The sequence below is a fragment of the Streptomyces xylophagus genome (assembly GCF_000716435.1).
In the GTDB taxonomy this organism is placed as follows: Bacteria; Actinomycetota; Actinomycetes; order Streptomycetales; family Streptomycetaceae; genus Streptomyces; species Streptomyces xylophagus.
Genome location: NZ_JNWO01000021.1, coordinates 113703 through 169397, shown reverse-complemented (window position 1 = coordinate 169397; position 55695 = coordinate 113703). Strand labels below are relative to the sequence as shown.

Below are 55695 nucleotides of genomic sequence, written 5' to 3'. Positions count from 1 at the left end.
GGACGTGGCCATCGAGGCGTCCGGGGTGGCCGCCGGGCTCGACACCTGTCTGCGGCTCGTGCGGCGGGGCGGGGTGGTCGTACAGCTCGGGATGCTGCCGCCGGGGCAGAGTCCCTTCGCGGGGAACCTGGTCGTCAGCCGGGAGATCGAGCTGCGGGGCGCCTTCCGTTTCGACGAGGAGTTCAACGACGCGCTCCAACTCCTCGCTGTGGAGCCCGCGTTCGACGCTCTGGTCAGTGCGGTGGTGCCGGTCCGGGAGGCGGAGTCGGCGTTCGCGCTGGCGGCCGACCGGAGCCGGTCGTGCAAGGTACTGCTGGACTTCGGTAGCTGAGCAACGCAATTACGGCTTCCACAGCGGGTGTTCCCGCTTCGCCCACTCCCTGCTCACCGACCCCGTACGCAATCCCGCCCGCGCCTCCGGATCGCCCAACGCCATGCCGATGTGGCCGCCCAGGACGATGCCGATCGTCAGGGCGAGCCAGTCGTGGACGAAGGTCGCGCTGGTGCGCCACATGATCGGGGTGAGGTGGGTGAACCACATCATCAGGCCCGTGCCGAGCATCACCAGGGTGGCGCCGGCGATCCAGTTGGCGTAGACCTTCTGGCCGGCGTTGAACTTGCCCGCTGGGCGCGCCGAGCGGCGTTTGTCGCGCATCAGGGCGCCGCGCAGCCAGACGCGGTCGTGCGGGCCGAAGCGGTTGAGGAAGCCGAGGTTGACGCGGAAGCCTCGGAAGAAGAGGCCGATCAGGACGGGGACGGGAAGCACGACTCCTGACAACTCGTGGACGCGGACGACGAGTTCACGGCGGCCGACGAGTTCGGCGAACTGCGGGATGTACAGGCAGGCCGCGGTGAAGACGCAGATGCCCATCAGCGCGGCCGTGGTCCGGTGCACCCAGCGCTCGGTGCGGCCGAAGCGGCGGACTCGGGCCGACGGCTCCGTCTGCGGGGGCTGGGCTTCAGCTCGTAGGGTCATCGTCGCGTCCGTTCGACTTGCCGACCCAGGCGTCGACGTCGTAGCCCCGGTCTTCCCAGTAGCCGGGCTTCACATGCTCGGTGACCGTGATGCCGGAGAGCCACTTCGCGGACTTGTAGAAGTACATGGGGGCCACGTACAGGCGGACCGGGCCGCCGTGGTCGTGGCCCAGGGGCTTGTCCTGCATGCGCAGCGCGACCAGGATGTCGGAGCGCCGGGCCTGGTCGAGGGTGAGGCTCTCGGTGTAGGCGCCGTCGAAGCAGGTGAAGCGGACCGCCCCGGCCTTGGCGCGCACTCCCGCGGCGTCCAGCAGCCGGGACAGTCGTACCCCCTCAAAGGGAGTCCCCGGGACCCGCCAGCCGGTGACGCACTGGACGTCCTTGACCAGCCGGGTCTGCGGCAGGGCGCGCAGGTCGGCCAGCGTGTAGGACGTCGGTTTGTCGACCAGGCCGTCGATGGTCAGCCGGTAGTTCGCGGCGTTCTTGTGCGGCACGGACGCGGTGACGGAGTAGTAGCGGAAGCCGCCGCCGTTCGGGAGCAGTCCCGTCAGCCCGGTGGGGTCCTTGCCGGACAGGGCACCGAGGACACCCTCCATGCCCTTTTGCAGAACGGGCGCGGTCACGACGCCGAGGGCGCCCAGGCCGAGGGTGCCGAGGAGGACACGGCGGCCGAGCGGCCTGCCCTCCGCCTTCTCCGCAACCTCGGGCTCGGGTTGTTCAGGGTTCACGCACTCATTCGAACACCCGCGACCCCGGCGCGGCCAGGGATCGCGGGTGCCCGTCAGACTTCCGTAACCACTTCTTACGTGCTTCTCAGAAGCGACAGCTCGACGACAGGTTCGACCTCAAGGTTCTACGGCGTCTCCGTCGCCGCCTTGTCCAGCTGGAACGCCTCGTTGCCGAGCCCGATCCGGGCATGCGCCTCGGGGTTGCGGGCGCGCAGGATCAGGCCCTGGGCCAGGCCGACGAGCAGGGCGAGGACCACGATGCCGGGCAGGATCCAGCTCAGGGACGAGCCGGGGCCCGCGCCGACCAGGACGTCGAAGTCCTTGACCGTGTAGACGGCGATGACGATGAGGGCGATGCCGGACAGCGCGGAGGTGACCAGCCGCCAGGCCTGGGCGCGGGCGGAACCGCGGCGGGCGAAGAACACGATCACCGAGAGGGAGGCCGCGGCCATCAGCAGGATCACGCCGAGGGCGCCGATGTTGCCGAACCAGGTGAAGAGGTGCAGGACGGGTTCGGTGGGGTCGCCGGTGGGCTTGTCGTCGGCGACCGCGAAGGCGATCACGATCACGGCGGACACGGCGGTCTGGAGCAGCGAGCCGGTGCCGGGGGCGCCGCTCGCGGTGGTCGTACGGCCGAAGGCGGACGGCAGCAGACCCTCGCGGCCCATGGCGAAGGCGTAGCGGGCGACGACGTTGTGGAAGCTGAGCATGGCCGCGAACATGCCGGTGACGAACAGGACGTGGAGCACGTCGGTGAAGGTGCCGCCGAGGCGGGAGTCGGTGAGGTAGAAGAGCAGGCCGGCGCTCTGCTTCTGGGAGACGCCGATGATCTGGGAGGGTCCCGTCGCGACGGTGAGCGCCCAGCAGCTGACGGCGAAGAAGACGGCGACACCGCTGACCGCGAGGAACATCACGCGCGGCACCAGGATGTGCGGGCGGCTGGTCTCCTCGGCGTAGACCGGGGCCTGTTCGAAGCCGAGGAAGGCGGCGATGCAGAAGCACAGGGCGGTGCCGACGCCGGCGCCGCTGAGGGTGTCCGGGTTGAAGGCGTGCAGGGACAGGCCCTCCTTGGCCGGGTCGGCGACGGCCGCGATGTCGAAGACGACGACGAGCGCGACCTCGACGACCAGCAGGACGCCAAGCACGCGCGCGTTGACGTCGATCTTCAGCCAGCCGAGCGCGCCGACGACGAGGATTGCCGCCAACGCCGGTATCCACCAGGCGACTTGGAGGTCGGCGTAGGTGGAGAACAGTCCGGAGACCTCGAAGCCGAAGATGCCGTAGATGCCGACCTGGAGGGCGTTGTAGGCGACGAGCGCCACCAGGGCCGCGCTCGCGCCGGCGGTGCCGCCGAGGCCGCGCGAGATGTACGCGTAGAAGGCGCCCGCGTTGTGGACGTGTCTGCTCATCTCCGCGTAGCCCACGCTGAAGAGGACCAGGACGATGCCGAGGAGGACGAAGAGAAGCGGCTGCCCTTCGATGCCCATCACCGCGAATGTGGTGGGCATGACACCTGCGACCACCATGAGGGGTGCGGTCGCCGCGAGCACGGAGAGCAGCAGGCCTCCGGTGCCGAGGCGGTCGGCGCGCAGGGCGCGCTCCTGTCCTCTGAACGTGCTGATGCCGCTGCCGCCGCCGTCCGCGGTGGCGCTGCTCGTGCTGGAACTGCCCGTCGTCATGGCGGGAACGTCCTTTCGGGGTCGCTACGGGGGCGTTGCTACGGTTGCGTTTCGTCGCTACAGGTTCGTTGCTACGACTGCGTTACATCGCGTGCGTCATATCGCTTGCGTCACATCGCTACGGGGTCGTTGGTACGGGGGCGTTACGACGTACCGAGCGCGGTGTCGCGTGCGGCTCGGAAGGCGGTGAGCGGGTCGCGGTCCGGGTAGGACCACGGGGCCGGGGTCGGGTGCTCCCCGATGCGGTGGAACAGAGCGGCCGCCTCTGCGCTCCGGCCCTCGCAACACTTCGCGTGGGCAAGGAAGTTGAGGTCGACCAGGCGGCGCGGATGACCTTCGTGCTCCCACTCAAGCCACCAGTCGAAGGCGGCCTTCATGACCTGCCGGGCCCGGCGTCCGGACCAGTGCCCGGAGGCGGCCGGGTCGGCGGGTTCCAGGCCGGCGGCGGCCAGCACGCGGTAGCGCTCGGCGTGCGCGATGACCGGCAGGATCGCGAGCGGGGAGTCGGCGGGCGCCTGTTCGGCGGCCCAGTAGGCGAAGTCGTAGACCTCGTGCAGCGGGTCGAGGCCGGCGGTGGCCCGGCGCTCGGCCAGTCGGGCCACCATCAGATGGTGGGCGTGGTGATGGTCGGCGTGCCGGTGGCGGACCTCGTCGAAGAGCTGGACCACACCCTCGTCGGTACCGAGGCTGTGCTCCAGGAGGAGCATTCCGAGCCACGGCGTCGGATCGTCGGGCAGGCGTGTCGACGCCGCACGGCAGGCCTCGCGGGCGCGGGCCGGTTTCTCCTTGCCCGCCAGCGCGCGCTGGACGAGGGCCACGGCGAGCAGCACGGAGGCGTCCCCGGACTCGGGTTCGGCGAGCAGCCAGTCGCGGGCCCAGGCGGCGGTGTAGGACTCCAGGGCGAGGACGGTGACCCGGTGGGCGCGGAGGTCCCACTCGTCGCCCGTCTGGGCGAGCAGTCCGCGCGCCGCCTGCCAGCGACCCTGGGCCAACGCGGCCCGTGCGGCGACGAGTTGGTCGTCGTCGAGCGCGGCGTCGAAGGCCTGGGACGCACGCTTGTGACGGCGTCCGAGGGGTGGCGGGGGTGGGGACACCCGGGAATTCCTCACGATCCTCACGCGACGCTGCGGGACATCGGCGCGCTATCGGCCGATCACGCACAGCAAACCCTCCACCAATACTTCACGTCAAGTGCCGCACTGGTGTTACGCGTGTCAACTTCCCTTGTGTATGCGGCACTTGTGGCTGAAGTGGCTGAATCCACTCCTCGGGACGGTAGGCTCCCCGGCGTTCGCGGGTCACCGATGTGGCGTAGGCCATGGCGCTCGGGCGCGCGGCGGCGGACCATGGGAGCACGGTCCCGCCGCAGCCTCCGATCGCCACCGGGTCGTCAGAGCATCGTGACCGAGTCGACTGCCCGGTTCCGGGTACTCCCAGGGGCACGCCGGGCCCTGGGGCGCTACAGTCGCCCAAACGCATCCCGTAACCCGGCCTGACGATCGAGGTACGCAGCGTGTCGGTTCTGGTTCTGACGCTCGCCGTGAGCGCGGCCTGTTGCCTCGGCTTCGGGTTCGTGCTCCAGCAGAACGCGGCCCAGCGGGCACCTCTGAACGACTTCCTCTCGCCGCGGCTGCTCCTCGACCTGATGAGGGTGCCGCGCTGGCTCGGCGGCATCGGCCTGATGGTCGCGGGCATGGTGCTCGGCGCGATAGCGCTCAGCCGCGGCGAGGTCTCCCTCGTGGAACCACTCCTCGCGACGAACCTGCTCTTCGCCCTCGCCCTCTCCCGCAAGCAGACCCGACAGCCCCTGGGCCGTCAGGGCTGGGCGGGCCTCGCACTCCTCGCGGGTGGCGTCACGACCTTCATCGTCGCGGGCGAGCCGCGCAGCGGTACGGCGGTCACGGACCCCTTCCGCCACTGGCTGATCATCGGCGCCATGGTGGGCCTGGCCCTCCTCCTCACGACGTACGCCAAACGCTCCCGGCTCAGCGCGGGCCCGGTCCTGCTGGCCCTGGCCGCCGGCCTTCTCTACGGCGTGCAGGACGCGCTCACCCGGGTCAGCGGCCAGCGCTTCACCGAGGGCGGCCTCACCGAACTGGTCACGGGCTGGCAGCCGTACGGCGTGCTCGCGCTCGGTGTGACCGGCCTGGTCCTCGTGCAGAGCGCGTTCGAGACCGCTCCCCTGCGCATGTCCCTGCCCGCCCTCACCGCGGCCCAGCCGCTGGCCGGGATCATCTGCGGAGTGGGCTTCCTGGGCGACCGGTTGCGCGCGGACACCGGCGCGCTGGCCTGGGAGGCGGTGGGCCTCGCCGGGATCGTCGTGGGCATCCTGCTCCTCGGCATGCACCCCGCGATGCCGCGCGGCACGACGAGGCCGAAGCCGGCACTGGACCTCCAGCCGCGCTGACCGCCGGGCCCCTGTCCGGATGGGGGCATGTTGGATGGGGTCATGAACCCAGCTGACGAAATCCTCGACATCGTCGACGAGAACGACCAAGTCATCGGCCAGTCCCCACGCGGCGAGGCCTACGCGCAGGGCCTGCGCCACCGCGCGGTCTTCGTCCGGGCCCGTGACGCGCGGGGTCGCGTCTTCGTCCACCGCCGCACCCCCACGAAGCTCGTCTTCCCCTCCCTCTACGACATGTTCGTCGGCGGGGTGGTCGGCGCGGGCGAGTCCTACGACGACGCGGCCCTGCGCGAGGCCGAGGAGGAACTGGGCGTCTCCGGTCTGCCGTGCCCCGGATTCCTCTTCAAGTTCCTGTACGACGACGGTGCCGGGCAGACCTGGTGGTCGGCGGTGTACGAGGTCCGCTGCGAGCTTCCGGTCAGCCCGCAGGTCGAGGAGGTCGCCTGGCACGACTTCCTGGACGAGGGGGAGATCGAGCGGCGGCTGGGCGAGTGGGAGTGGGTGCCGGACGGGTTGGCGGCGTACGACAGACTCAAGGCGTACTGGGAAGAAACAGCCGGATAGGGTCCTGCCCGTGATCGATTTTGTACGGAACGTCCAGCTGTGGTTCGCGCCCCAGGAGATCAGCGAGGAGGGCCGTACCCCCGACTACCGCTTCTCCCTCGCCAACGAACGCACCTTCCTGGCCTGGCTGCGCACCGCGCTCGCGCTGATCGGCGGGGGTTTCGCGGTGGACCAGTTCCTGCCACATCTGCGCTGGGCCTGGCGGGCGGGCCTGGCCCTCGCGCTGCTCGCGGCGGGCGTCCTGTGCTCCCTGCGCGCGGTCAACCACTGGGTGCGCTGCGAACGGGCGATGCGGCGGGGCGAGGACCTGCCGGTGTCGCGCTTCCCGGCGCTGCTCAGCATCGCCGTGGCGATCGTGGCCGTGGCGATGGTCGTGGTCGTGATCGCGGGATGGGCGGGGTGAGTCCGGGCGCGGATCGAGGTGCGGAGCGAGGCGCGGCCACGGACCCGGCCCAGAACCGCGACCCGGGTCTCCAACCCGAGCGGACCCGGCTGGCCTGGCGCCGTACGACCCTGTCGAGCACGGTCGCCGCCGTCCTGGCCATGAAGGCCTCCCTGCACGGCGGTGTCCATGTCCAGGGTGTCGTCGTCTGTGCCCTGTGCTGCGCGCTGTGGCTGGGTTTCCTGGCCGTCGCCCACCTCCGCATCCGCACCCTCACGGCCGAGGGGGTGCCGCCGGCTCTGGCACCGCGGCACGCCACCACGGCGGTGCTGTGCACGGTGGCCGTGGCGGTGTGTGCGGCGGTGCTCGTGTACTGAGGCACCGACCCCGGCGCCACGCAGGCGGAATGACCGGATATGGGCGGTGCTCGTGGCACCCTGTCCGACGTCAACTCCCGCACTTCCGAAGGTGAGCACGATGACCACCCTTCACCTGGAGCACTCCTCCCACGCCCACACACACGGCCCGGACTGCGGGCACGCCACCGTGCCGCACGGCGACCATGTCGACTACGCGCACGACGGGCATCTGCACCGCGAGCACGGGGGCCACTGGGACGAGTGCGAGCCGGGCGGGCATGTCGCGCATCAGGAGCACGCGCACCAGCACGGCCAGGACTGCGGGCACGCGAGCGTGCTGCACGGCGATCACGTCGACTATGTGCACGACGGCCACCGGCACGCCCTGCACGACGGTCACTGGGACGACCACTGAGCCGACCCGGCCATGGCCCGGAACCACTGACGCACAGCTCCCCGTCGCCCGGCGCGGGGAGCTGTCGGCTTATGGTGGCCCCGGTCACGTTTCGCTCCCCTACTGGACGACATACCGACCGGTCGGCATGATGGGTCGAGACGTGTTCATCCGTTCGTAGGAGTGATGTATGAGCCCCGACCACCCGCCCGGACTCGATCTCGACCGGCTGCGCGGTCTGCTCGACCGTGAGCGGCCCGGTCTGGTGAGCGGCACGCTGTCCGGCCGGCTGATCGAGGGCGGACGGTCGAACCTCACCTACGCGGTCACCGACGGCTCCGCGAAGTGGGTCGTACGGCGGCCCCCGCTCGGCCATGTGCTGGCCACCGCGCACGACATGAAGCGCGAGCACCGGGTGATCAGCGCCCTGCACCCGACGAACGTGCCGGTGCCGAGGCCCGTGTTGCTGTGCGAGGACGACGAGGTGCTCGGGGCTCCGTTCTACGTCATGGAGTTCGTGGAGGGCACGCCGTACCGCACCGCCGGCGAACTGGTCCCGCTGGGCCCGGAGCGCACCCGGGGCGCGGTGCTCGAACTGGTCGACACCCTGGTCGAGTTGCACGCGGTGGACCCCGCCGAGGTGGGCCTCGCCGACTTCGGCCGACCTGAAGGCTTCCTGGATCGCCAACTCCGGCGCTGGGGCAAGCAGTTGGACGCCTCCCGCAACCGCGAGCTGGCTGGGGTCGAGGAGTTGCACGCGGCCCTCGGCCACCGCCTCCCCGACTCCCCCGCACCGGCGGTCGTGCACGGCGACTACCGCCTCGACAACGTGCTCATCGGCGAGGACGACAAGATCAAGGCCATCCTCGACTGGGAGATGTCCACGCTCGGCGATCCGCTCACCGACCTGGGTCTGCTGGTGATGTACAGCATCCCGCTGGAGCTGCCCAACTCCCCCATTTCCACCACCGCTTCGGCCCCCGGGCACCCGGCACCGGCCGAGCTGATCGAGCGGTACGCCGCGCGCTCGGGGCGCGATGTGTCGTCGGTCGCCTGGTACACGGCGTTCGCGTGGTTCAAGCTCGCCGTGATCCTGGAGGGCATCCACTACCGCTACACCCTGGGCCAGACGGTCGGCCGCGGCTTCGACCGCATCGGCGAGCTGGTTCCCGTCTTCATCGAGCACGGCCTGACCACCCTTCAGGAAGGCTGATCCACCATGGACTTCGCGTTCGACGCACACACCGAGGAACTGCGCGCCAAGCTCCTGGCCTTCATGGACGAGTACGTCTATCCGGCCGAGACGGTCGCCGAGGAGCAGCGCGCACAGCTCGCCTCGCCCTGGGACACCCCCGCCGTCGTCGGGGAGTTGAAGGCGGAGGCCCGCAGGCAGGGCCTGTGGAACCTCTTCCTGCCGGACGCCGAGTACGGCGGCGGGCTGACCAACCTCCAGTACGCGCCCCTCGCCGAAATCACCGGCCGTTCCCCGCACTTGGCGCCCACCGCGCTGAACTGCGCGGCGCCGGACACCGGCAACATGGAGGTGTTGTACCAGTTCGGCGACGAGCAGCAGAAGAAGCAGTGGCTGGAGCCGCTGCTCGCCGGTGAGATCCGCTCGGCGTTCGCGATGACCGAGCCGGAGGTGGCTTCCTCGGACGCCACCAACATCACCACGCTCATCGAGCGGGACGGCGACGACTACGTCATCACCGGGCGCAAGTGGTACATCTCCGGGGCGATGAACCCCGATTGCAAGATCTTCATCGTGATGGGCAAGACCGACCCCGACGGCGCCGACATCCGCCGCCAACAGTCCATGATCCTTGTCCCCCGCGATACCCCCGGCGTCACGGTCAAGCGGGCGATGCAGGTCTTCGGCTACGAGGACCACTCGCACGGCGGCCACGCCGAGGTCGTCTTCGACCACGCGCGGGTGCCCGTGACGAACCTGGTCGGCGAGGAGGGCGGCGGCTTCGCCATCGCCCAGGCGCGGCTCGGTCCGGGCCGTATCCACCACTGCATGCGGCTGATCGGCATGGCCGAGCGGGCGATCGAGCTGATGTGCCAACGGGCCGTGTCCCGCGTCGCGTTCGGCAAGGCGCTGGCCCAACAGGGCGTCGTCCACAACTGGATCGCGGACGCGCGGGTCGCCGTCGAGCAACTGCGGCTGCTGGTCCTGAAGACGGCCTGGATGATGGACACCGTCGGCAACAAGGGTGCCCACGCGGAGATCCAGGCCATCAAGATCGCCACGCCTCGTACGGTCGTCGGCATCCTCGACCGGGCGATCCAGCTGCACGGCGCGGGCGGCGTGAGCCAGGACTTCCCGCTGGCCGAGCTGTACGCGAGCGCCCGCACCCTGATGCTCGCCGACGGCCCGGACGAGGTGCACCAACGGTCGCTGGCCCGCCGGGAGTTGAAGAAGTACCTGTAGCGCGGCGAAGGGGCTGGAGGGGCATGCACTCCCCTCCAGCCCCATTTCCCCCGAGGTGATGGTCAGTTGGGCGTGCTCGCCTTCAGCGTCCAGCCCTGGCGGCAGGTGTGGCCGAAGGTGCCGATGTCGCAGCCCTCGACATTGAAGACGTAGGCGCCGGTGTTCCGCACCAGCACCCGGATCCGGCCGGACGTGCCGCCGCCGAACTCCCGCTGGGTGCCCCCGGGGTCGGACGCGCTCGTCCAGCGGACCAGGAACGAGTCGTAGCTGTACGGGGCCGTGCTACCCCAGTTGAAGTAGGCGTAGCCGCGGTCCTCCCACGCGGCGACGACCATGTTCGAGCCCTGGCGCGGCGACCAGGTGGCGGTGCCGTAGGTGAAGTACTGGCGCTTCCCGGCGTAGGCGCCGTTCAGGTACACGTCCCTGGTGCCACTGGTCGGGCAGCCCAGCCAGCCGGAGGCTCCGCCGAGCGCGCTCCAACGCTGGTAGATGTGCGGCTCGTTGACCGAGATACCGCACGCGGCCCGGGCGGGTGTCTGCGCCGCGGCCGGCACGGCCGCCGTGCCGCCGAGCGCGAGCAGGGAGCCCAGGACAACGCCGGTCAGGCGTCGCTTCGTTGACAGCATGGTGTTTCCCCCGTTGGTTCCTGTCGGCCGGTCCGGCGGTGCGCCCGCCGTTCCGCTGCTACGAGCATCACGGCGACGGCGGCCGGGAGTTGAGGGGAAGCCCCCGGGCGGGGCCGGGGACCTCTCCCGGGTGGACCGGGAAGCGTTCCCAGGACACCCGGGCGCCGGGCCCCCACGATGGAGTGCATGGACGACCGCGACGGGCGCACCCGGTCACGCACGGCGGCGGTGTACATGCTGCTGGGGCTGGCGGCACTCCAAGTGGCCGTCGGGGCGGTCGCGTTGACGGTGGCCGAGGTCTCCGTCGCGGACCTGGTCCACTACGACATGGTCGTCGACCTGGCGGTCGGTCTCGCCTACCCGGTCTGCGGCACGGTGATCGCGCTGCACCGGCCGCGCAACCCCATCGGGTGGCTGCTGATCGGCTACGGTCTCGGCCACGCGTTCACGGGAATGTCGATCGGACTGGCCGTCCAGGGGCTGCGGTGGGGCTGGTCACCGGACGTCCTGCACGCACTCACCACCATCGGCCGCCACACCTGGATCGTCGGCAGCTCGACGGCGTTCGTGCTCGTGTTCTTCCTGTTCCCCGACGGCCGGCTGCCCGACCGCCGCTGGCGCTGGGCCCTGGTCGCCCAACTCCTGTCCTCCCCGCTCGACTTCGCCCTCTGGGCACGCGACGACTGGGGCCTGTTCAAAGGCACACCGGCCCAGCCGTCGTACCTCCCGGTGCCGGACGGCTGGATGCCCGCCCTGCGGCACATCGAGACCGCCAAGGCAGGCCTGGTGCTGGCCGCCGTGTTCGCGGTCATGTCCGTCCGCTACCGGCGCGGCGGCGAGCAGGACCGCCGCCGGCTGCTGTGGCTGTTCGCCGGGATACTGCCCCTGGCGTTGAGCGTGGCGCTGCAGATCGTCGGCTTCCCGGCGGTCTACACCTCGTGCTGCACCCTGTTCCTGCCGGTCGCCATCATGATCGCCGTGCTCCGCCACGAACTCCTCGACATCCGCCTGGTCGTCTCCCGCAGCCTGCTCTACGGCGCGCTCACGGTCGGCGTGATCGTCACCTACGTCGGCCTCGTCACCTCCGTCCAGGCCCTCCTCAACCCCGACCCGGCGCTGCTCGGCCCGGCCCTGATCACCGTCACCCTCGCCCTCGCCTTCGAACCCGCCCGCCGCCTCCTGCAACGCATGGTCGGCCACGCCCTGTACGGCGACCGGCACGACCCGGTGCGCGCGGTCTCCCGCATCGGCGAACGGCTGGCCGGCACCGGCGTCGACGCGGTCCCCGAGGCGGTGGGCGAGGCGCTGCGGCTGCCGTACGTGTGCGTGGAGTCGAAGTCCGGGGTGACGGACGGGAGTTGGGGCGAGCCGGGGGAACACATCCACGCCATACCGCTGGACTACGACGGCCGGACCGTCGGCGCGCTGGTGATCGGCCTGCGCCCGGGCGAACAGCAGCCCGACACCGCCGACTTGGCGGTCCTGGAACTGCTCGCCGTACCGCTGGCGGCCGCACTGCACGCGACCGACCTCACCCGGCAGTTGCAGCACTCCCGGGAGCGGATCGTGGCCGCGCGCGAGGAGGAACGGCGCCGTATCCGCCGCGATCTGCACGACGGTCTCGGCCCGACCCTCGCCGGAGCCGCCTTCCAGGCGGACGCCGTACGCAATCTGTTGACGTTCGATCCGGAGCGGGCGGCGGAGCTGCTCACCGAGTTGCGGTCCGAGGTCGGGGGCGCGGTCGCGGAGGTGCGGCGGCTGGTGGACGGGCTACGGCCGCCGGATCTGGACCAGTTGGGGCTGCTGGGCGCGCTGCGGGAACGCGCGGTGCGGCTGTCCTGGCGGGCGGACGGCACCCCGATACAGGTACGGGTCCGGGCACCGGAGCGGCTGCCCGCGCTGCCCGCCGCCGTCGAGGTGGCCGCGTACCGCATCGCGATCGAGGCGCTGACCAACGCGGCCCGGCACGCCCGCGCCTCCCGCGTGGACCTGCGCATCGAGATCGGCGACGGGCTGCGCCTGGAGGTGTGCGACGACGGTTCGCCGGTGGACGAGGAGACCGCGTGGACACCGGGCGTGGGCATCACGTCGATGCAGGAGCGCGCGGCCGAACTCGGCGGCCGGTGCGTGGCGGGACAGGGGCGGGTGGTGGCGACGCTGCCGTTGGGAGAGGCGATGTGATGGGGCTGGAACCTGGGGGTGAGGACGACGGGGACGCGCTGCGGGTCGTCCTCGCCGACGATCATCCGGTGGTCCGTACCGGGCTGGCCGCGCTCCTGGAGTCCGTGCGGGACGGCACCCCGCGCGTGCGGGTCGTCGGGGTCGCCGCGAGCGGGCGGGAGGCGGTACGGGCGGCGGTGACCCTGCGTCCGCACGTGGTGGTGATGGACATCCGCATGCCCGACCTGAACGGCATCGACGCGACCCGGGAGATCGGCCGGGTGGCGCCCCGGGTGGCCGTGCTGATGCTCACCATGGTCGAGGAGGACGACTCGGTGTTCGCGGCGATGCGGGCGGGCGCGCTGGGCTATGTCCTCAAGGGAGCCGGGCAGGACGAGATCGTCCGGGCGATCCGCGCGGTGGCCGCCGGGGAGGCCATCTTCGGTCCCGGTGTCGCCCGGCGCGTGCTGGGACAGCTGAGCAGGCCCCCCGACCGCCCCGATCCGTGCCCGACCCTCACCCCGCGCGAACGGGACGTCCTCGCCCTGATCGCCGACGGCCAGCCCAACTCGACGGTGGCCACGCGCCTGGGCCTGTCCCCGAAGACGGTCAGCAACCACATGTCGGCGGTCCTGGCCAAGCTGGGCGTCGCGGACCGAGCGGGGGCGGCGGCGTGGGCGCGGGAGGCGGGGCTGGGGCCGACTCCGGAGCCGTAGGCCAACAGGCGTGGGCCAACAGACGTAGGCCACCGGCCGTAGACCAACGACCGTAGGCAAACAGCCGTAGGCCTACGGTCGCAGGGCGCGCATCAGCAGGTCCGCAAGGTGGTCGGCGACTTCCTGGGGGGTGAGGGGGCCGCCGGGGCGGTACCAGGTCGACAGGTGGTGGACCGAGCCGAAGTGGTAGTCGACGACGAGGTCGGCCGGGGTCGCCGTGGAGAAGACGCCCTCGCGCTGGCCCTCCTCGACGAGTGCGCGGAAGCGTTCGTGGTAGCGCCGGCGCTCGGCACGCACCTGCTTGTTCTTCTCCGGGCTCAGATGGTGCATGGACCGGAAGAAGATCGACGCGTCGTCGAGGTTGTCGATCGTCGTCACCACGACATCCGCGGCGGCGTCCCGCAGCCGCTTCTCGACCGGCTCGTCGGCGCCCGCGAACACCTCCAGGCGCTCCATCTGGACGCGCAGCACGCGCGCGTACACCTCGTGCAGGAGATCGTCCTTGGAGCCGAAGTAGTGGTACAGCGCCCCCTTGGTGACGCCTGCGGCCTCGACGATCTCCTGCACCGAGGTGCGGTCGTAGCCCTGCTCGGCGAAGAGCCGGGTGGCGGCGGCGAGGAGCCGCTGCGGGACGGGAGCCCCGTCTCCGTCGGTCGTCCTGGGCACTGCCGCCACCTGCCTTTCTTAGTCGTTCACGCGCTGTCGTGCGGCCGGGAACGCAGTTCCCGTCGGAGGATCTTCCCACTTGCCGTCTTCGGCAGGTCGGGGAGGATCTCCACCTGGCGCGGGTATTTGTAGGCGGCCAGTCTCTCCTTGCAGTACGCGGCGAATTCATCGGGGTCGGTTTCGGCGCCCGGGCGGAGGCTGATGTACGCCTTCACGGTCTCGCCGCGGTACCCGTCGGGCACCCCGACAACGGCCGCCTCGCGCACCGCCGGGTGGGTGTACAGCACGTCCTCGACCTCGCGCGGCCACACCTTGAAGCCCGACGCGTTGATCATGTCCTTCTTGCGGTCGACGACGTACAGCCAACCCTGCGTGTCCATGAACCCGATGTCCCCGGTGCGCAGTTCACCGTCCGGGAAGGTCTCGGCGGTGGCCTCGGGACGCCGCCAGTACCCGGGCACGACCTGCGGCCCGCGCACGACGATCTCGCCCTGCTCGCCGAACGGCACCTCCTCGCCCTGGTCGTCGACGATTCGTACGACGGTGTCGGGCCCCGGCACCCCCACGGCCAGCGTCCCGGACGCCGGGTCGACGGGCGCCTCCAGCTGGGGCGGTACGGAGGCGCAGGGCGCGGTGCACTCGGTGAGGCCGTAGCCGTTGCGGATGTAGGGCCCGAAGCCGGCCCGGAACTTCTCCACCAGGGCGGGCGGCACCGGGGCGCCGCCGGAGGAGATGTTCCGGAAGGACGCGAAGTGGTCCGGGGTGACGCCCGGATGCGCGGCGAGCGCCATGAAGGCGGTGGACGGGCCGACCGTGTAGTGCGGCCGGTGCTCGGCGAACGCGTCGAGCACGACCCCGCCCTCGAACCGGTACACCAGCACCAGCGAGCCCCCACTGACGAGGGACGCACCCAGCTGGCACACCATCCCGGTGATGTGGAACAGCGGCGCCATCGCGAAGTAGACGGGCGCGTCCGGCAGTCCGAGCCCGGTCCGCTGCCGTTCGGCGTTGTAGAGGATGTTGCCGTGGGTGTTGGTGGCGCCCTTGGGGGCACCGCTCGTCCCCGAGGTGTAGCTGATCAGCGCGATGTCGGCGGGGGCCGGGGCGAGGACTTCGGGCGCCTTGTGCCCCGCCTTGGCGACAGCCACCAGATCCTCCGCGTCCTCCGCCTGCGGAAGCCGCTCGAAGGTGAGCACGCGCGCGTCGTTGCGAGTCTGGAAATCCAACTCGCACGCGGTCAGCACGATCCGCACGGGAGACCCGCTCTCCGCAACCGCAGCCGCCGTGTCCCGCAGATACGACTCCCAGGCCCGGTCGGAACAGATCAGCGCGGCCACTTCCCCGTCCCGCAGGACATGGGTGACCTCCCCCGACTTGTACATCGGGTTGACCGGCACGACGATCGCGCCCGCCTTCCAGGCCCCGAGGAGGGCGAGCACGAAGTGCGGCGAGTTCTGCAGCAGCACGGCGACCCGGTCACCGCGCTCAAGACCGCGCGCGGCCAGATACCCGGCGACGGAGTCGCTCAGCTCGTCGGCCTCGCGATAGCTGAGACCGCCGTCGAAGTAGGTGAGGAAGGTGCGGTCAGGAGTCTCGCCGACCACCCGGCGCAGGGCATGCACCAAGGAGTCGTCCGGACTTATGTCCCCGCGCTGGGCCTCGTTGAGCAGCGCCACCCACGGCTTGGCGGCATACAGGGAGTCGGTCACTCTCCGGCCTCCCACTTCTGCTGGATGTGGTTCATGGTGGTCAGCCAGCGATCCGGTTCGGTGGCCCGGGCCTGGTAGTACCCGGCGACCTCAGGATGCGGCAGGATCAGAAAACGATCCTCCTCGATCCCCTTCATCAGAGCATCGGCAACGACATCGGGCTCGATCGCGGTCGGCTGGAGCACCAGGTCACCCGCGCTGCCGGTGGCAGCCAGCATGTCGGTGCGAACGCCCTGCGGACAGATCGCGTGGACCTTGAGCCCCCGGTGCCGGTACGTCAGCGACAGCCACTCGGCGAAGGCGTACGCACCGTGCTTGGTGACGCTGTAGGGCGCGGCCCCGATCATGGTGAGCAGCCCGGCGGCGGACACGGTGGACACGAACCGCCCGCTGCCCCGCTCCAGCCAGGCCGGGATCAACGCCTCGGCGGCCCGCACATGAGCCATGACGTTCACGTCCCAGGCCTGCGCCCACACTTCCTCACCAGCGGCTTCGGATCCACCGGAACCGAGCCCGGCGTTGGCGCAGTAGATGTCGACGGTCCCGCCGAGAGCGTCCCGGGCATCACCGACGACGGCGGAGGCGTCCCCGGGTACGGCGATGGCCCCGATCTCATCGGCGACGGCTTTCGCACGATCACCGTCCAGGTCATTGACGACCACCCGGGCCCCTTCGGCAGCGAACCGCCGCGCAAGCGCGGCCCCGATGCCACCCCCAGCCCCCGTGACGACTACCCCGGCACCCTGAACGGCTTCCACCATCGGTCTCCTTCGACTGCGGCTCCACTGCCCAGCCAGACTAACCGGTCGGTATGTAACACCGGAAGGGTCGAGGTCTTTAGGGGCGCGGGGAACTGCGCGACCAGCCACAACGGACCCGCATCCGGCCCACAACCTGCGGCAGCCCCTACCGTGCCAACATGCCCCTCACCAGAAGAGCCCTCCTGGCAGCAACCCCGGCGGCAACCCTCACCCCCACACTCCCCAAACCCGCGAACCTACGCACCGGCTTCGAACAACTCGCCGCACACGACTACACCCAGCTGAACGGCCACCGCATCGGAATCGTCACCAACCCCACCGGCATCACAAGAGACGCCCACCACATCGTCGACGTCATGCACGCGAACCCTCACGTCAACCTCGTCGCGGTCTTCGGCCCAGAACACGGCTTCCGAGGCACCGCACAAGCAGGCGGCTCCGAGGGCCACTACACCGACCCGGCAACCAAACTCCCGGTCTACGACACGTACTTGAAGAGCGGCCAGCCCCTCGCCGACATCTTCAGAACCTCCGGCGTCGACACCATCGTCTTCGACATCCAGGACGTAGGCGCCCGTTTCTACACCTACATCTGGACCCTGTACGACTGCATGGAGGCGGCCCAGCTCGCCGGCAAACGCTTCGTCGTGCTCGACCGCCCCAACCCGGTGACCGGAAGGACAGCCCAAGGCCCGGTCCTGCACAGGGAGTTCGCGACCTTCGTCGGCAGGCAGCCGATCGCGCAAGCGCACGGGATGACGGTCGCCGAGCTGGCTCGGCTGTTCAACGGGGAGTTCCTGACGACACCCGTACCCCTGGAGACCGTACTGATGACGGGCTGGAAACGGTCGGAGTTCTACGACGCCTGGTCGCTGCCCTGGGTACCACCCAGCCCCAACATGCCGACGCCGGACACCGCGCTCGCGTATTCGGGGACGTGTCTCTTCGAGGGGACGAACCTGTCCGAGGGGCGCGGCACGACCCGGCCCTTCGAACTGCTCGGCGCGGAGGGCATCGACGGCCGCTGGGCGGCGGAGGCGAATCAACTCGCCCTGCCCGGCGTGCACTTCAGGGAGGCGTACTTCGCGCCCACGTTCTCCAAGTTCCAGGGCAAGACCGTCGGCGGTGTGCAGATCCATGTGCACGACCGGGCCGCGTACGACCCCGTGCGCACCGGCATCGCGCTGTTGGTGACCGCCAAGAAGGTCTGGAGCGGCTTCGGTTGGCGCTCGGACAACTGGATCGACAAGCTCACCGGATCCACCCGGGTGCGTACGGCGATCGACGCGGGGGCGAGCACCGACGAGGTGGTGGCGGGGTGGCAGGAGGAGTTGAGGGTGTTCCGGAGGATTCGAACTGAATACCTCCTCTACAAGTGAGTCGCGACGTATGGCCAATCTTCACCGGTAGCGGGACGATGCGCCCACATCGAGCCACTACGGGGGACGAGGAGGCCGGTCATGGCAAATCCGGCGATGAGTGTGAGCCCTTACTGGGAGTTGACCTTCGACGCCGACGGAGACGTCGACCAGGGAGAACGCGACCGGCTGCTGAGCGAGGTACGGCAGCGCGGGGTCGGTGACCTGATCGTCTTCTCCCACGGGTGGAACAACCAACGCGCCGGCGCGACCCGGCTCTACAGCAGCTTCTTCGCGCCAATTCCGAAGCTCGCGCCGAAGGCCCGGATCGGGTACGTGGGCGTGATCTGGCCATCCATGGCGTTCCCGGACCAGTCGATCCCGAACTTCCCGCGATCGGCCATGACCGCGAACGAACAGACCGCGCCTCCGGCACTCGACGACGACACCCGGCGCGCGCTCCTCGACACCTTCCCCGGCAAGGCGCCGGTGATCGACCGGATCAGCCGGATGCTGGACCAACACACGGGCACGGACGCGGAGTTGGAGGAGTTCGGGCGACTGGTGCGGACGCTCGTGGAGGTGGTGCCGTCCGGTCCGCAGGCGGCGTTCGCCGCGGACACGCTGGCGGCGGGGGTGCCGCAGTGCGAGCCGCGGATGCTCGCCGCCGGCCGCACGGCCGAGGTCTGCGGTCAGTTCGCGGAGGCGTTGGCCCAGCTCGCGGCGCCGCAACCCCTGGGCGCCGTAGCGGAGTTCTCGCTGCCCGACCCCTGGAAGGGCGCGCGTGAACTGCTGCGGCAGGCGGCCTACTTCGCGATGAAGCGGCGCGCGGGGATCGTCGGCGAGCGGGGTCTCGGTCCGGTGGTCGGGCAACTCACGGCGGTGGCGCCGGAGGTGCGGGTGCATCTGGTGGGGCACAGTTTCGGCGGGCGGCTGGTGTCGTTCGCGCTACGGGGTCTGCCCGAGGGAGTGCACTCGGTCAAGTCGGTGACGTTGCTCCAAGGAGCCTTCTCCCACTACGCGTTCGCGGCCCGGCTGCCCGACGACCCGCGTACCGAAGGTGTGCTGCAGGGACGGCAGAACCGTGTCGACGGGCCGTTGGTGTGCTGCTACTCGCACTGCGACTCGGCTCTCGGCACGATCTACCCGCTGGCCTCGCGGATGTCGGACGACGACTGCTCGTTCGCCGGGCTCGACATCGGCCGGGCGCTGGGCGACAAGTGGGGTGCGATGGGCCATGACGGCGTGCAGGCTGTGCCGGGCACCCGTTCGCTGACCCTGGCCGAGGCCCTCAACTCGCCGCTGCCGGCGTCGGGTTGTGTGAACGTCGACGCCTGCGCGGTGGTGTGCCACGGCGACCCGCCGACGGGGGCGCACAGCGACATCGTGCACCCCGAACTCGCCCGGGTGGTGCTGGCGGCGGGCCGGATCAACCGGCCCGCCACCGCTCAGGCGTCACCGGTGTGACGTGTACTCCACCACTTGCTGGAAGGTGGGCCGGTTCTGCCAACTGATGTTGTAGTGCTTGATGCCGCCCAGGGTGCGCTGGACGATCGAGTCGGCGCACCACTGGTCGCCCGCCGAGCACAGGGTGTCGCCGGGGTAGACCGTGGCCGCGGTGGCGCCGGCCGCCGTCTTCAGCGTGCTGATCAGGATGTCCCGGCAGGCGCTGAGGCTGCCGCCGCCGCAGTACTGCGCGGCGAGCGGCCCGGACACGGTCTGCCCGAGGACCGACCGGAGGTCCTTGTCGACGTAACTCCACCAGCCGTACTGGAAGGAGCTTCCGGCGTGCGACCCGGTCGGACCGTGGGCGGCCGACGGGGTCTCGTCGATGTACAGGTTGTTGGTGAGCGCGGTGTAGAGGGTGTCACCGAGGCCGGGTTGGAACTCCGCCTTCACCAGCGCCGGCCACCAGGCGTCCAGGATCCGGATGGCGTCGGCGTTGGCGTAGGTCTTGGAGCCGGCCGAGGTCTCCGTGCGTTTGCCGCCGGCGGTGAGCCAGGTCTGCAGCTTGGTGACGGCCGCGGCGGCGGTGGTGTCGGTGACCGTACTGCTGTTGATCACCTTCAGCATGTCGGGCAGGACGTCCTCGGCGCGCAGGTCGGTGAGCGAGGCGTCGGACATCGCCTTCACCAGCGAGGATCTGGTGATCCCGCCGGCCGCGACGAGTTTCTTCACCCGGTCGTCGAGGAGGTTGCCGCGATGGACCGACCCGTCACCCCAGCTCGCGGTCGTGTAGTTGAGGGCCTGTTTGTTGTTCCAGGAGATGTAGTAGTCCTGGTCGATGGAGTTGGGGTGCGCGGAGGCCGGCGTGTAGTCGGACGTGTTGGTGGTGGGGTCCCAGTTCTGCCACTCGTAGGCGGCCTGGCCCCAGACCGGGAACTCGGGGTCGACACCGCTGGCCCGCACCGGGTTGTTGCCGCTGTTGTAGTACGCGGTGTGGGAGGAGTCGGCGTAGAACCAGTTGAACGTGAAGTTGATGTGCTGCGCCGCGGTCTGGAAGGTCTGCGGACTCTTCACGTAGTCCGGGTCGTTGAGCATCTGGAAGCCGATGATCGAGTCGGCTTCATGCATGTACGAGGAGCGCAGGGTGGTGTAGGCGACCTTCTTCCCGCCGACGGTCGCCCGGTACTCGACGGGTCCGTACTCGGTCTTCCACACCCGCATGGTGTACGACCCGGCGGCGGTGGAGTCGGCCGTGGTGGGCGCCCAGGAGTTCTTCTGCTCGATCTCCTCCATGGCCGTGCAGGTGCCGTGGAAGAGGTAGTGGTAGTCGTCCTGGCAGAGTTCGACGGCGTACGTGTCGATGATGTCCTGGCCGGAGGTGGTCGCGGACCACGAGTAGTCCTGGCCGCGGCCGAGTTCGACGTACATGCTCAGGCCCGCGAAGGAGGCGCCGCGGGCGCTGATGCCCGGGCCCTGGATCTCCTGGAGCATGAGCAACTGCGGTGCGAAGTAGCCTGTTTGGGGTCCGAAGACGGCGATCGGGTGGCCGCTCGCGGTGTATTTGCCGCTCACCACAAGGGCGTTGGACATCCCGCGCTTGGCGGAGCTGAGGGCGGTCGCGGTCGCCGCGGCGGAGGCGGCGGAGGCGCTCTGGTCGGCGCCGGTGCCGGTGGCGTCGTAGACGAGTGGCTCGGTCGTCACCGAACCGGAGTCCGGCAACGCCTCGCCCTGTGCGGTCGTGGGCTTGGTGCCGTACGGGAAGCTCTCACCGTTGTGGACGGTGAGTACGGCCTCGGGGTCGTTGCGTTCGCGGAAGGACTCCCAGACCTTGGTGCCCTGTTCCACGCCGTACTTCTCCTGGGCGGCGAGCAGGGAGAGGGCGTTGTTGACCTCGCCGCCACCGCCGGAGCCGAACAGGGTGCCGATGACGGAGGCCAGCGCGACCAGGTCGGTGATCTTGAAGTGGTCGATCGTGCCGGCGTTGGTGATCGAGTCCTTGTGGCCGGTGAGGACGTACTCGCCGGGGAAGTAACGGCCGCTGTCCGAGGCGTCGATGTAGGCGTTGATGCCGGCCAGATAGGCGTTGGCGTCGTCGAGTGCCTGCTGGCCGCGGGTGCCGTTGTTGGCGACGGCGTTGTCGATCTGGGACTGCAACTCGGCCTCGGTGTACGGGGCGTTGCGATAGAACTCCTGCTCAAGACCCTGGTTGGAGGCGGCGCCGCCGGCGAAGGTGGTCAACTGGCCGCGTCCCACGTGCCGGAAGACGTCCATCAGCCACAGCCGGTCCTCGGCCGCCGCGTAACCGGCGCCGTACTCGGTGCCGTAGCGCGTGGTGCCTGTGATGTGCGGCACACCGGTCGCCTTGTCACGGACGATCGTCACGTCGGTGCGGCCGCTCGGGCTCTCGGTCGAGGCGACGTTGGCGGCGGGGACCCCGAACGAGGCGTCGTTGAAGAAGGTGTTGATCTTCGCGTCGGTCAGCGTGGAAGCGCCCGTGGCCAGGTTGGCGTAGGGGCCGAGCTGGTCCTCCGCGTGGCTGGGCTGGGTGCCGAAAACCTGGTTCAGGAGGATCTGGGCGAGGGTGGCGTTGCCGTTCTCGCCGGCCGGGAGGATGTCCGAGCACTGGCCGCCGCAGTAGTCATTGGAGGCCGTGGCCGCCGACGCGGTCCCTTGGGCAAGAGGAGACAAAAGGGCGGCAACGAGGACGCATACGGATGCGGCCTTCAGGAACCCGGGGAATCCGCCGGGAGTTCTCAGTCTGTCGAGCAAGTTACGCGGGGTGCGCCGTGGCATGGCAGCTCCTACCGACGAGGGTGTTGCCGGACGTTACCGCCGGTATCCCCGGGATTGAAGATGAACATGCGTCAAGTTTTGGATGAGCACGAGCTGCTTATGGGGGGCATCGGAAATCGGATGGAGCCAAATCGCTTGTCGATACGTCTATTCGGCGACGTCCGTACGACGACGCCGAGGTGACCGAAGTACAGGTGCAGGTGTGACGGAGGTGCAGGGCGATGGCCGGTTTCCGGAGTCTGGCGAGACAGGTGCGAGATCCCCGGTGCGATCTGGCGCTGCGGCGCTACTCGCTGCGCAAGTGCCTTGAGCGGTTCGCCCCTTATGGGCACAGGGCGACCTGGGACCACTTGAGCTCCCGGGCCGGGTTCGGACCCGAGGACCGCTCCCCCGACCCGGCGCGGCTCGTGGCCGCACTGGACGAGCTGGAGGAAGCGCGCAAGGTCTGGCTCGCCTACGAGGTCGGGTTCGCCGAACGCCGCAAGAAGGAGAAGCACGACGGGCTCCGCCGCCCGGGCAGCGTGGACGACTGGCACCGGCTGACCTGGGGCGGCTTCGGCGTCGCCTGGTGCGACGACCCACGACTCCACCCCCATGAACCACTGGCCGAGGTGCTGCGACGGCTGATCGCCGCCCTGGAGCGCGAACCGGGTTCCGTGTGCCCGGTGTGCGCCGGGGAGCGCCTCCTGTGGAAGTACGACCTGGCCCACGAACCCTCCTCGGGCCCGGTCTGCACGGACTGCGGCATCGTCGTACCGCGTCCGGTGCTCACGCCCGAGGCGCTGGCGTACGCCAGGCGCGGACGGCTGCTGATGTCTGCCTGAACCGGGGCGAATCGAAGAAGGGCGCCAGGGGTGCGCCGGGGATGCCGCACCCCTTTTTGACCCGCGTTCGACCGAGTTCGCGACCCAGCCGGTTTGCGCTTGCCGGTGCAACGGCGAAGGCTGCCGACGGCGTTCCGTCGACAGCCCCGAAGCGGTGTGCAACTGGTGCGCCGCAGGTGTCAGCTGGCCTTCCAGACATCGGAGAAGCTGCCGCCGGAGATCGAGCCCGGCTGGGCCCGTACGGCCGAGCTGCTGCTCTTCGTCATGACGATCTCGTTCGGCGAGAAGGTGTCCAGGTTGCTGCCGTCGGCCTTGGCGCCGGTGAAGGTCACGGTGCCGAAGTTCGCGAGGCTCGCGACCGAGCCGCCGACCTCGGGGGCCTCGGCGACGACCTCGGCGGAGGCGTTCTTGAAGCCGGACGAGCCGGCGTGCGTGGTGGTCTTCGTCCAGCCCTCGGTGGAGTCGGCGAGGGTCATGGTGAAGGTGGAGCCGGTGTAGGTCACGGTCGCGGTGAACTTGTCGCCGCCCTTGACCGTGACACCGGAGTACGCGCTCTCGGAGGCGGGCAGCACCTCCCACCAGGCACCGTAGGTGGCCTTGCCGCCGATGCAGTCGGCTTCCGTACCGGTCTGCTCCAGCGCGGAGTTGCTGTAGCCGTCGAGGCCGACCCAGAAGGACGAGTACGTCGTCGCCGAGGAGCAGGTGACACTCGGCTGGGTCCAGGACGAGGTCACGGACGTGTACGCGCCGGTCGAGCCCGTGGCCGCGTAGCCGGACCAGTTGGTGGACGAGACGGTGGCGTTGACCTTGCCGGGCTGCGCGAGCCCGTGCAGGGCGTGACTCTCATGGCTCGCTATGGCCTGGGTGAGCTGGGCGGGGGTGTTGGACGCGGCCAGCGCGGGGGTGGCCAGGGCGGCGGTGAGGGCCGCGGCGGTGACGAGAACGAACCCGGCGGAAGATCTCGGGGACATGACTCTCCGTCATTCGAGGGGGGTGGGGGGCTGCCGTGACGGCAGTGGACAGCAGCTTCCGCGAGGCTTCATGGGCATGGCAAGAAGGTCAAGCCCCTTCAGTCTTGAGGGAATTGACGGCGCAACAACTGGGAAATCTGACAAGTTCATTCAAATTTGATCAATCACCGGGCAAGACTGACCAAACTTCAGGGCAACGGTCTTCCGCCGCACGACGGCCCTGACCTGAGCTGGAGTACGTGACTTCCAGACCGGGGTACCTGACGTCCGGATCCGAGTCGATGCCGTTCCACGAGGCGCTGCGCGCGGCCATCGCCGCCAGCGGGCTGAGCCTGGACCGGATCCAGGACCGGCTGCTGCGGCGGGGTACGCCGGTGGCGTCGGCGACGCTCAGCTCCTGGCAGTCCGGGCGCTACCAGCCCGAACGGCAACGGTCGTTGGCGGCGCTGGCCGTACTGGAGGACGTCCTACGGCTGCCGCCCGGCGCGCTCACCGGACTGCTGGGCCCACCCCGGCCGAGGGGGCGCTGGCTGCCACCGGACGGCGACCACCCCGATCTCGCCCAGGCCTGGTCGGACCACCACGACCTCACCTCCGCCCTCGCCGCGCTCGACACCCGCTGGGACGACAGCCTGACCAGGCTCAGCTGCCACAACCGGGTCGACGTGGACGCCGACCGCAGCATCCGCTCCCTGACCAGCCGCCGCCTGCTGCGCGCCGAGGCGGACGGCGCGGACCGCTGGATCGCCCTGTACCGCCTGGACGCGCCCGGGCCGTTGCCGCACTTCCGCGTGGCGGCACCGGCGCGGCTCGGAACGGTCGTCGAACTCCCCGAAGAGGGCCTGGTCGCGGCCGAGTTGCTCTTCGACCGCCCGCTCGCGCGCGGCGAGACCGTGATCGTCGACTACACGGTGGAGCATCGGGAGCCGCGCCCGTACTCCTTGCGCGCCGAGACGACCATTCACGTGCCGATGCGCGAACACCTCCTTGAGGTCCGCTTTGCGAAGGGGTCGTTGCCGTGCGCGTGTTACTCGTTCCGCACGAACGGCCTCGACTCCCCCGCCGGTGCCAGGCGGCCCAGAGAGCAACGGCTACGGGTGGACGCGTCGGGGTCGGTGCACGCGGTGGTGTTGGGGGCGGGGCCTTGCCGGGTCGGGATTCGGTGGGTGTGGGCGTGAGAGGCCGTTGTCAGTGGTGGGTGGCACCATCGAGGCATGGTGCAGGTCTGTCTCAACGGGGTCCGTGAGGCCGTCGACGGGTGGATGGTGCCGGTCTCGCCGGGGGCGATGGCCGATGCCGTGGTCGAGGCTGTCGCGGCGGGGGCCACGGACGTTCACGTTCATCCCAAGTCCCCTTGCGGGGACGACACGTTGTCGCCTCGCGTCCTCGCGGTGACGCTCGACGCGATACGGGCGCGGGCGACCGTGCCGGTCGGCGTGACCACCGGCGCCTGGGCCGAGCCGGACCCAGCCGCGCGGCTGGAGCGGGTGCGCGGCTGGGCGGTGCTGCCCGACCACGCCTCGGTCAACTGGCACGAGCCGGGTGCCGAGGAGCTCGCGGCGGTGCTGCTGGCCCGGGGCGTCGGTGTGGAGGCGGGAATCTGGTCGGGGACGGAGGGCGCCGCCCGGTTCGCCGTCTCACCTCTCCGCTCGAAGGTGCTGCGCGTCCTCGCGGAGGTGACCGACCCGGACCCGGACACGGCCGAAGCGTCCGCGCGTGCGCTTCTCTCCGACCTCGACACCGGCCACGGTCGCCCGGTGCTGCTGCACGGCGAGGACGGCGGCGCGTGGCCGGTGCTCCGGCTCGCGGGGCGACTGGGGCTCGCGACGCGCATAGGCCTGGAGGACACGCTGTTCCTGCCGGACGGTGAACGGGCCCTGTCCAACGCTCAGTTGGTCGCCGAGGCCTTGGTCCAGTACGGGTGGGCCCAGCGCTCGTCGTAGGGCAGGGCGAGGAGCTCGGCCTGTACGGCGAGGTCGGCCTCGCCCTGGGCGCGGAGGCGGGCGGCACCGGGGCCGGCCAGCCAGGTGCGCAGGTCCGCCACGCCGGTGTCCTCGCCGTCGTCGTACCACCACGGGAACGGAGAGAAGTCGGACAGCAGGTCGTAGAGCCAGCTCTCGGTGCAGCGCGCGAGGTGCGCGTCCGCGACCGGGCCCGGTGTCCACCCGTCGAGGAACGGCAGCACGGCTCCGGCGATCGTGACGCAGGTCTCGAAGGTGTCGTCGATGTCGTAGGGCGGCTCGGGCAGGGTGAGGGTGTGCTGCCACCAGGCGTGCAGGAAGGCCTCGATCGCGGCGGCCTGCTCGGCCGGCCAGGAGCGCCAGTCCACCCGGCTGAGTCCATGGTCGCCGTAGCCGATCGAGCCCAGGGTGCCCTCGGCCATCGCCCGGGCGGCCTGCGGCAGCAGGCGTCGCATCACGGCCGGGTGGTCGTCGAAGTGGTCGGGCACCTCGAAGAGGTAGTACTGCACCACGTCCAGGGGCACGCGTGTGTTCGGCGTGCGCAGGAACGCGGTCTCCTGGGGCGCGTGGCAGTATCCGCAGCCGGTCTCGTGCGGGCTGGCGAATCCGTCGAAGATCGTGTCGATGTCCGCGAGGGCGGCGGCAAGTGCGGCTGAGGCCATGGGAGTTGGTCCCGTCGGTACTCCGTGCACGGCGTCGCCGCCGGCCGAAGAGACAGACGCTAGCAGCCACAAATCCCTTCGCTCCACCCCTTTCGGATCAGGACAGTTGAGGGCGATGAAACCCAACTGAGTAGCCCGAGGAGCCCCGATGTCGACGCTGCGCGTCACCGCCGAAGTGCTGACCGTCCATGAACACCCGAACGCCGACGCCCTCGAACTGGCCCAGGTCGGCCTGTACCGGGCCGTCGTCGCCAAGGGCGCGTACCGCACCGGTGAGACCGCCGTCTACATCCCCGAGCAGTCCGTGCTCCCGGCCGAGCTGATCGAGGAGTTGGGGCTGACCGGACGCCTCGCGGGGAGCAACTCCGACCGGGTCAGGGCGGTGCGGCTGCGCGGTGAGCTGTCGCAGGGGATCGTGTGCCGGCCGAAGGTCCTCGCGGACGTCGATCTGGCGCGGGCCGCCCTGGACGGCACCGACTTCGCGGAGCGGCTCGGTATCACCAAGTGGGTGCCGCCGATCCCGCCCACGATGGACGGTGACGTCGAGTCCGCGCCCGATCTGCTGCCCTGGGTGGACATCGAGAACATCCAGCGGTTTCCCTGGCGGGCGGTCCGCGGCCACGGGGTCCCCGAGGCCGCCGCCCGCCTCGCCGAACGGCTCGGCGCGCGCCGAGTGGGTATCTTCGGTGAGGTGTTCGGCGCGGGCGTGCAGGACCTGACCTACGGCGCCGACGGGCGACGCCAGACGCTCGGGTACGCCGTGTTCGACGTGTCCGCCGAGATCGACGGCGCGGTGCGGTGGCTGGACGCGGGCGAACTGCTCGACGGGGAGCTGCCGTTGGTGCCACGGCTGTACGAGGGGCCGTACGACGTCGAGCGGGTGCTGGAGGTCGCGAGCGGACGGGAGACCGTGTCCGGGCGGGGGCTGCATCTGAGGGAGGGTGTGGTGATCCGGCCGGCCGTGGAGCGGTACAGCCCGGTGACCGGCGGTCGGGCGATCGCCAAGGCCGTGAGCGCCGCGTATCTGACACGGAAGGGCGGCACCGAGTACGAGTGACGCCCGGTGCCGAGCGCTCAGCCGCACTTCTCGGGACCGGGACCGGGGCCGGGACCGGGATCCGAACCCCGGTCCCGAGGGGTACGGCCCTTTCGGCGTTCCCCCGGTTCCGTCATCAGCCGTGAACCCGCTCCCCGTTCGCCGATCACGTCGTCCGGGTTGGACAGGACGCAGGTCGCCAGCGACAGGCAGCCGCAGCCGATGCAGTCGGTGAGGTGGTCGCGGAGGCGGTTGAGCTGCTTGATGCGTTCGTCGAGTTCGGAGCGCCAGGCCTCGGAGAGGTGGGCCCAGTCCTCGCGGGTCGGGGTGCGTTCCTCGGGGAGTTCGGCGAGTGCCTCGCGGATGGTGGCCAGCGGGATGCCGACGCGCTGTGCGGCCCGCACGAAGGCGACCCGGCGCAGGGTGTCACGGGTGTACCGGCGCTGGTTGCCCGTGGTGCGGCGGCTGCTGATCAGGCCCTTGGCCTCGTAGAAGTGCAGGGCGGAGACGGCGGCGCCGCTGCGCGCGGCGAGTTGTCCCACCGTGAGCTCGTGGATCTTCTCGGGAATCTGGGGCACCCCTCGAACCCTACCCATCCACCGGCGCCGCTGTCCGTTGACAGGGGGCCCGCTTCCGACCATGCTAAGCAGTTGCTTAGGTATGTTGGGACATCTGATGCTGGATGACGCGAGAGGCCGGGACATGGCAGAGCCGAGGATCTTCACCTCCGTCGACGACCTGCGGGCGGCGGTCGGTGAGCAGTTGGGGTACACCGACTGGCTGGAGGTCGACCAGAAGCGGATCGATCTGTTCGCGGACGCGACGGGCGACCACCAGTGGATCCACGTGGACCCGGAGAAGGCGGCGGCAGGACCGTTCAAGACCACCATCGCGCACGGCTACCTCACCCTGTCGCTGCTCCCGCTCTTCGGGCCGCAGCTGATCAAGGTCGAGGGCGTCAAGATGGGCGTCAACTACGGGACGAACAAGGTCCGTTTCCCCGCCCCGGTGCCGGTCGACTCCCGGCTGCGCGCCACCGCGACGATCACCGGCGTCGACGACGTGCCGGGCGGCGTCCAGGTGAGCGTCGCGTTCACCGTGGAGCGCGAGGGCGGCGACAAGCCGGTGTGCGTGGCCGAGTCGGTGTCCCGCTACTACCTCTGAGGGACGACCAACGCCCGCGGTCCGGCGGCTACTTGGACCCCACCATCCGCAGTACGAGGTCGGCGTAGAGCGCGCCGACCTCGTCGGGTGTCCGGGGGCCGTCGAGGCTGAACCAGCGGGCCACGTCGATGCACAGCGACAGGATCGCGAGGGTCGTGCCCTTCACGTCCGGCACGTCGAAGGAGCCGTCCGCCACCCCGTCCTCGACGATCCCGCGCACCTCGGCGTCGACCTGCCGGCGCAGCGCGAGGATCTCGGCGCGGGCGTCCGGGCCGAGCGAGTCGAGTTCGTACTGCACGACCCGCGCGGTCGTACGGCCGCCGGCGTGCCAGCGCACGAAGGAGCTGACGGCGTCGGCGAGCCGCTCGGCGGCGCTGCCCTCGCGCCCCGCCGCCGTACGCAGGATGTCGAGGGCCTTTTCATGGCCGATCCTGCTGATGCGGTGGAGCAGCTCTTCCTTTGTCTTGTAGTGGATGTAGAGCGCGGCCGGGCTCATCCCGGCGCGGCCGGCGATGTCCCGGGTGGTCGTCGCGTGGTAGCCGCGCTCGGCGAAGGCCTCCACGGCGGCGATCAGCAGCCGCCGGGCCGCGTCGGGCGTGACCTCTGCCCAGGCCTGCGGGTCGCCCGCGGTCGTCTCCTCCGCCGTACTCATCGCTCGTGAACCCCTCTCGATACCTCTCAATGACAAGGGTTCCACCATACCGCCGAACCTGAGCGAGCGCTTAGTCTCCCCGCTCAGAGCTTTTCGAACGGGTTGTAGGGGGTACGGGCCGCATCCTGCCGGTCGCGGATCACCTTGGCGAGGGTGAAGGAGGAGGTGACCAGATACAGGACGGCGATCGCGAGGAAGGCCCGCACCCAGGCGTCGGCGTGCAGCTTGAAGATGCCGATGGCGGTCGCCGCGATGGCGACGGAGAAGGACGCGACGGCCTGGCCGTAGAAGGCGGCCGTGTTCTGCGGTTTGCCCGATGCTTCGCTCATGGGGACAAGCGTCCGCTTCCACGGCCGCCCCGGCATCCGTACGGATACTCAACTCCCGTACTCAGAAAGCCGAAACGCCCGTCAGCGCACGCCCGATGAGCAGTTTCTGGATCTGGCTGGTGCCCTCGTAGAGAGTCATCACGCGGGCGTCGCGCAGCAGCTTCCCGGCCGGGTACTCGTCGATGTAGCCGTAGCCGCCGAAGACTTGGAGGGCGTTGTTGGCGGCGCGCACGGCGGCCTCCGAGGCGAAGAGCTTGGCCTTGGAGGACTCGGTGGCGAAGGGGAGCCCGCGGTCGATGAGGTCGGCGACCCGCCAGGTCAGCAGCCTCGCCGCGTCCACGTCGACGGCGATGTCGCTGATCAGTTCCTGGACGAGCTGGTGCTGCGCGATGGGCTTGCCGAACTGCTCGCGCTCACCGGCGTAGCGGACCGCCACGTCCAGCGCGGCCTGGGCGATGCCGACGCAGCCCGCCGCGACCGACATCCGGCCCTTGGCCAGCGCCGACATGGCGACCGAGAAGCCTTTGCCCTCGGGGGCGAGCATCGCGGAGGCGGGGACGCGGACGTCCTCGAGGACGAGTTCGGCGGTGGCCTGACCGCGCAGGCCGAGCTTGCCGTGGATCGTGCGACGGGTCAGGCCGGGGGTGTCGGTCGGCACGAGGAAGGCGGAGACGCCCTTGTGGCCGGGGGCATCGGTCGAGCGCGCGAAGAGCAGCACGACATCGGCCCAAGTCCCGTTCGTGATGAACATCTTGGTGCCATTGATGACGTAGTCGTCGCCGTCACGGACCGCGCGAGTCGTGAGGTTGCCGGCGTCCGATCCCGTGCCGGGTTCGGTGAGGCCGAAGCAGCCGACGTACTCGCCGGAGGTGAGCCCCGGCAGCCAGCGCCGCTTCTGCTCCTCGCTCCCCCAGCCGGCGATCGACTTGGCGACAAGACCGAGCGACACGGAGACGATGCCGCGCACGGAGGAGTCGCCGCGTCCGAGTTCCTCGGTGACCAGGCAGTACGCGAGATGGTCGCCGCCCGAGCCGCCGTACTCCTCGTCGACGGTCAGCCCGAGGAAACCGACGCCGCCGAGCTTCTTGACGATCGAGCGGTCGACCTCCTCCGCACGGTCCCAGGCGATGACGTGCGGGGCGATCTCGCGGTCCACGAAGTCCTTGGCGAGCCGCCGTACGGCCTCCTGCTCCTCGCTGAGCTCCAGGTTCATGGAACGTCACCCCAAGTCGAAAGCCGTCGGAAGAAAAGCTGCGACTTTAAATTAGCACTGCTAGTTTCGGTCGCGCAGCCCTACTATGTGCGCCATGGCCCGACCGCGCAAGCCCCTCCTCAGCACCGACCGGATCGTCGAGACGGCCCGCGTGCTGGTGGACTCCGAGGGCCTGGCAGCCGTCTCCACCCGTCGGCTCGCCGCCGAGCTCGGGGTGAGCGGGCCCTCGCTCTACAACCACTTCCGCACGAAGGACCAGATCCTGGAGGCGGTCGCGGACTCGGTGAGCGCACAGGTCGACCTGTCGATGTTCGAGGACGGCCGCGACTGGCGCACCGCGCTGCACGACTGGGCCGTCTCCTATCGCGGCGCGCTGCGCGACCATCCGAACATCGTGCCGGTCCTCGCGACGGGACCCGGGCGGCGGCCGGCGGGGTTGCGGCTCGCGGACGCGGTCTACGGTGCGATGGTGGACGCGGGGTGGCCTCCCGCGCAGGCCACGTCGATCGGGGCGTTGATGCGGTACTTCATCATGGGGTCCGCGCTGGGGTCGTTCGCCGGGGGGTTCGTGGACGACGAGAGTGCGTACGACCCTGCGGACTATCCGCATCTCGGGCAGGCGCATCTTCTTGCGGAGCAGCAGGAGAAGGTCGACGAGCGGGCTTTTGAGGTGGGGCTTGCTGCGCTGCTGGATGGGCTGGCGGGGCAGTTCGACGCGGTGGTCGGTAGGTAGGGGCGGCCAGGGGGTGGGGACTTCTGTGGTGTGCCGGGTGCGGGTGCGTCGTGGCTGGTCGCGCCCACGCGGCGGAGCCGCATATCGATACAGCCCCGCGCCCCTGAAGGGCGCACGTGGACGCGCTCCGAAGGGGCGCGGAGAACTGCGCGACCAGCCCCCACAGACGCGCACCCGGCATACGACAGAAGCCCCCACCCCCTCCCCCGACGATGGCGTCTGATTTCCGCCAGCGGTGCAGCCCTGTTGCCGCCTAGCCTCGACCTATGACAAAACCCCTCCGCCGTGCCGAACGGACAGCGGCCGCAGCCGCTGTCGTCACCGTCGTGCTGTGGGCCTCCGCGTTCGTGTCCATCCGCAGTGCGGGGGCCGCCTACTCGCCGGGGGCGTTGGCCTTGGGGCGGCTGGCCAGCGGGGCGCTGACGCTGGGGATCATCTGTCTCGTACGGCGCGAAGGGGTGCCGCCCCGGTCGGCCTGGCGGGGGATCGCGCTGTCGGGCGTGCTGTGGTTCGGCTTCTACATGGTCGCCCTGAACTGGGCCGAGCAGCAGGTGGACGCCGGTACGGCCGCACTCGTCGTGAACATCGGGCCCATCCTCATCGCGCTGCTCGGGGCGCGGCTCCTCGGTGACGCGATGCCGCCGCGGCTGGTGGCGGGGATGGCGGTGTCGTTCGCCGGTGCGGTGACCGTGGGGCTGTCGATGTCGGGCGGGGGCGGTTCGTCCGTGCTCGGTGTGGTGCTGTGCCTGCTCGCGGCGGTCGCGTACGCCGCCGGGGTCGTCGCCCAGAAGCCGGCCCTCGGCCAGGCCAGCGCGCTCCAGGTGACGACGTTCGGGTGTCTCATCGGGGCGGTGGGATGTCTGCCGTTCGCCGGGCAGTTGGTGAGCGAGGCGGCACACGCGCCGCTCTCGGCGACCCTCAACGTGGTCTACCTGGGCGTCTTCCCGACCGCCCTCGCCTTCACCACCTGGGCGTACGCCCTCGCCCGTACGACCGCGAGCAAGATGGGCGCGACCACCTACGCGGTGCCCGCACTGGTCGTCCTGATGTCGTGGCTGGCGCTCGGCGAGGTACCGGGGCTGCTCACGCTGGCGGGCGGGGCGCTGTGCCTGGCGGGGGTGGCGGTGTCGCGGTCTCGGCCGGGAGCGGGGACTCGGGCTCGGGCCGAGCGGGCTGCGGCGGCGGAAGAGCCGCAGCCCGAACAGGTGCCGTAGGCAAGGTCGTTCAGGTCGCACCGGTGTCGCCGAGAAGGCCGCTCAGCCTGAACCGGTGCCGTGGGCAAGGCCGTTCAGCCCGAAGCGGTGTTGCACGGCAGGTCGTCCAGCCCCAACCAGTTCCGTGGGCAAGGCCGTTCAGAACACCACCAACGCCCGTCCGCCCTTCCCCGCGACCATGTTCTCGAACGCCGCCGGAATTCCGTCCAGCGCGATCCGTTCCGTCACCAGCGTGCCCAGGTCCAGGCGTCCGGCGCGGACGTGTTCGGCGAGCACCGGGAGATCCTTCGCCGGGTCCGAGTTGCCGTAGACGCAACCGCTCAACGTCCGTCCCCAGTGGAAGAGTTCGAGGGCGTTGAAGGTGACCTGCTGGTCCTTGCCGCCGATGCCGACGACCGTGGTGCGGCCGCCTCGGCGGGTGGACTCCCAGGCGGTGCGGATGGTGACCGCCCGGCCGACGCATTCGACGGCCACGTCGACCCCCTGCTTGCCGGTGAGCGCGCGGATCTCCCGGGCCGTGTTCTCGGAGGCCACGACGTAGTCCGTCGCCCCGGCCGCGCGGGCCAACTCCTCCTTCTCCAGGGAGACATCGACGGCGACGATCTTCGTGGCGCCCGCGATCCGGGCCGCCTGGAGGGTCGACAGACCTACTCCGCCGACACCGAAGACCGCGACCGTCTCGCCCTCCCGTACCTGCGCCGCGTGGTGCACGGCGCCGTAGCCGGTGAGGACCGCGCAGCCGAGGAGGGCCGCGTCGGTGAGGGGGATGCCCTCCGGGAGGGGGAGAACGCAGGCTGCCGATACGACCGTCTCCTCGGCGAACGCGGCGACGTTCAGGCCGGGGTGGAGGTCGCTGCCGTCGGAGGCGCGGTGGGCGTAGACATCGGCGGCGCCGTTGAGCGCGTTGGCGCAGAGCCAGACCTCGCCGAGCGTGCAGGCGTGGCAAGTGCCGCAGGACGGGGCCCAGTTGAGGACGACGGCGTCGCCGGGTGAGACATGGGCGACTCCCTCCCCTACGGCTACTACCGTGCCCGCGCCCTCGTGGCCGAGGACCGCGGGGACCGGCACGCGCATCGTGCCGTTGGTCAGGGACAGGTCGGAGTGGCAGACCCCGGCGGCGGCGAGACGGATGCGGACCTGGCTGGGGCCGGGGTCCGGGAGGTCGATCTCGGTGATCTCCAGCGGAGCGCCCACGGCGGGCAGTACGGCGGCGCGAACCATGCGAACACTCCTCAGAACTGGAGGGACTTGGTCTGGAGGTACTCGGACAGACCGTGCGCACCGAGTTCCCGGCCCACCCCCGACTGCTTGTAACCCCCGAACGGGGCACGGGGGTTGAACCGTCCGCCGTTGATGTCCACCTGCCCGGTCTCCAACCTCCGCGCGAACGCCACCGCTTCCGCCTCCTCCCCGGCCCACACCGCACCCGCCAGGCCGTAGACCGTGCCGTTGGCGATACGCACGGCGTCGTCCTCGTCGTCGTAGCGGAGGAGGGAGAGGACCGGGCCGAAGATCTCCTCCTGGGCGATCGTCATGTCGGGGGTCACGTCGGCGAAGACGGTCGGGCTGATGAAGTAGCCCTGCGCGGACGGGGATTCAGGGCCGCCCGCCACCAGCCTCGCGCCCTCCGCCACGCCCTTCTCGATGTAACTCCGCACCCTCGCCTGCTGCTTGGCGCTCACCACCGGGCCGATGCGGTCGCCGTACTTGGCGGCGGCTGTCGAGGCGAGTGCGACCGCCTCGTCGTACTGGTCGCGGTGGACGAGCATGCGGGTCCAAGCGCTGCAGGTCTGGCCGGAGTTGGACATCACGTTGGCCACTCCGACGTTGACGGCCTTGGCGAGGTCGGCGCTCGGCAGGATGACGTTGGCGGACTTGCCGCCGAGTTCGAGGGCGACCTTCTTGACGGCGGCGCCCGCTGTCGCGCCGATCTGGCGGCCCACCGCCGTGGAGCCGGTGAAGGAGACCAGGTCGACGCCCGGGTGCTCGGCGAGGGCCTGGCCGGCGATCGGGCCGAGGCCGGTGACGAGATTGAAGACACCGGCCGGGATGCCCGCCTCGTCGACCGCCTCGGCGAACAACTGGGCGGTGAGCGGGGTGTCTTCGGCGGGCTTCAGCACCACCGTGCAGCCCGCGGCGAGGGCCGGGGCGACCTTGGCGACGATCTGGTGGAGGGGATAGTTCCAGGGGGTGATCGCGCCGACCACTCCGATGGGCTCCTGGTAGACCGTCGAGTTGCCGACCTTCTCCTCGAAGGCGTGGGTCGCGGCGAGTTCGGCGTAGGAACCCGCGACGGCGATCGGCACGGCCGCGTGGACGGCCTGGGAGAAGGCGAGCGGGGAGCCGAGTTCGGCGGTGACCGTCTCGGCGATCTCGTCCTTGCGGGACACGAGGACGTCCCTCAACGCCCCCAGGCGGGCGGCGCGTTCGGCGGGCGGGGTCGCGGCCCAGCCCGGGAGGGCGGCACGGGCGGCCCGTACGGCGGTGTCGACGTCGGCCGCGGTACCGGCCGGGACCCGGTCGATCACCTGCTCGTCGACCGGGTTCACCACGTCGATGGTCTCCCCGCTCGCGGCGGGGCGCCAGGCGCCGTCGATGTACATGCCGTCGTGTGCCTTCATCGTGCTGCCTCCCGGGCGTGACTACGTCGTCAGCCTCACAAACTAGCGATGTTAGTTTTCCGGCGCCAGGGACTCCGGGTCACGGAGCCATGGGCACCTCGGGTCACGGAGCATGGGCACCTCGGGTCACGGACGCCCGGTCGGCTCAGAAATCGGCCCGGGTCCGGTCGTCCACCCGGCCCACCGACTCCTGCGCGAAGGCCTTCTCGTACGCCCGCCGGATCTCCTCGATCTTCCGGTCGCTCGCACCCGCCGCCGTCACCGGATACAGCAGGATCAGCTCGTACGACCGCTCCTTCTCGATCTTCCCGTTCGCGTCCCGCCACTGCCCGCGCCCGCTCTGCACGGTGAGCCCGTCCGGGAAGTCCGGGGTGACCTCCTTGTCCACGAAGGCCATGAACTGCCGGTCGGTGACGGCCGGTCCGCCGTCGGGCCGCTCGGTGCCGAAGAAGAGTTGCGTCTCGACGTACGGCGTTCCGCGCGTCGGCGCGGGAGCGGAGGCCGGGGCGGAGGCGGGGACGGGGACGGTTTCCGTGCCGAAGCCGGCGTAGGCGGTGGGGGCCGCGGCCGTCAGGAGGAGGCCGGCGATCACGAGGGCTGCCCGGTTTCGGGTGAGGTGCACGTTCATGCGCCTATCCGTACCGGTCGTCACTCGTCCAGGTCGGGCAGCCGCGCCGGGGCCGGGGAGATCCGTTCGCCGTGGTGGTCGAAGACGAACAGGTGGGCGATGTCGACGAGGAGCGGGACGTGCATGCCGTGGCGGAGTTCGATGTCCGGGGTGGTGCGGACGACGAGGTCGCCGGGGAGGCGGCCCTCGGGCGGTACGGGGTCGGGGTCCGCGCCCGCCGGGTCTTCCAGGACGACCACCGGGCCGGCGCGCAGCACACCCGCGCGTTCCCGCAGCCGACCCAGGACGCTGCCCTCGCGTCGGCGACGGCGCGCCGGGCGTGCGGGGCGCGGAGCCTCCAACTCCGGTACGACGGCGGGCCGGGAGCCGGTGTTGAAGTGGACGAGGACCTCGTGGCCCTGGAACTCCACGTGCTCCACCAGGCCGCTGATCGCCACCTCGCCGGGACGGGCGGCGGTGGGCTTGGCGATGCGGATGGCCTCGGAGCGCAGGCCGACGATGACCTCGCGGCCCTGCTGGACGCGGAGCAACTGGTGGTCCAGGCACAGGGGTTCGGGCAGTCGCAGGTACTGCTTGCCGAGGCTGATGGTCATCGCGCCGTCCAACGGGGCCCGGACCAGGCCGCGCAGGAGGTTGATGCGCGGGGTGCCGATGAAGGCGGCGACGAAGACGTTGCGGGGCAGGGCGTACACCGAGCGCGGGGTGCCGAGTTGCTGGAGGACTCCGCCGCGCAGGACGGCGACGCGATCGCCCAGCGACATGGCCTCGGCCTGGTCGTGGGTGACGTAGACCGTGGTGACGCCCAACTTGCGGGTGAGGGAGGAGATTTCGGCGCGCAGGTGGTTGCGGAGTTTGGCGTCGAGGTTGGAGAGCGGTTCGTCCATCAGGAAGGCCGAGGGGTGGCGGGCGATGGCGCGGCCCATGGCGACGCGTTGGCGTTCGCCGCCGGAGAGCTGGCTGGGGAAGCGTTCCAGGAGGTCCTCGATGCCCAGCATGCGGGCGGTGGCGTCCACCCGGGGGCGCGGGTCCTCGCCGGGGGTCTCGATGCGCAGCGGGAAGCCGATGTTGTCGCGGCTGGTCATGCTCGGGTAGAGGGCGAAGTTCTGGAACACCATCGCCATGTCCCGTTCGGAGGGGGCGAGTTCGTTGGCGTACTCGCCGTCGAGTCTTAACTCGCCCTCGGTGATCTCCTCCAGGCCGGCGATCATTCTCAGCACTGTCGACTTGCCGCACCCGGACGGCCCGAGCAGCACGAGGAACTCCCCCGGCGCGATGTCCAGCGACAGCCGGTCCACCACGCGGACGCCTCGCGTGTAGGCCTTGCTCACGTCGTGCAGGGAGATGGCGCGTGTCATGACGAGTGCCCCCGGGGGCTCACTTGGGCGACGGTGCTCCGCGGTCCGATCGCCCCGTACGGGTCGTACGAGGCTTGTGAGTCACGGAAGTTAACGGAATGTGCGCGCCCGGGGGAAGAGACCGGACGGGATCGGGCGTGTCGGTCCGGGTGGTGAGAAAACGGACGGTCATCTTCAGCCGGTTCGGGCGCGTTCCCGGATCGCGGTGAGATGGGCGAAGACGACGGTGTTGCCCGCGTAGCCGGTCCTGCGGTCGTAGCTGCCGCCACACGTGATCAGGCGCAACTCGGGGCGGCCACGGGCCCCGTACACCTCCCGGTCGGGGAAGTGCGCCTTCTCGTACGTCTTCACCGCGTCGACCATGTAGACGGCGGTCCGGCCGTCGGCGCGCCGGACCTCGATCAAGTGGTCGGGCTTCAGTTCGCCGAGGCCGGCGAAGACGGCGGGACCGGTCATGGTGTCGAGGTGGCCGACGGCGACGGCGGTGCCCTGCTCGCCCGGGGCGGGTCCGTCGGCGTACCAGCCCACCCGCTTCGGGTCGTCGTCGGGCGGCGCGGACATCCGGCGGTCGGGGCCGAGGCGGAGGGGCATGACCGGGGCGTCGACGTCGAGGTAGGGGATGGAGAGGGCGGTCGCGGGGGAACGCGGGAGGGTACGGGGCGGGGGCGGGGATGCCTGGTGGGGCGGCGGCGCCTGACGACCGGGGCGGGCCACGGGGTGTCCCGGGGACGGCCGTTGGCCGCCTCGCGCGTCCATGCGGATGTCCGGGGTCGACGAAGCCGCCCGGGCCTGGCCGGAAGTATCCGTGGCCGACGAAGCCGCCGGGGCCGAGCCGGAGGCATCCGTGGCCGACGGAACCGTCTCGGCCGGGCCGGAGGCATTCGTGACCGACGAACCCGCCCGAGCCGAACCGGAGGCATCCGCGCCTCCGGCGCACCGGGCACCGCCGACCATCAGCGCGACGGTCAGCACGAGGGTCCGCGTGAGCCGGTAGGCGCGCGTCCGGTACCAGGGCGGGCGGCGCCGCACCACGCCGGTGGTGGTGCGGCCGGGTGCCTCGCGGGAGGTGCGACCAGCGGCCTGCCAGCCGTCGGTTGTCGGGCGGGGCAAGTGGCGGGGGCGCAGGGTGTCAGCGGCCCGTCGGCCGTCCGCGCCCGGTCGCAGGCGCACGGTGTCAGCGGCCCGTCGGCCGTCCGCCGCCGGTCGCGGCCCTTGGCGCAGGCGCATGGTGTCAGCGCCCCGCGCCCCTGTGGGGCGCGGGGCGGCGCTGGAGTTCATCGCATCCGCTCAGGACGCGCCATGGGGACGGCGGCGCAGCCGGAACCAGACCACCCCGCCGACCGCGGTGAGGCCCACCGCGGCGGCGCCCGCGAGCGGGGACAGGGCCGCGTCCCGGGCCAGCCCGCCGCCACCGGCGGGGGGACCGCCGTTGGGACCGCCTGGGCCTCCGCCGGGACCGCCGGTGCCTCCGCCTGTCCCGCCGCCGGTTCCTCCGCCGGGCGGCGGCGTCGGGCAGTCGACCCGGAAGACCTTGTGCTTGCCCGCGCCGTTCTCGCCGACGAAGTTCCAGGTCAGCTTGTACATTCCGTTCGGCAGCGTCGCGACGGGCATCGTGTGGCCGGTGCCGGTCGTGAGCGTGATGGAGCCGGAACGGGTCGCGCCGCCCAGGACGGGCGGCTGGGTCTCGATGGACCAGGTGACCTGTTGGACCGTGTCGAAGTTGAACGCGTCGAGGTAGAAGTCGCAGACCTTCGGCTGATTGCGCTCGTCGGTGAAGGCCGTGCCCACCTCGTGGATCTTGACGTCTCCGTTGTCACCGGGGGCGGCGACGGCGACGGGCGCACCGAAGGCGACGGTCGCCGCGGCGGCGAGGACCGTCCAGGCGGCGGCTCGTCGGGGCAGGAATGAGGTCGGCATGAACAGCCCTCCGAATCAGGTGATTATCGTACGAATTCCTCTTCAACCTGATTCCCTTTCACATTCGCCCCGGCGAACGCGCGCGCAGCGCCGTACGCGCCGTCAGATATCGCTAGATATCGCCCTTCCGGCTCAAAGACGGCCGTCCGCGCCGCACACCGCCGGGCGCCGTCCGCTCCCGGGCGGCACCACCCGGCGACCGCAGCGCGACCCCCGCCGAGAGCACCAGCAGCGCGCCGAGCATCACGAACGGCGCGGCCACGCCCGCGACTCCGGCGACGAGGCCCGCGGCGGCGGGCGCGGCGACCTGGCCGAGGCGGTTGCCGGTGAGCCGCAGGGCGAGGGCGGTGGAGCGGGCGTCGTCGGGGGCGGCCTGCACGACCGTCGTCATGGAGAGGGGCTGGCCGACGCCCAGGCAGAAGCCGAGGACGGCGAGCATCAGGCCGATGACCCAGACCGGGAGCGGGAGGGCGATGCCCGCGCACAGTACGCCCGCCAGGAGGCAGGTCGCCGTCAACAGCGCGGCCCTGCCCAGCAGTTGGAGCAGCGGGGTGAGGACGAGGCGGCAGGCGATGGTGGCGGCCGCGCGGATGCTGAGCAGCACGCCGATCACCGAGGGCGCGATGCCCCGGTGCTCGCCGACCACCGGGAGGTACGCGGTGAGGATGTCGGTCGCGGACAGCACCGAGAGGCTGATGAAGATGCCCGCGGGTACGCCCCGGGCGCCCAGGATGCTCCGCATGGGCACGCGGTCGCCTTGTTCCGTACGGGACTTGACGGTCGTACGGTCCTCGATGCGCCACAAGGACGTGAACGAGACGGCGGCGCCCGCGCCCGCGACGAGCAGGGCGAGCGCGCTGGTGCCGGCCATGTCGGAGCCGCCGATCAGGGCGCCCGCGGCGATGGGGCCGATGAGTTGGCCAAGGGAGGCGCCGATGGTGAAGTGGCCGAAGTTGCGGTCCTGTTCGTGCGGGGCGGACTGGCGGGCGACCAGTGACTGGGCGCCGATCACGAAGCAGAGGTGGCCCAGGCCCATCACCCCGCTCCACATGGCCATCGCCCAGAGGGAGTTGGCGAGTCCGCTCAGTGCGCAGCCGCCGGAGATCAGGATCACGCCGACGGGCAGCAGGGGTGCGCAGCGGCCGTGGTCGGTGCGGCGGCCGAGCGGTACGGCGGCGAACAGCGGGAGCAGCGCGTACACGCCGGCGATGACGCCGATCGCCCGCTCGTCGGCGCCGAGGGCGAGGGCCCGGTAGGAGACGGCGGGGCGGGCCATCGACACCGCCCCCTGCGTGAAGCTGAAGGCGATGACGAGGCGGAGCAGCCAGCCGCGGTTCCTGCCGGGCGCCATGGTGAAGTCCCTTGTCCCGTCGGTCGGATGATGCCGGGTCAGGCGATGCGGATCAGATGATGCCGAAGAGGATTCCTGCCCCGAGGACGACGAGCGATGTCAGGGCCGCCCACTTGACCACGAACCTGGTGTGGTCGCCGAACTCGACCTTGGCCATGCCGACCAGGACGTACACGGCGGGCACGAGCGGGCTCGACATGTGCAGCGGCTGGCCGACGAGGGAGGCGCGGGCGATCTCCAGGGAGGAGACACCGTGGGCCTGGCCGGCCTCGGCGAGCACGGGGAGGATGCCGAAGTAGAAGCCGTCGTTCGACATGAAGTACGTGAGCGGGATGCTGAGCACGCCGGTGACGAAGGCCATGTGCGGGCCCATGCCGTCGGGGATGTTGTCGACCAGCCAGGTCGCCATGTGGTCGACCATGCCGGTGCCTTGGAGGACGCCGGTGAAGACGGCGGCGGCGAAGACCATGCCGGAGACGTTGAGGACGTTCTCCGCGTGGGCGCCGAGGCGGGCCTTCTGGTCGGGCATGTGGGGGAAGTTGACGGTCAGGGCGAGTGCGGCGCCGAGCAGGAAGAGGACCGGGATCGGCAGCCACTCCATGATCATGGCGGTGAGCAGCGTGACGGTGAGCAGCGCGTTGAACCAGTAGAGCTTGGGGCGCAGGGTGGCGCGGTTCGGGTCGAGGCCCCGGAACCCGTCGTCCTCGTCGGGCAGTTCGGCGTCGGCGTCGGCGTCCGTGCCGGAGCCCGAACCGCCGGTGGTCTTGGGGGAGTTGGCGACACCCTTTTCCGCGCCCTTGCCCGTGCCGGCGCCCACGAGAACCGTCTCCGACTCGGCGGGCTCCTCCACCAGCACCTCGTCCAGCGTCAGCACGCCGAGCCGCTTGCGCTCGCGGCGGCCGAGGACGTAGGCGAGGACGAAGACACCCAGCAGGCCCACGGCGAGCGCCGGGATCATCGGGACGAAGATGTCGCTGGCGTTGAGCTTGAGGGCGGTCGCGGCGCGGGCGGTCGGGCCGCCCCAAGGGAGCGTGTTCATCACGCCGTTGGCCATCGCGGCGACACCGGTCATCACGACCAGGCTCATCTTCAGGCGTTTGTACAGCGGGTACATCGCCGAGACCGTGATCATGAAGGTGGTCGAGCCGTCGCCGTCCAGGGAGACGATCGCGGCGAGGACCGCGGTGCCGACCACGATGCGCAGGGGGTCGGCCTTGCAGAACTTGAGGATGCCTCGGACGATCGGGTCGAAGAGACCCACGTCGATCATCACACCGAAGTAGACGATCGCGAACATGAGCATCGCCGCGGTGGGCGCGAGGCTGGTGACGCCGTCGATGACGTAGTCGCCGAGCTTGGCGCCCTTTCCGACGAAGACGCAGAACAGCGCCGGTATCAGGACGAGTGCCGCGATCGGCGACATCTTCTTCAGCATGATCAGGACCAGGAAGGTCGCGATCATGGTGAAGCCGAGGATGGTCAGCATGAGTGGAACACCTAACGTTCGCCTTTGAACTCCCACCAGGAGCGGCAGTGCGATGACGTTAGGTCGCGCAAAGCTGCGTTAACAAGATGTTGACGCGCGAGCAATAAGCGCAAAACTCCAGGTCACAGCGGTGCGCTGAGCGCGGCGACCTCCACGGGCACTCCATTGAGCACCGCGTTGCCCGACAGCGGGTCGAGGAGACTGCCGTCGAGGAGCTGGTTCACGTTGACGCCCGGGTCGGTGGCGGCGTGGCTGAGCCGGGTGCCGGGACGGTCGTGGCCCCAGCCGTGCGGGAGGCTCACCACACCCCGGCGCAGGGCGTCCGTGATCTCGGCGGGGGCGGTCACCTCTCCCCCGGCACCCTTCACCCGGACCTGCGCGCCGTCGGTCACGCCGAGACGCTCCGCGTCCTCGGGGTGGATGTGGAGCGTGCAGCGGTTGGTGCCGCCGGTGAGGGCGGGCACGTTGTGCATCCAGCTGTTGTTGGACCGCAGATGACGGCGACCGACGAGCACGAGCCCGTCGGCCCGGTCGCCCATCGCCTGCCGGAGCCGGGGCAGGTCGTCGACGATCGGCTGCGGCAGCAGCTCGACCTTGCCGCTCCGCGTCTTCAACGGCTGCGGCAGCCGGGAGGCGAGCGGGCCCAGGTCGATGCCGTGCGGGTGCGCGAGCAGTTTCTCCAACGACAGCCCGTCGGGTCGTACGCCGAAGCCGTCGCCGTAGGGACCGAGGCGCAGCATCATGTCCAGCCGTCGCTCGGGACCGGTCTCACCAGCGAGCTGTGCGGCGATCTCGCGCGGATCGCGGCCGTGGACGGGCGAGTTGGGGTCCTTGACGGCCTTGCCGAGGGTCTGGTCGACGACCATCGTGTCGACGGCGGCCGGGTCGGCGCCGTGCATGCCGGTCGCGGCGAGGATCAGCCGGGCGAAGATCTCGGTCTCGGCCATCCGGCCGGGCTCCAGCGGGATCGCGGGGCGCGTGTAGCGGACCTGGTTGCGGACGGCGAGGGTGTTGAACGCGAAGTCGTGGTGCGGGCTTTGGGAGGGCGGGGGCGGCGGCAGCACCACGTCGGCGTGGCGCGCGGTCTCGTTGAGGTACGGGTCGACGCTCACCATGAAGTCCAGTGAGTCCAGGGCCTTGTCGAGGCGGGCGCCGTCCGGTGCGGAGAGCACGGGGTTGGCGGCCACGGCGATCAGCGCGCGGATCGGTTCGCCCTCGGCGGTCGCGGTGTCGATCTCCTCGGCGAGCGCGGAGAGCGGCAACTCGCCCTTGGCCTCCGGGTATTGACTCACTCGCGAGTGCCAGCGCCCGAGCGCGAAGCCGTGCCCTGGTCCGGCGGGCCGGGGTGTCCGGTCGGTGGCGGCCTGCGGGAAGAGGGCGCCGCCGGGCCGATCGAGGTTGCCGGTGAGGATGTTGAGGACGTCGACGAGCCAGCTGGCCAGGGTGCCGTGCGGGACGGTGCAGCTGCCGATACGGCCGTACACGGCGGCAGTTGGGGCGGCGGCCAGTTCGCGGGCGAGGGTACGGATCTCGTCGGCGTCCACGTCACAGGCGCCGGCTACGGCCTCCGGGGTGAAGTCCCTTACAGCAGCCCGGAGTTCCTCGACTCCCTGCACATGCGGGGCCAACTCCCCCAGCTCCACGAGGTGTTCGTCGTAGAGGACGTAGGTCATCGCCGCGAGCAGCAGGGCGTCGGTGCCGGGGCGGACCGCGATGTGCCGGTCGGCGAGCTTGGCGGTGCGGGTGCGGCGGGGGTCGATGACGGTGAGGGTGCCGCCGCGGGCCTTGAGCGCCTTGAGCTTGCCGGGGAAGTCGGGGGCGGTGCACAGACTCCCGTTGGACTCAAGGGGGTTGGCGCCGATGAGGAGCAGGTGGTCGGTGCGGTCGAGGTCGGGTACCGGGATCGCGTTGGCGTCGCCGTAGAGCAGTCCGCAGGAGACGTGCTTGGGCATCTGGTCGACCGTGGACGCGGTGAAGACGCTGCGGGTGCCGAGGGCGCCGAGCAGGACCGTCGGGTAGAGGGCGCCGGCCATGGTGTGCACGTTGGGGTTGCCGAGGACGACGCCGACGGCGTTCGGGCCGTAGCGCTCGACGACCGGGCGCAGTCCTGCCGCGACCGCGTCGAACGCCTCCTCCCAGGTGGCCTCGCGCAGCTCGCCGTCCCGGCGCACGAGCGGGCCGCGCAGCCGGTCGGGGTCGCCGTCGACGGCCCCGAAGGAGGCGCCCTTGGGGCAGATGAACCCCCGGCTGAACACGTCGTCGCGATCGCCTCGGGCGCCGGTCACCCGGGTGCCCTCGATGGTGAGGGTCAGCCCGCAGGTGGCTTCGCACAGGGGGCAGATGCGCAGGGCGGTGCGGGACACGGGGCCTCCTGGGGGCGACATTGCCTCTTGGCGGCGAGCATACCGAGCGGTATGGACGGTGGCGAGGGGTGGCGGGGGTGAGGTCGGAAACCCGCGGATCGCGGAGGCCGGGCAGCCGGTCAGTCGAGCACCCGTGCCAGATACGCCCGCAGCAGTTCCCGCGTCTCCCCGATGACCTTCTCGTCGCCCTCCGGCGAGACCCGGAACGCCAGGTGGACGAGCGCGTCGGCGGTCTCCACGGCGATCAGGAACGTGCGGCGGAGGTCCTCGTCGGGCTCGCGGGCGAGGTAGCCGGAGAGGAGGTCGGTGAGGCGGTCGGCGACGCGGGTGTTGGGTTCCGCGTGGCCCGAGCCGATGGGGATCTGGTTGCCGAAGTCGACGAGGGAGAAGCCGGGCGCGGTGCGTTTCATGGCGAGGTACTCGTCCAGGACGGCGTCCACCGCCGCCCGCCAGCCTTCCGCACCGGTCCCCTTGAGGCGCTCGGTCACCCGCTCCGTGTAGCGCTCCAGGTTGCGCTGGGCCAGGGCGTCGGCCATCGCGCGCTTGTTGCCGAAGAAACGGTAGACCGAGCCGATGGGAACACCCGCGCGCAGGGCCACCGCCCGGGTGCTCAGCGCGTCGTAGCCGACCTCGTCGAGCAGGTCGGCGCAGGCGTCGAGAATCCTGGTCAGCCGTTCGGCACTGCGCCGCTGCACGGGCGCACGCCGGAGCGATGTCGTGTGGGGCACGGGCCTCATAATGCCTTTCCGCCGCGGTCAGGTGAAGCTCGCACCTGAGTACGGAATTGGGTGTCCGTAGCACTCATTTCGCCCCCTGCGCCGGTGCGGACCGAAGGGCCTTGTCACCGTCCGGCGTGGCCTGTGCCGCCGACGCCGTGATGTCCGCCGTACTCTCGATCGGTTTGCCGTGTACGGCCCACACGGTGCCGTCGTCGGCGTAGAGGCGGGCGGTGACGTGGTGGGTGCCGTGCGGGACGAGGTCGGACGCGAGGCGGTACTCGGGGACGCGGAGCCGCGCGACGGTGCGGCCGTCCACCAGGAGGCGGACCGTGCCACGGCCCGCGACCGCGACCGGCTTCACGCCGGCGGGCGAGAAGCGGAAGTCGTGGACGGTCAGCGTGACGTCCCAGCTGTCGTCGGCGGCGTCGGGCTCCACCTCGATGCCGACCTCCGGGGCGCCCTTCTTGCCCACTTCGCGGTAGTGCCGGCCCTGCTCGTCGGTGTCGTCGAGCACCTTGCCCACGGGCGACGGCGACACCCCGTCCCCCTTGTGCCCCTGGGCATCGCCGGAATCGCAGCCCGCCGATCCGGCCAACAGCAGGGCACAGACCGCGAGCGCGGTGAGAAGTGCGCGCGACCACGACATGCCGGGGAGACTAGAACACCGGTCTGACAGCCGGATCCCCCTTGAGGCGGGTTCTTCACCTCCGGAGGTCGGATTTTCGGCCGCCTCCCGTCGTCCCCTTGCGCCCGCGAAACCGCAATCCTACGGTGATACATAGGAATCAGCCGGCGCAGAGGGCGAGGAGCAGAGATGAGCGGGGACCTCCGCAAGACCGCCGAGGGGCTGACCCACCTCACGGGTTTCGGCAACGAACACAGCTCGGAGGCGGTGCCGGGCGCCCTGCCCGAGGGCCGCAACGCCCCGCAGCGCGCACCGCTCGGCCTCTACGCCGAGCAGCTCAGCGGTACGGCGTTCACCGAGCCGAGGGCGCACAACCGCCGCTCATGGCTGTACCGCATCCGCCCCTCGGCCGCGCACCCGGCGTTCACCCGCACGGACAACGGCGGCATCCGTACGGCACCCTTCACCGAGTCGGTGCCCGACCCGAACCGGCTGCGCTGGAACCCATTGCCCGCCCCCGCGCCCGGCACCGACTTCCTGGCCGGCCTGTGGACCCTGGGCGGCAACGGCGACGCGACCCAGCGCACCGGCATGGCCGTGCACCTGTACCACGCCGACTCCTCGATGGACCGGGTCTTCAGCGACGCGGACGGCGAGCTGCTGATCGTCCCGGAACGCGGCGGGCTGCTGCTGCGCACGGAGTTCGGGCTCCTCCATGTGGAGCCGGGACATGTGGCGTTGATCCCTCGTGGGGTGCGCTTCCGTGTGGAGCTGCTGGATGCGGCCGATGGCGGGCAGAGCCCGACAGCCCGCGGATATGTGTGCGAGAACTATGGGGCGCCCTTCCAACTCCCCGACCTCGGCCCGATCGGCGCCAACGGACTCGCCAACGCCCGGGACTTCCGGGCACCGGTCGCCGCGTACGAGGACGTGGAGGGCCCGGTCGAGGTGGTGAACAAGTTCTGCGGCAACCTCTGGACGGCGACCTACGACCACTCGCCCCTCGACGTCGTCGCCTGGCACGGCAACCATGTGCCGTACGCCTATGACCTGCGCCGGTTCAATGTGCTCGGCTCCATCTCGTACGACCATCCCGACCCGTCGATCTTCACGGTGCTGACGTCCCCCTCGGACACTCCGGGCCTGGCCGGCGTGGACTTCGTCGTGTTCGCCCCGCGCTGGCTGGTGGGCGAGGACACGTTCCGGCCGCCGTACTTCCACCGGAACGTGATGAGCGAGTACATGGGCCTGATCGAAGGCGCCTACGACGCGAAGGCCGAGGGATTCGTGCCCGGGGGCGGCTCGCTGCACAACATGATGTCGGCGCACGGGCCGGACCGTGAGACCTTCGACCGTGCCAGCGCCGCCGAGCTGCGACCGCAGAAGGTCGACGACGGGCTGGCGTTCATGTTCGAGACACGGTGGCCGGTGACGGCGACGGCCCAGGCGGCGACCGCCGAGCACCTCCAGCACGGCTACGACGACGTCTGGCGAGGCCTGCAGCGGCACTTCGACCCCTTGCACTGAAGATTCCCTACCGGTACGGATGGCCCCGTGACCTCCTTCGCCCCGGACTCGATCGTCCTGAACCGCAAGCTGCCGCTCTGGTACCAGGTGTCGCAGTCACTGCGCGCCTCGATACTCGGCCGCTCGCCCCGGGACCCGCTCCGGCTGCCCACGGAGGAGCAACTCGCGGGGCACTACGGCGTCAGCGTGCTCACCATGCGGCAGGCGCTGAAGGAGCTGGAGGACGAGGGGCTGATCACCCGGCACCGCCGACGCGGCACGTTCATCGAACCGGACGCCCACCGGGCCACGCCGGTACGGCTGTTGGGCTCGGTGGACGCGATCGTGGCCCAGCAGTCCGGCATGACGACTGAACTCCTCGACCACGGCAAGGTGCCCGTGCCCCCCGAACTCGCCGAGTACTTCCCGGACTTGACGGAGCTGGCGGCGTATCACCGCCTCCGCAGCGACGAGAAGACCGGCGAACCGACGAACCACGCCCGCAACCACATCCGCCCCGAACTGGCCGCCCGCCTCGACCCGGACGACCTGATCCGCTGGCCGATGACCAAGGTGCTGCGCGATGTCGTCGGCGCGGACATCAGCCGCATCACGGACACGGTGGAGGCCCGCCTCGCCGACCCGGAGACCGCGCGCCTCCTCCAAGTACCGCTCCTCAGCCCGATCCTCCACTACACGGGCATCACCTATGACACACAGGGCAGGGTGTTGGATGTGGCGGTCATTCACTACCGGGGGGACCGTTTCTCCTTTTCGGTGACGCTCGACGCGTGAACGCTCCGCTGGGTGGGTTGTGCTTCGTCTGCGGGTCCGGTGGGGGCTGGTCGCGCAGTTCCCCGCGCCCCTAAAGGGCGCTACACCTGACCCGGCAGTCATAGGCAGGTCGTACGATGCCGAACGTGACGCACGACGACGCTCCGCTGCTCGCGGACCTCATGCCGTGGTCCGTCGCACCGATCCGGCTCGGCCGGGGGTGGCCGACGGCACCTGACGCGGCAACCCTGAAAGCCCGCTGGGACGCCCTCGTCAAGGCCGAAGTCGCCGACCGGGAAGCCCTGTTCGAGCCGACCCGCTCACGCACCCTGCACTCGGCGGTGCCCCAGCTCCCGGGTCAGCCCAGCGGCACGGAGAAACTGATCCGCGCCACGGGCCCCTGCCCGGACCCGGTCCGCGTCCTGCATGCCCCCTTCGACGAGCAGTGGCTGATCCCCGACCACCGCCTGATCGACGTGGCCCGACCGGAGTTGTGGCGGGTGGCCGACGAGCACCAGATCTTCGTGGTGGAGACTCCGGGTGTCCCCGGCACCTCCGGCCCGCTGCTGCTCGCGTCCACGATCCTCCCCCTGCTCCGCCCCGGCCGCGTCCGCCCGCTCTACCGACGCCCCGGCGCCGAGGAACCGAACCTGGCACCGGGCCTGTTGGACCACCTCGCCGGCCACTTCGGCCACTCCCCCACCCCGGCGGACGTCCTCGCCTGGACGGTGACGACGGCCCGCCCCGGACCGGCCGTACCCCTGACCCAGGACCCCGAACTCTGGGCGCGCGGAGTCGAGTTGGGCCACCGCATCCTGTGGCTGATGCGCCGCAACGGCGACCGCCCCAAACTCCCCGGCGGCCGGCGCCCCTACGTCCGCGCCCCGTTGCCGTCCCTCCCCCTCACCCTCCACTACGACCGCGACGAGGAGACCCTCCACCTCGACGAGGGCCGCATCTCCCCCGTACCGCCCGAGTCCTGGGACTTCGCGGTGAGCGGAGTACGGGTACTGGAGCAGTGGTTCACATCCCGAACGGCGGAAGCGGAGCCGGGCACGCTGGCGGCGATCCGCCCGGGGACCTGGCAGCAGACATGGACGTCGGAGCTCTTGGAGCTGATCACCGTCCTGGCACTGCTGGCGGAACTGAGGCCACAGCAGGAGGAGTTGGAGGTGACGGACCGGATCACGGTGGCGGAGCTGCGCAAGGCGGGCGTCCTACCGGCACCGGATTCAGCACGCCGCCCCGCATCGGTTCTGGACCACCACGAGGAAGGCCCAGAAGGCCAGTTCGCGCTCATCTGAGATACCTAAGGGGCGCGGGGAACTGCGCGACCAGCCCCAACGCGCCCGCACACGCCTACAACCCTGCGCCCCGCGGCGCAAACGCATCCAACACCTTCCCCAACGCCATGTCAAACACCGCGTCCAGATCAATAGGCCCCGGATCCTCCATGAACGCCGCAGCCATCCGCGGATAAGCCCCACCCGCGATCTGACTCCCCAAGTACGCGATCCGCACCGCGTTCTCCTGCTCCTCGGACCACGGCAACGACCGAGACCGCTCAGCAGTCGCCAGCTCATTGGTCACATACATCGTCACAACCCCGTTGAGCAGCCCGACGAGCTGCATCTTCGTGCCGTAGGACGCCTCGACCCCATCGAGACAGGCGAGGCAGTGCTCCAGATACCGCAGGGCATTCGGACTGAACCCGTACACCGGTGACATCAGCCGAGGCAGCCAGGGATGCCGATGCATCAACGTCCGCGTCTGATGCGCGACCCGCACCATGTCCGCCCGCCAGTCCCCCGACGGCTCCCACTCCTCGTGCTCGCCACTGACCGCGTCAACCATCAGCTCGTACAGGTCCTCCTTGCGGGGGACGTAGTTGTACAGCGACATGGTGCCGCACCCCAGCTCGGCCGCGACATGCCGCATGGACACCGCGTCCAGCCCTCCACCGTCGGCGATCCGCACGGCCGCCGCCGCGATGTCCGCGCGACGGAACGCCGGCTTCGGCCCCCGCCCCGCACGCTCCGGGCGCGCCCAGATCACTTCGGGTACGGCCGCTCGGTCCGCCATCGATCATCACCTCGGCCACCATCCTAGTTACGTACAGCGTACGTAGTGCGCTATGGTCACCCCATGACTACTACGTACGCTGTACTTAGTGAAGGTCTGGAGAAGCGCTTCGGCGCCGTGCACGCCGTGCGCGGGCTGGACCTGGCGGTGGCCGAGGGCACGGTCTGCGGAGTCCTCGGGCCGAACGGCGCGGGCAAGACCACGGCCGTCCGGCTGCTCACCACACTGCTGCGCCCCGACGCGGGTTCCGCGCGGATCGCCGGCCACGATTTGGTCCGGGAGGCTTCGGCCGTCCGGCGCCGGATCGGCGTCACCGGGCAGTACGCGTCGGTCGACGGCGACCTCACCGGCCGGCAGAACCTGCGCCTGTTCGCGCGGCTGCACCGGGTGCGGGGTCCGGCCGAGCGGGCCGACGAACTGCTGGACCGCTTCGGCCTGACGGAGGCCGCGGACCGTCCCGCGTCGACATACTCCGGCGGGATGCGCCGCCGCCTCGACCTCGCGGCGAGTCTCATACGACGCCCCGACGTGCTGTTCCTCGACGAACCGACGACCGGCCTCGACCCGGCCAGCCGGAACCGGATCTGGGACGCCGTACGGGATCTGAAGAGGGAGGGCACGACCGTGCTGCTGACCACGCAGTACCTGGAGGAGGCCGACCAACTCGCCGACGACATCGCCCTGGTGGACCGGGGACGGGTCGCGCACAGCGGTTCACCGGCCCAACTGAAGGCACTCATCGGTACGTACGCCGAGGTCGTCGTCGCGCACGCGGACGCCCTGGCGAAGGCGGCCGCAGTCCTGGACCAACTCACCGGCGCCGAGCCGTCGTTCGAACCCGAGCGGAACGCCGTCGGCGCGGTCACCGGCGATCCGACGCTCACCCTCCCCCGGCTCGTCCGCGAACTCGACGCGGCGGGGGTGCCGTTGCTCGACGCGAGCATGCGACCGCCGACGCTCGAGGACGTGTTCCTCCGGCTGACGGACCGTAAGGAGGCTGTGGCATGAGCGCGTTGGCGTACGACGGCACCGCGATGCTCGGCCGGCAGCTGCGGCGGGTGCGGAACAACCCGGCACTGGCGATCCTCACCCAGACCATGCCGATCACGATGCTGCTGTTCTTCGGGTACGTCTTCGGGAGCGCGCTCGCGATGCCGGGGGACGTGTACCGCTCCTATCTCGTCCCCGGGTTGCTGGTCGCGACCGCCGCCAACGGGATCATGACGGGCATGTTCCAGGCCGCCCAGGACTCGCACCGGGGTGTCACGGACCGCTTCCGCACCCTGCCGATGAGCCGGGCGGCCGTACCCCTCGGACAGGCCTCCGCCGATCTGGTCGTCACGGCGGCCGGGACCGTGCCGTTCCTGCTGGTCGGCCTCGCGGTGGGCTGGCGGATCGAGGGGTCGGCGCTCCAAGCCACCGCTGCCGTGGGCCTGTTGCTGCTGTTCCGGTTCGCCTGCGCCTGGGTCGGCATCCTGCTCGGGCTCGCCTCCCGCAGCGAGGAGGCGGCCGGTCAGCTCGGCAGCGCGACCTTCATGCTGCCGCTGCTGTCCAACGCGTACATCCCGACCGACCGACTGCCGGGCTGGCTGCGCACGTTGGCCGAGTGGAACCCGATCAGCGCGGTGACCACGGCCCTGCGGTACCTGTTCGGCAACTCGCCCGTGCCCGAGGGCGCCGCCTGGCCTGTGGCCCATCCGATCGCCGGGTCGCTGGCGTGGTGCGCCACGCTGATCGCCGTGTTCGCGCCGCTCGCGGTGCGCCGGTATGCGCGCGGCGAGCGGTGAACTCCTACTCCTGAGGGGCGAGTTCGGGGCCGAGTGAGGAGAACTTCTCCTGCGACACCACCCGCTCCGGCGGCCAGGTGATGTTGTCCGGCGGCCAGCTCTGGCCGGTCCGCTCCAGGAACCACTCCGGCGGTTCGTACATGGGCGGTTCGTAGCCGTCGGGCAGGGCCGTCCGCCAGGTGACGCCCTCCGTACGCCGCTTGAACTCGTCCTTGATCGCCCTGAGTTGTTCCGGCTGGGTGAGCAGGTCGATGGCCGTCGCGGTGAGATACCGGGCGGCGGCGATGAGAGCCGCTTGACCTGGAGCCGCCGCCGCGCAGGACGTGAGGGCCCAGGTGTGCAGCTTGGTGCCGATCGGGGCGAGGGCGGCGCCCATCGAGACGGTCGGCACGTTCCAGCTGATGTCGGCGACATCGGTCGAGCCGCCGCCGAGGAACACCGGGTTGGGCGGGGTGAGTTCGGCGATCTCGGTGTGCATGCCCTGCTGCGGCAGCCCGAGCGACTCCTGCAGTTCCCGCGCCAACTGCTGCGCCTCGTCGGTGAATTCGGGCGGGCCGAGGTGCCGCATGTTGTCGTACATCAGCTCCGCGAAGGCCCTGGAGGGGAGTTGGCTCCAGCAGGCGGCGGTGATGCGGTGCCGTACCGAAGTCTGCGAGGCCTTTGCCGCCGCCTCGGAGACGGCGATCACCTTGTCGAGGAGGACCTGCACACGGGCGGGGCTGCCCTCGCGGACGTAGTAACTGATCTCCGCGATCTCGGGCGTGACGTTCGGGATGTCACCGCCGTTGTTGATCACCCAGTGGAGGCGTCCGCTCGGCGCGAGGTTCTCCTCGCGCAGGAACTCGGAGAGGGTCGCCATCATCACGGCGGCGTCCAACGCGCTCTTGTTCCCGAGGGGATGGCCGCCGTGCCCGGCCACGCCCAGGAAGGTGAAGGTCACCGCCGTCATCGCGGTGCTGGTGCGCCAGCCGGTGGCGTTGGACGTCGAGGGGTGCCAGTCGAGGAAGGCGTCGAGGCCGTCGTAGACGCCCTGGCTGACGGCGTACGTCTTGCCGATCAGGTTCTCCTCGGCGGTCGAGCCGAAGAACCGGACGGTGACGGGGAGTTGATGTCGCTCGGCGGCCCGCGCCACTGCTGCCGCGGCCGCTGCCGCCGCCGTGCCGAGGGCGCAGTGGCCGCAGCCGTGGCCGGGGCCGTAGCCCGGTGCGAAGGGGTCGTGGACGTACTCGCGCGGGTCGTGGTGGCCGACGCCGCTGTGCTGGGAGAGGCCGGGCAGCGCGTCGTACTCGCCGCTGAAGCCGAGGACGGGGCCGCCGGTGCCGTGGGAGAAGGTTGCGGTGAAAGCCGTGGGGAAGCCGGCCGTGCCGAACTCGACCTGGAATCCGGCCTGTTCGAGGAAGGTGGCCTGGGCGAGGGAGGACTTCCATTCGCGCAGGCTGAGTTCGGCGTTGTCCCAGATCTCGGAGTTGAGGCCGGTGATCCGCTCGGTGTGCTCTCTGATCCAGTCCAGCGCGGTCGTCTTGGCGGGGCTGTCCCGGGCGAGGCCCGTGGGCGGGACGTAGGTGGGCGCGGTGGTGTGGGCGGAGGCCGCCATCACCGGGTCGGTGGCGGTCGTCGTCTCGTGGTCGTGCTGATCGTGCGGGTCACACACGTGCGCCTCCGGGAGCGGCGAGGGTCGGTGCATCGGCCATCTGAATCATGCTCCCCACATGACAAGGGTGTCAGGCGCGGGACATGATCCCCGGCATGGAGCCCCTACCCCTGCCCCTGGAGGGCATCACCGTCGTCGCCGTCGAGCAGGCCGTCGCCGCGCCCTTCGCGACCCGGCAACTCGCCGATCTCGGCGCCCGGGTGATCAAGGTCGAGCGGATCGACGGCGGTGACTTCGCGCGCGGCTACGACACCGCGGCCGGCGGTCTGGCCTCGCACTTCGTGTGGTGCAACCGGGGCAAGGAGTCGATCGCCCTCGACCTGAAGGACCCGCGTGGTCTCGATGTCGTACGGCGACTGGTCGCGGACGCGGACGTGTTCGTGCAGAACCTCGCGCACGGGGCCGCGGCCCGGCTCGGGCTGGACGCCGCGACGCTGTGCGCGGCGCACCCGCGGCTGGTCGCCGTGGACATCTCCGGATACGGCCCGAGCGGCCCGTACGCCGACAAGCGGGCCTACGACATGCTCGTGCAGTGCGAGGCGGGGCTGGTGTCGGTGACCGGGACGCCGGAGCGGCCGGTGAAGGCGGGCATCCCGGCGGCCGACATCGCGGCGGCCATGTACGCCTTCTCGGGTGTGCTCGCGGCGCTCGTGCGCCGGGGTGCGACCGGGCGCGGTGGACCGGTCGAGGTGTCGATGCTGGACGCGCTCGCGGAGTGGATGGGGCATCCGCTGCACCACGCGATGCACGGCGGAACTCCCCCGGCGCGCACGGGCCTTGCGCACGCCGTCATCGCGCCGTACGACGCCTATCCCACCGCGGACGGCGGGCGGGTACTGCTGTCGGTGCAGAACGACCGGGAGTGGCGGCGGCTGGCCGAACAGGTGCTCCAGAAACCGGAGTTGGGGACCGACCCGGACTTCGCGACGAACGCGGCGCGGGTGGTGAACCGTGAACGCACGGACGCCCTCGTCGGCGAGGCGCTGGGTGGGCTGGGTGCCGACGAGGCCGTGGCGCGGCTGGAGCGCGCGGGTGTGGCCTGCGCGCGTCTCAGGGACGTACAAGAGGTGGCGGAGCACCCGCAGTTGGCGGCCCGGGAGCGGTGGCGGGAGGTGGGTTCGCCGGTCGGGCCGCTGCGGGCGCTGTTGCCGCCCATCACCTTGCCGGGCGGAGGCGAGGCACTGATGGGCGACGTGCCCGCGCTCGGGGAGCACACCGTGGCGCTGCTGCGTGCCGTGGGGATGGCGGACACAGAGATCGCAGCACTGCGCCGGGACGGTGTGGCGTCCTGAGCGCGGGCCCCCGGGAACTCCCCGGGGACGCCGAGGAGTTGCTCAGCGCCCGCCGAAGAGCGAACGGCGCAGCCTGCGCAGTGGCGCGAAGAGCTTGACCCGACTCACTCGCGTACCCGTGGCGCTGCGTTCCTGCGTGCTGTCACGCGACGTCAGCTCGCGCATCAACGAGGTCGCCTCAGCCGTCTCGCGCTGCGGGACGACAGGGCCGCCCAGCACCGAGAGATGGCGGTCGAGACGCGAACTCGTCGCGCTGCTCCCGCACGTGATCGCAGGGACCCTTGCCCTGCTGCGCACTATCTGTTCCATGTCACTCCCCACCCGTACGAGTCCACCCGGCCCGGGCAGGGTAACCCTATCGCCCCAACCGAGCACTCGTGTATCGAGGTCTCAGGATTCACCTTCCCCGTAAGGGCGTTGACGACCCCTCCGCGATTACTCTCCGAATCCAACCGATTTCAGGGCGAGTTGGACAACTGGCTGCGTTGTGGGCTGCGGTGAGCCTCCGTCGGGCTCGACGGTCACTGCGAGTGATGTTGCAGTTTTGTCGAGTCCGGTGGCGACCAAGGGCGTGTCGCCCTTGAAGAGCCCGAGGGAGCGCGGTTGCACATCGGGGCGCATC

General features: G+C 70.6%; 55 protein-coding genes (2 of these 55 running past the window's edge). 25 read left to right on the top strand and 30 right to left on the bottom strand.

Going from position 1 to position 55695, the window contains the following annotated elements:
* Positions 1-331, top strand: the final stretch of a protein-coding gene (locus OO70_RS37090) for an L-idonate 5-dehydrogenase (protein ID WP_043681530.1). The gene continues 695 nt to the left of window position 1, outside the view; the window shows 331 of its 1026 coding nt (coding positions 696-1026); its start codon lies off the left edge, out of view; its stop codon occupies positions 329-331.
* Between the two features lie 9 nt (positions 332-340).
* Here OO70_RS37090 and OO70_RS37085 read toward each other — a convergent pair whose 3' ends face one another.
* The 4 genes from OO70_RS37085 to OO70_RS37070 all read right to left on the bottom strand — a co-directional run bounded on the left by OO70_RS37085 (position 341) and on the right by OO70_RS37070 (position 4476).
* Complete coding sequence (locus OO70_RS37085) at positions 341-976, bottom strand: cytochrome b/b6 domain-containing protein (protein ID WP_043681527.1); 636 nt, start codon at positions 974-976, stop codon at positions 341-343.
* Positions 960-1703, bottom strand: coding sequence for a molybdopterin-dependent oxidoreductase (locus tag OO70_RS37080; protein WP_043681525.1), 744 nt, complete (start codon positions 1701-1703; stop codon positions 960-962). The genes OO70_RS37085 and OO70_RS37080 overlap by 17 nt, the downstream gene beginning before the upstream one ends.
* 125 nt (positions 1704-1828) lie before the next feature.
* Entirely contained in the window at positions 1829-3382 is a 1554-nt protein-coding gene (locus tag OO70_RS37075; RefSeq protein ID WP_043681522.1) for an APC family permease, read from the bottom strand.
* Between the two features lie 143 nt (positions 3383-3525).
* Entirely contained in the window at positions 3526-4476 is a 951-nt protein-coding gene (locus tag OO70_RS37070) for a hypothetical protein (protein ID WP_043681519.1), read from the bottom strand.
* A 419-nt stretch (positions 4477-4895) separates the two neighbouring features.
* Here OO70_RS37070 and OO70_RS37065 point away from each other — a divergent pair, with 419 nt between their 5' ends.
* From OO70_RS37065 to OO70_RS37035, 7 genes are all read left to right on the top strand, one after another.
* The gene (locus OO70_RS37065) at positions 4896-5789 is read left to right on the top strand and encodes a DMT family transporter (RefSeq protein ID WP_043681516.1); all 894 of its coding nucleotides are present in this window, start codon (positions 4896-4898) and stop codon (positions 5787-5789) included.
* Between the two features lie 42 nt (positions 5790-5831).
* Positions 5832-6353, top strand: a complete 522-nt coding sequence (locus OO70_RS37060; RefSeq protein ID WP_043681513.1) for an NUDIX hydrolase — start codon at positions 5832-5834, stop codon at positions 6351-6353.
* Between the two features lie 10 nt (positions 6354-6363).
* Positions 6364-6756, top strand: a complete 393-nt coding sequence (locus tag OO70_RS37055) for a YidH family protein (RefSeq protein WP_043681511.1) — start codon at positions 6364-6366, stop codon at positions 6754-6756.
* Entirely contained in the window at positions 6744-7112 is a 369-nt protein-coding gene (locus OO70_RS37050; RefSeq protein ID WP_078651706.1) for a DUF202 domain-containing protein, read from the top strand. The genes OO70_RS37055 and OO70_RS37050 overlap by 13 nt, the downstream gene beginning before the upstream one ends.
* A gap of 100 nt (positions 7113-7212) precedes the next feature.
* Complete coding sequence (locus tag OO70_RS37045) at positions 7213-7509, top strand: hypothetical protein (RefSeq protein ID WP_043681508.1); 297 nt, start codon at positions 7213-7215, stop codon at positions 7507-7509.
* Positions 7510-7678: 169 nt separating this feature from the next.
* Positions 7679-8701, top strand: coding sequence for a phosphotransferase family protein (locus OO70_RS37040; protein ID WP_043681505.1), 1023 nt, complete (start codon positions 7679-7681; stop codon positions 8699-8701).
* 6 nt (positions 8702-8707) lie between these two features.
* Positions 8708-9922, top strand: a complete 1215-nt coding sequence (locus tag OO70_RS37035; protein ID WP_043681502.1) for an acyl-CoA dehydrogenase family protein — start codon at positions 8708-8710, stop codon at positions 9920-9922.
* A 62-nt stretch (positions 9923-9984) separates the two neighbouring features.
* On the opposite strand, the gene OO70_RS37030 is transcribed toward OO70_RS37035, so the two are convergent.
* Positions 9985-10548, bottom strand: a complete 564-nt coding sequence (locus OO70_RS37030) for an LGFP repeat-containing protein (RefSeq protein ID WP_043681499.1) — start codon at positions 10546-10548, stop codon at positions 9985-9987.
* A gap of 186 nt (positions 10549-10734) precedes the next feature.
* Here OO70_RS37030 and OO70_RS37025 point away from each other — a divergent pair, with 186 nt between their 5' ends.
* Together OO70_RS37025 and OO70_RS37020 are read left to right on the top strand one after the other, a co-directional pair.
* A complete protein-coding gene (locus OO70_RS37025) occupies positions 10735-12729 on the top strand; it encodes a sensor histidine kinase (protein WP_043681496.1) in 1995 nt (664 codons plus the stop codon).
* Positions 12729-13424: a response regulator transcription factor gene (locus OO70_RS37020; protein WP_051741993.1), complete on the top strand. Its 696-nt coding sequence runs from the start codon at positions 12729-12731 to the stop codon at positions 13422-13424. Before OO70_RS37025 ends, OO70_RS37020 begins: the two co-directional genes overlap by 1 nt.
* A 72-nt stretch (positions 13425-13496) precedes the next feature.
* Here the strand turns inward: OO70_RS37020 and OO70_RS37015 are convergent, their stop codons facing one another.
* The 3 genes from OO70_RS37015 to OO70_RS37005 are packed head-to-tail and all read right to left on the bottom strand — an operon-like array spanning position 13497 to position 16560.
* Positions 13497-14090 (bottom strand): TetR/AcrR family transcriptional regulator, encoded by a 594-nt coding sequence (locus tag OO70_RS37015; protein WP_043681493.1) that lies wholly within the window; start codon positions 14088-14090, stop codon positions 13497-13499.
* 26 nt (positions 14091-14116) lie between these two features.
* Positions 14117-15799 carry a class I adenylate-forming enzyme family protein gene (locus OO70_RS37010; protein ID WP_043681490.1) on the bottom strand — a complete coding sequence of 561 codons (1683 nt, stop codon included), beginning with the start codon at positions 15797-15799 and terminating at the stop codon, positions 14117-14119.
* Positions 15796-16560 carry an SDR family oxidoreductase gene (locus OO70_RS37005; RefSeq protein ID WP_043681487.1) on the bottom strand — a complete coding sequence of 255 codons (765 nt, stop codon included), beginning with the start codon at positions 16558-16560 and terminating at the stop codon, positions 15796-15798. Before OO70_RS37005 ends, OO70_RS37010 begins: the two co-directional genes overlap by 4 nt.
* Positions 16561-16718: 158 nt before the next feature.
* Between OO70_RS37005 and OO70_RS37000 the strand changes: the two genes are divergently transcribed.
* On the top strand, positions 16719-17939 hold the full coding sequence (locus tag OO70_RS37000) for an exo-beta-N-acetylmuramidase NamZ family protein (protein ID WP_043681483.1): 1221 nt from the start codon (positions 16719-16721) through the stop codon (positions 17937-17939).
* Positions 17940-18020: 81 nt separating this feature from the next.
* On the top strand, positions 18021-19385 hold the full coding sequence (locus OO70_RS36995; protein ID WP_043681480.1) for a hypothetical protein: 1365 nt from the start codon (positions 18021-18023) through the stop codon (positions 19383-19385).
* Here the strand turns inward: OO70_RS36995 and OO70_RS36990 are convergent.
* Positions 19374-22157 (bottom strand): penicillin acylase family protein, encoded by a 2784-nt coding sequence (locus tag OO70_RS36990; protein ID WP_043681478.1) that lies wholly within the window; start codon positions 22155-22157, stop codon positions 19374-19376. The two genes, OO70_RS36995 and OO70_RS36990, sit on opposite strands and share 12 nt — an antisense overlap.
* 221 nt (positions 22158-22378) lie before the next feature.
* On the opposite strand from OO70_RS36990, the gene OO70_RS36985 reads away from it, so the two are divergent.
* Entirely contained in the window at positions 22379-22981 is a 603-nt protein-coding gene (locus OO70_RS36985; RefSeq protein WP_043681476.1) for a hypothetical protein, read from the top strand.
* Between the two features lie 179 nt (positions 22982-23160).
* Here the strand turns inward: OO70_RS36985 and OO70_RS36980 are convergent, their stop codons facing one another.
* Entirely contained in the window at positions 23161-23952 is a 792-nt protein-coding gene (locus tag OO70_RS36980) for a G1 family glutamic endopeptidase (RefSeq protein WP_043681475.1), read from the bottom strand.
* 239 nt (positions 23953-24191) lie between these two features.
* Between OO70_RS36980 and OO70_RS36975 the strand changes: the two genes are divergently transcribed.
* Together OO70_RS36975 and OO70_RS36970 are read left to right on the top strand one after the other, a co-directional pair.
* Positions 24192-25130 (top strand): hypothetical protein, encoded by a 939-nt coding sequence (locus OO70_RS36975; protein WP_234337025.1) that lies wholly within the window; start codon positions 24192-24194, stop codon positions 25128-25130.
* Positions 25131-25166: 36 nt separating this feature from the next.
* Complete coding sequence (locus OO70_RS36970; protein ID WP_043681470.1) at positions 25167-25895, top strand: 3-keto-5-aminohexanoate cleavage protein; 729 nt, start codon at positions 25167-25169, stop codon at positions 25893-25895.
* Here OO70_RS36970 and OO70_RS36965 read toward each other — a convergent pair.
* A complete protein-coding gene (locus tag OO70_RS36965) occupies positions 25841-26575 on the bottom strand; it encodes a hypothetical protein (protein WP_043681468.1) in 735 nt (244 codons plus the stop codon). The two genes, OO70_RS36970 and OO70_RS36965, sit on opposite strands and share 55 nt — an antisense overlap.
* Positions 26576-26723: 148 nt before the next feature.
* Here OO70_RS36965 and OO70_RS36960 point away from each other — a divergent pair, with 148 nt between their 5' ends.
* On the top strand, positions 26724-27632 hold the full coding sequence (locus OO70_RS36960) for an RNA ligase (ATP) (protein ID WP_043681465.1): 909 nt from the start codon (positions 26724-26726) through the stop codon (positions 27630-27632).
* A gap of 17 nt (positions 27633-27649) precedes the next feature.
* On the opposite strand, the gene soxR is transcribed toward OO70_RS36960, so the two are convergent.
* A complete protein-coding gene (soxR, locus tag OO70_RS36955) occupies positions 27650-28189 on the bottom strand; it encodes a redox-sensitive transcriptional activator SoxR (protein ID WP_043681462.1) in 540 nt (179 codons plus the stop codon).
* Between the two features lie 124 nt (positions 28190-28313).
* Between soxR and OO70_RS36950 the strand changes: the two genes are divergently transcribed.
* Positions 28314-28775 carry a MaoC family dehydratase gene (locus tag OO70_RS36950; RefSeq protein ID WP_043681993.1) on the top strand — a complete coding sequence of 154 codons (462 nt, stop codon included), beginning with the start codon at positions 28314-28316 and terminating at the stop codon, positions 28773-28775.
* A gap of 28 nt (positions 28776-28803) precedes the next feature.
* Here OO70_RS36950 and OO70_RS36945 read toward each other — a convergent pair whose 3' ends face one another.
* The 3 genes from OO70_RS36945 to OO70_RS36935 all read right to left on the bottom strand — a co-directional run bounded on the left by OO70_RS36945 (position 28804) and on the right by OO70_RS36935 (position 30969).
* Positions 28804-29427: a TetR/AcrR family transcriptional regulator gene (locus OO70_RS36945; protein ID WP_043681459.1), complete on the bottom strand. Its 624-nt coding sequence runs from the start codon at positions 29425-29427 to the stop codon at positions 28804-28806.
* A gap of 83 nt (positions 29428-29510) precedes the next feature.
* A complete protein-coding gene (locus OO70_RS36940) occupies positions 29511-29756 on the bottom strand; it encodes a YiaA/YiaB family inner membrane protein (protein ID WP_043681457.1) in 246 nt (81 codons plus the stop codon).
* Between the two features lie 61 nt (positions 29757-29817).
* Positions 29818-30969 carry an acyl-CoA dehydrogenase family protein gene (locus tag OO70_RS36935; RefSeq protein ID WP_043681454.1) on the bottom strand — a complete coding sequence of 384 codons (1152 nt, stop codon included), beginning with the start codon at positions 30967-30969 and terminating at the stop codon, positions 29818-29820.
* A gap of 94 nt (positions 30970-31063) precedes the next feature.
* Here OO70_RS36935 and OO70_RS36930 point away from each other — a divergent pair, with 94 nt between their 5' ends.
* Positions 31064-31702, top strand: coding sequence for a TetR/AcrR family transcriptional regulator (locus tag OO70_RS36930; RefSeq protein ID WP_043681451.1), 639 nt, complete (start codon positions 31064-31066; stop codon positions 31700-31702).
* Between the two features lie 266 nt (positions 31703-31968).
* Positions 31969-32916 carry a DMT family transporter gene (locus OO70_RS36925; protein ID WP_043681448.1) on the top strand — a complete coding sequence of 316 codons (948 nt, stop codon included), beginning with the start codon at positions 31969-31971 and terminating at the stop codon, positions 32914-32916.
* Between the two features lie 138 nt (positions 32917-33054).
* Here the strand turns inward: OO70_RS36925 and OO70_RS36920 are convergent, their stop codons facing one another.
* The 11 genes from OO70_RS36920 to OO70_RS36870 all read right to left on the bottom strand — a co-directional run bounded on the left by OO70_RS36920 (position 33055) and on the right by OO70_RS36870 (position 46002).
* The gene (locus tag OO70_RS36920) at positions 33055-34137 is read right to left on the bottom strand and encodes a Zn-dependent alcohol dehydrogenase (protein ID WP_043681445.1); all 1083 of its coding nucleotides are present in this window, start codon (positions 34135-34137) and stop codon (positions 33055-33057) included.
* 11 nt (positions 34138-34148) lie between these two features.
* Positions 34149-35537 (bottom strand): aldehyde dehydrogenase family protein, encoded by a 1389-nt coding sequence (locus tag OO70_RS36915; RefSeq protein ID WP_043681442.1) that lies wholly within the window; start codon positions 35535-35537, stop codon positions 34149-34151.
* 145 nt (positions 35538-35682) lie between these two features.
* A complete protein-coding gene (locus tag OO70_RS36910) occupies positions 35683-36165 on the bottom strand; it encodes a DUF3574 domain-containing protein (protein ID WP_043681439.1) in 483 nt (160 codons plus the stop codon).
* A 20-nt stretch (positions 36166-36185) separates the two neighbouring features.
* Positions 36186-37520 carry an ABC transporter ATP-binding protein gene (locus OO70_RS36905; RefSeq protein ID WP_043681431.1) on the bottom strand — a complete coding sequence of 445 codons (1335 nt, stop codon included), beginning with the start codon at positions 37518-37520 and terminating at the stop codon, positions 36186-36188.
* 174 nt (positions 37521-37694) lie between these two features.
* On the bottom strand, positions 37695-38690 hold the full coding sequence (locus OO70_RS36900; protein WP_324604895.1) for a class F sortase: 996 nt from the start codon (positions 38688-38690) through the stop codon (positions 37695-37697).
* 117 nt (positions 38691-38807) lie between these two features.
* Positions 38808-39437: a hypothetical protein gene (locus OO70_RS36895; protein WP_043681425.1), complete on the bottom strand. Its 630-nt coding sequence runs from the start codon at positions 39435-39437 to the stop codon at positions 38808-38810.
* 112 nt (positions 39438-39549) lie between these two features.
* Positions 39550-40788, bottom strand: coding sequence for an MFS transporter (locus tag OO70_RS36890; RefSeq protein WP_043681423.1), 1239 nt, complete (start codon positions 40786-40788; stop codon positions 39550-39552).
* 52 nt (positions 40789-40840) lie between these two features.
* Positions 40841-42310, bottom strand: coding sequence for a CitMHS family transporter (locus tag OO70_RS36885; RefSeq protein ID WP_324604894.1), 1470 nt, complete (start codon positions 42308-42310; stop codon positions 40841-40843).
* 86 nt (positions 42311-42396) lie between these two features.
* Complete coding sequence (locus OO70_RS36880; RefSeq protein ID WP_043681417.1) at positions 42397-44637, bottom strand: molybdopterin oxidoreductase family protein; 2241 nt, start codon at positions 44635-44637, stop codon at positions 42397-42399.
* Positions 44638-44756: 119 nt separating this feature from the next.
* Positions 44757-45374 carry a TetR/AcrR family transcriptional regulator gene (locus tag OO70_RS36875; RefSeq protein WP_043681415.1) on the bottom strand — a complete coding sequence of 206 codons (618 nt, stop codon included), beginning with the start codon at positions 45372-45374 and terminating at the stop codon, positions 44757-44759.
* 64 nt (positions 45375-45438) lie between these two features.
* A complete protein-coding gene (locus OO70_RS36870) occupies positions 45439-46002 on the bottom strand; it encodes a hypothetical protein (protein WP_043681412.1) in 564 nt (187 codons plus the stop codon).
* Positions 46003-46170: 168 nt separating this feature from the next.
* On the opposite strand from OO70_RS36870, the gene hmgA reads away from it, so the two are divergent.
* The 3 genes from hmgA to OO70_RS36855 all read left to right on the top strand — a co-directional run bounded on the left by hmgA (position 46171) and on the right by OO70_RS36855 (position 49565).
* On the top strand, positions 46171-47508 hold the full coding sequence (hmgA, locus tag OO70_RS36865) for a homogentisate 1,2-dioxygenase (RefSeq protein ID WP_043681409.1): 1338 nt from the start codon (positions 46171-46173) through the stop codon (positions 47506-47508).
* 27 nt (positions 47509-47535) lie between these two features.
* A complete protein-coding gene (locus OO70_RS36860) occupies positions 47536-48282 on the top strand; it encodes a GntR family transcriptional regulator (protein ID WP_043681407.1) in 747 nt (248 codons plus the stop codon).
* Between the two features lie 116 nt (positions 48283-48398).
* Entirely contained in the window at positions 48399-49565 is a 1167-nt protein-coding gene (locus tag OO70_RS36855; protein ID WP_043681405.1) for a type ISP restriction/modification enzyme, read from the top strand.
* Positions 49566-49620: 55 nt separating this feature from the next.
* Here the strand turns inward: OO70_RS36855 and OO70_RS36850 are convergent, their stop codons facing one another.
* Entirely contained in the window at positions 49621-50343 is a 723-nt protein-coding gene (locus tag OO70_RS36850) for a TetR/AcrR family transcriptional regulator (protein WP_043681402.1), read from the bottom strand.
* A 63-nt stretch (positions 50344-50406) separates the two neighbouring features.
* On the opposite strand from OO70_RS36850, the gene OO70_RS36845 reads away from it, so the two are divergent.
* Both OO70_RS36845 and OO70_RS36840 read left to right on the top strand, forming a co-directional pair.
* Positions 50407-51351 (top strand): daunorubicin resistance protein DrrA family ABC transporter ATP-binding protein, encoded by a 945-nt coding sequence (locus OO70_RS36845; protein ID WP_043681399.1) that lies wholly within the window; start codon positions 50407-50409, stop codon positions 51349-51351.
* Entirely contained in the window at positions 51348-52130 is a 783-nt protein-coding gene (locus OO70_RS36840; protein WP_043681396.1) for an ABC transporter permease, read from the top strand. The genes OO70_RS36845 and OO70_RS36840 overlap by 4 nt, the downstream gene beginning before the upstream one ends.
* A 4-nt stretch (positions 52131-52134) precedes the next feature.
* Here the strand turns inward: OO70_RS36840 and OO70_RS36835 are convergent, their stop codons facing one another.
* Positions 52135-53781: an amidohydrolase gene (locus tag OO70_RS36835; RefSeq protein ID WP_234337024.1), complete on the bottom strand. Its 1647-nt coding sequence runs from the start codon at positions 53779-53781 to the stop codon at positions 52135-52137.
* 83 nt (positions 53782-53864) lie between these two features.
* On the opposite strand from OO70_RS36835, the gene OO70_RS36830 reads away from it, so the two are divergent.
* Entirely contained in the window at positions 53865-55073 is a 1209-nt protein-coding gene (locus OO70_RS36830; RefSeq protein ID WP_199827482.1) for a CaiB/BaiF CoA transferase family protein, read from the top strand.
* A 42-nt stretch (positions 55074-55115) separates the two neighbouring features.
* Here the strand turns inward: OO70_RS36830 and OO70_RS36825 are convergent, their stop codons facing one another.
* Positions 55116-55382 carry a hypothetical protein gene (locus OO70_RS36825; RefSeq protein ID WP_043681390.1) on the bottom strand — a complete coding sequence of 89 codons (267 nt, stop codon included), beginning with the start codon at positions 55380-55382 and terminating at the stop codon, positions 55116-55118.
* 126 nt (positions 55383-55508) lie between these two features.
* Positions 55509-55695, bottom strand: partial view of an anti-sigma factor gene (locus OO70_RS36820; RefSeq protein WP_043681387.1) — the 3' portion only. 647 nt of this gene lie beyond the right edge of the window; only the last 187 of its 834 coding nucleotides appear in the window; its start codon lies off the right edge, out of view; its stop codon occupies positions 55509-55511.

Excerpts from the sequence above, each read along its gene's own strand:
- OO70_RS36985 (WP_043681476.1), top strand. The coding sequence starts at position 22,379 with ATGGCCGGTTTCCGGAGTCTGGCGAGACAGGTGCGAGATCCCCGGTGC.
- OO70_RS36855 (WP_043681405.1), top strand. The coding sequence starts at position 48,399 with ATGCCGAACGTGACGCACGACGACGCTCCGCTGCTCGCGGACCTCATG.
- hmgA (WP_043681409.1), top strand. The coding sequence starts at position 46,171 with ATGAGCGGGGACCTCCGCAAGACCGCCGAGGGGCTGACCCACCTCACG.
- OO70_RS36830 (WP_199827482.1), top strand. The coding sequence starts at position 53,865 with ATGATCCCCGGCATGGAGCCCCTACCCCTGCCCCTGGAGGGCATCACC.
- OO70_RS36910 (WP_043681439.1), bottom strand. The coding sequence starts at position 36,165 with ATGAACGTGCACCTCACCCGAAACCGGGCAGCCCTCGTGATCGCCGGC.
- OO70_RS36960 (WP_043681465.1), top strand. The coding sequence starts at position 26,724 with ATGTCGACGCTGCGCGTCACCGCCGAAGTGCTGACCGTCCATGAACAC.
- OO70_RS36995 (WP_043681480.1), top strand. The coding sequence starts at position 18,021 with ATGGCAAATCCGGCGATGAGTGTGAGCCCTTACTGGGAGTTGACCTTC.
- OO70_RS36905 (WP_043681431.1), bottom strand. The coding sequence starts at position 37,520 with ATGACACGCGCCATCTCCCTGCACGACGTGAGCAAGGCCTACACGCGA.
- OO70_RS36950 (WP_043681993.1), top strand. The coding sequence starts at position 28,314 with ATGGCAGAGCCGAGGATCTTCACCTCCGTCGACGACCTGCGGGCGGCG.
- OO70_RS36845 (WP_043681399.1), top strand. The coding sequence starts at position 50,407 with ATGACTACTACGTACGCTGTACTTAGTGAAGGTCTGGAGAAGCGCTTC.
- OO70_RS36840 (WP_043681396.1), top strand. The coding sequence starts at position 51,348 with ATGAGCGCGTTGGCGTACGACGGCACCGCGATGCTCGGCCGGCAGCTG.
- OO70_RS36925 (WP_043681448.1), top strand. The coding sequence starts at position 31,969 with ATGACAAAACCCCTCCGCCGTGCCGAACGGACAGCGGCCGCAGCCGCT.
- OO70_RS37040 (WP_043681505.1), top strand. The coding sequence starts at position 7,679 with ATGAGCCCCGACCACCCGCCCGGACTCGATCTCGACCGGCTGCGCGGT.
- OO70_RS36895 (WP_043681425.1), bottom strand. The coding sequence starts at position 39,437 with ATGCCGACCTCATTCCTGCCCCGACGAGCCGCCGCCTGGACGGTCCTC.
- OO70_RS37045 (WP_043681508.1), top strand. The coding sequence starts at position 7,213 with ATGACCACCCTTCACCTGGAGCACTCCTCCCACGCCCACACACACGGC.
- OO70_RS36965 (WP_043681468.1), bottom strand. The coding sequence starts at position 26,575 with ATGGCCTCAGCCGCACTTGCCGCCGCCCTCGCGGACATCGACACGATC.
- OO70_RS37050 (WP_078651706.1), top strand. The coding sequence starts at position 6,744 with ATGGGCGGGGTGAGTCCGGGCGCGGATCGAGGTGCGGAGCGAGGCGCG.
- OO70_RS36970 (WP_043681470.1), top strand. The coding sequence starts at position 25,167 with ATGGTGCAGGTCTGTCTCAACGGGGTCCGTGAGGCCGTCGACGGGTGG.
- OO70_RS36850 (WP_043681402.1), bottom strand. The coding sequence starts at position 50,343 with ATGGCGGACCGAGCGGCCGTACCCGAAGTGATCTGGGCGCGCCCGGAG.
- OO70_RS37020 (WP_051741993.1), top strand. The coding sequence starts at position 12,729 with ATGGGGCTGGAACCTGGGGGTGAGGACGACGGGGACGCGCTGCGGGTC.
- OO70_RS37075 (WP_043681522.1), bottom strand. The coding sequence starts at position 3,382 with ATGACGACGGGCAGTTCCAGCACGAGCAGCGCCACCGCGGACGGCGGC.
- OO70_RS36930 (WP_043681451.1), top strand. The coding sequence starts at position 31,064 with ATGGCCCGACCGCGCAAGCCCCTCCTCAGCACCGACCGGATCGTCGAG.
- OO70_RS36875 (WP_043681415.1), bottom strand. The coding sequence starts at position 45,374 with ATGAGGCCCGTGCCCCACACGACATCGCTCCGGCGTGCGCCCGTGCAG.
- OO70_RS36890 (WP_043681423.1), bottom strand. The coding sequence starts at position 40,788 with ATGGCGCCCGGCAGGAACCGCGGCTGGCTGCTCCGCCTCGTCATCGCC.
- OO70_RS37005 (WP_043681487.1), bottom strand. The coding sequence starts at position 16,560 with ATGGTGGAAGCCGTTCAGGGTGCCGGGGTAGTCGTCACGGGGGCTGGG.
- OO70_RS36920 (WP_043681445.1), bottom strand. The coding sequence starts at position 34,137 with ATGGTTCGCGCCGCCGTACTGCCCGCCGTGGGCGCTCCGCTGGAGATC.
- OO70_RS36940 (WP_043681457.1), bottom strand. The coding sequence starts at position 29,756 with ATGAGCGAAGCATCGGGCAAACCGCAGAACACGGCCGCCTTCTACGGC.
- OO70_RS36935 (WP_043681454.1), bottom strand. The coding sequence starts at position 30,969 with ATGAACCTGGAGCTCAGCGAGGAGCAGGAGGCCGTACGGCGGCTCGCC.
- OO70_RS36915 (WP_043681442.1), bottom strand. The coding sequence starts at position 35,537 with ATGAAGGCACACGACGGCATGTACATCGACGGCGCCTGGCGCCCCGCC.
- OO70_RS36870 (WP_043681412.1), bottom strand. The coding sequence starts at position 46,002 with ATGTCGTGGTCGCGCGCACTTCTCACCGCGCTCGCGGTCTGTGCCCTG.
- OO70_RS37035 (WP_043681502.1), top strand. The coding sequence starts at position 8,708 with ATGGACTTCGCGTTCGACGCACACACCGAGGAACTGCGCGCCAAGCTC.
- OO70_RS37000 (WP_043681483.1), top strand. The coding sequence starts at position 16,719 with ATGCCCCTCACCAGAAGAGCCCTCCTGGCAGCAACCCCGGCGGCAACC.
- OO70_RS36990 (WP_043681478.1), bottom strand. The coding sequence starts at position 22,157 with ATGCCACGGCGCACCCCGCGTAACTTGCTCGACAGACTGAGAACTCCC.
- OO70_RS37025 (WP_043681496.1), top strand. The coding sequence starts at position 10,735 with ATGGACGACCGCGACGGGCGCACCCGGTCACGCACGGCGGCGGTGTAC.
- OO70_RS36980 (WP_043681475.1), bottom strand. The coding sequence starts at position 23,952 with ATGTCCCCGAGATCTTCCGCCGGGTTCGTTCTCGTCACCGCCGCGGCC.
- OO70_RS36825 (WP_043681390.1), bottom strand. The coding sequence starts at position 55,382 with ATGGAACAGATAGTGCGCAGCAGGGCAAGGGTCCCTGCGATCACGTGC.
- OO70_RS36945 (WP_043681459.1), bottom strand. The coding sequence starts at position 29,427 with ATGAGTACGGCGGAGGAGACGACCGCGGGCGACCCGCAGGCCTGGGCA.
- OO70_RS37030 (WP_043681499.1), bottom strand. The coding sequence starts at position 10,548 with ATGCTGTCAACGAAGCGACGCCTGACCGGCGTTGTCCTGGGCTCCCTG.
- OO70_RS37060 (WP_043681513.1), top strand. The coding sequence starts at position 5,832 with ATGAACCCAGCTGACGAAATCCTCGACATCGTCGACGAGAACGACCAA.
- OO70_RS37085 (WP_043681527.1), bottom strand. The coding sequence starts at position 976 with ATGACCCTACGAGCTGAAGCCCAGCCCCCGCAGACGGAGCCGTCGGCC.